At 68.4% G+C, this 42,611-nt stretch carries 41 protein-coding genes, 1 tRNA gene and 2 pseudogenes; 32 read left to right on the top strand and 12 right to left on the bottom strand.

Annotated features, from left to right (window positions below; all coding sequences use genetic code 11):
* Nucleotides 1-762: 762 nt before the first annotated feature.
* From SZ60_RS10855 to SZ60_RS10745, 22 genes and pseudogenes are all read left to right on the top strand, one after another.
* A complete protein-coding gene (locus SZ60_RS10855; protein ID WP_082060062.1) occupies nucleotides 763-1,668 on the top strand; it encodes a hypothetical protein in 906 nt (301 codons plus the stop codon).
* On the top strand, nucleotides 1,661-2,665 hold the full coding sequence (locus tag SZ60_RS10850) for an HAD-IIA family hydrolase (RefSeq protein WP_043595873.1): 1,005 nt from the start codon (nucleotides 1,661-1,663) through the stop codon (nucleotides 2,663-2,665). The genes SZ60_RS10855 and SZ60_RS10850 overlap by 8 nt, the downstream gene beginning before the upstream one ends.
* Nucleotides 2,666-2,713: 48 nt before the next feature.
* Nucleotides 2,714-2,932, top strand: a complete 219-nt coding sequence (locus tag SZ60_RS10845) for a hypothetical protein (RefSeq protein ID WP_043595871.1) — start codon at nucleotides 2,714-2,716, stop codon at nucleotides 2,930-2,932.
* A complete protein-coding gene (locus tag SZ60_RS10840) occupies nucleotides 2,929-3,744 on the top strand; it encodes a TlyA family RNA methyltransferase (protein ID WP_043595870.1) in 816 nt (271 codons plus the stop codon). The genes SZ60_RS10845 and SZ60_RS10840 overlap by 4 nt, the downstream gene beginning before the upstream one ends.
* Before the next feature lie 5 nt (nucleotides 3,745-3,749).
* Complete coding sequence (locus SZ60_RS10835; protein ID WP_231567131.1) at nucleotides 3,750-4,733, top strand: NAD kinase; 984 nt, start codon at nucleotides 3,750-3,752, stop codon at nucleotides 4,731-4,733.
* Nucleotides 4,730-6,451 carry a DNA repair protein RecN gene (recN, locus tag SZ60_RS10830; protein ID WP_043595866.1) on the top strand — a complete coding sequence of 574 codons (1,722 nt, stop codon included), beginning with the start codon at nucleotides 4,730-4,732 and terminating at the stop codon, nucleotides 6,449-6,451. Before SZ60_RS10835 ends, recN begins: the two co-directional genes overlap by 4 nt.
* A gap of 51 nt (nucleotides 6,452-6,502) precedes the next feature.
* The gene (locus SZ60_RS10825) at nucleotides 6,503-8,221 is read left to right on the top strand and encodes a CTP synthase (protein ID WP_082060063.1); all 1,719 of its coding nucleotides are present in this window, start codon (nucleotides 6,503-6,505) and stop codon (nucleotides 8,219-8,221) included.
* Complete coding sequence (locus tag SZ60_RS10820; RefSeq protein WP_043595861.1) at nucleotides 8,218-8,799, top strand: NUDIX hydrolase; 582 nt, start codon at nucleotides 8,218-8,220, stop codon at nucleotides 8,797-8,799. Before SZ60_RS10825 ends, SZ60_RS10820 begins: the two co-directional genes overlap by 4 nt.
* Nucleotides 8,800-8,848: 49 nt before the next feature.
* Nucleotides 8,849-9,763 (top strand): site-specific tyrosine recombinase XerD, encoded by a 915-nt coding sequence (gene xerD, locus SZ60_RS10815; RefSeq protein ID WP_043595859.1) that lies wholly within the window; start codon nucleotides 8,849-8,851, stop codon nucleotides 9,761-9,763.
* A 162-nt stretch (nucleotides 9,764-9,925) separates the two neighbouring features.
* A complete protein-coding gene (locus tag SZ60_RS10810; RefSeq protein WP_043595856.1) occupies nucleotides 9,926-10,825 on the top strand; it encodes a ParA family protein in 900 nt (299 codons plus the stop codon).
* Nucleotides 10,809-11,663 carry a ScpA family protein gene (locus SZ60_RS10805; protein ID WP_043595854.1) on the top strand — a complete coding sequence of 285 codons (855 nt, stop codon included), beginning with the start codon at nucleotides 10,809-10,811 and terminating at the stop codon, nucleotides 11,661-11,663. The genes SZ60_RS10810 and SZ60_RS10805 overlap by 17 nt, the downstream gene beginning before the upstream one ends.
* Nucleotides 11,653-12,291, top strand: a complete 639-nt coding sequence (gene scpB / locus SZ60_RS10800; RefSeq protein WP_082060060.1) for an SMC-Scp complex subunit ScpB — start codon at nucleotides 11,653-11,655, stop codon at nucleotides 12,289-12,291. Before SZ60_RS10805 ends, scpB begins: the two co-directional genes overlap by 11 nt.
* Nucleotides 12,281-13,075 (top strand): annotated as a pseudogene (locus SZ60_RS17705) (pseudouridine synthase); the annotation flags it as partial. The gene scpB and the pseudogene SZ60_RS17705, both read left to right, overlap by 11 nt.
* Nucleotides 13,076-14,577: 1,502 nt before the next feature.
* Nucleotides 14,578-15,675 carry a prephenate dehydrogenase gene (locus SZ60_RS10785; protein WP_043595880.1) on the top strand — a complete coding sequence of 366 codons (1,098 nt, stop codon included), beginning with the start codon at nucleotides 14,578-14,580 and terminating at the stop codon, nucleotides 15,673-15,675.
* Nucleotides 15,676-15,809: 134 nt separating this feature from the next.
* A complete protein-coding gene (gene cmk / locus SZ60_RS10780; RefSeq protein ID WP_043595878.1) occupies nucleotides 15,810-16,487 on the top strand; it encodes a (d)CMP kinase in 678 nt (225 codons plus the stop codon).
* Between the two features lie 70 nt (nucleotides 16,488-16,557).
* On the top strand, nucleotides 16,558-18,006 hold the full coding sequence (gene der / locus SZ60_RS10775) for a ribosome biogenesis GTPase Der (RefSeq protein WP_369700705.1): 1,449 nt from the start codon (nucleotides 16,558-16,560) through the stop codon (nucleotides 18,004-18,006).
* A 165-nt stretch (nucleotides 18,007-18,171) separates the two neighbouring features.
* On the top strand, nucleotides 18,172-18,480 hold the full coding sequence (locus SZ60_RS10770) for a hypothetical protein (protein WP_043595851.1): 309 nt from the start codon (nucleotides 18,172-18,174) through the stop codon (nucleotides 18,478-18,480).
* Complete coding sequence (locus SZ60_RS10765; RefSeq protein ID WP_043595849.1) at nucleotides 18,477-20,270, top strand: hypothetical protein; 1,794 nt, start codon at nucleotides 18,477-18,479, stop codon at nucleotides 20,268-20,270. The genes SZ60_RS10770 and SZ60_RS10765 overlap by 4 nt, the downstream gene beginning before the upstream one ends.
* A gap of 109 nt (nucleotides 20,271-20,379) precedes the next feature.
* A complete protein-coding gene (locus SZ60_RS10760; protein WP_043595847.1) occupies nucleotides 20,380-20,808 on the top strand; it encodes a hypothetical protein in 429 nt (142 codons plus the stop codon).
* Between the two features lie 143 nt (nucleotides 20,809-20,951).
* Nucleotides 20,952-21,089: a hypothetical protein gene (locus SZ60_RS17490; RefSeq protein ID WP_197073548.1), complete on the top strand. Its 138-nt coding sequence runs from the start codon at nucleotides 20,952-20,954 to the stop codon at nucleotides 21,087-21,089.
* A complete protein-coding gene (locus tag SZ60_RS10750; RefSeq protein ID WP_156155584.1) occupies nucleotides 21,082-21,630 on the top strand; it encodes a hypothetical protein in 549 nt (182 codons plus the stop codon). Before SZ60_RS17490 ends, SZ60_RS10750 begins: the two co-directional genes overlap by 8 nt.
* A gap of 54 nt (nucleotides 21,631-21,684) precedes the next feature.
* A complete protein-coding gene (locus tag SZ60_RS10745; protein ID WP_231567129.1) occupies nucleotides 21,685-22,251 on the top strand; it encodes a hypothetical protein in 567 nt (188 codons plus the stop codon).
* Nucleotides 22,252-22,396: 145 nt separating this feature from the next.
* On the opposite strand, the gene SZ60_RS10740 is transcribed toward SZ60_RS10745, so the two are convergent.
* Nucleotides 22,397-22,849 (bottom strand): helix-turn-helix domain-containing protein, encoded by a 453-nt coding sequence (locus tag SZ60_RS10740; RefSeq protein WP_043595841.1) that lies wholly within the window; start codon nucleotides 22,847-22,849, stop codon nucleotides 22,397-22,399.
* Between the two features lie 54 nt (nucleotides 22,850-22,903).
* Here SZ60_RS10740 and SZ60_RS10735 point away from each other — a divergent pair, with 54 nt between their 5' ends.
* On the top strand, nucleotides 22,904-24,130 hold the full coding sequence (locus tag SZ60_RS10735; protein WP_043595840.1) for an MFS transporter: 1,227 nt from the start codon (nucleotides 22,904-22,906) through the stop codon (nucleotides 24,128-24,130).
* Between the two features lie 263 nt (nucleotides 24,131-24,393).
* Here the strand turns inward: SZ60_RS10735 and SZ60_RS10730 are convergent, their stop codons facing one another.
* The 4 genes from SZ60_RS10730 to SZ60_RS17485 all read right to left on the bottom strand — a co-directional run bounded on the left by SZ60_RS10730 (nucleotide 24,394) and on the right by SZ60_RS17485 (nucleotide 28,349).
* Nucleotides 24,394-25,263: an ABC transporter permease gene (locus tag SZ60_RS10730; RefSeq protein WP_231567128.1), complete on the bottom strand. Its 870-nt coding sequence runs from the start codon at nucleotides 25,261-25,263 to the stop codon at nucleotides 24,394-24,396.
* Complete coding sequence (locus SZ60_RS10725) at nucleotides 25,260-26,324, bottom strand: aliphatic sulfonate ABC transporter substrate-binding protein (protein WP_043595838.1); 1,065 nt, start codon at nucleotides 26,322-26,324, stop codon at nucleotides 25,260-25,262. Before SZ60_RS10725 ends, SZ60_RS10730 begins: the two co-directional genes overlap by 4 nt.
* Nucleotides 26,321-27,349, bottom strand: coding sequence for an ABC transporter ATP-binding protein (locus tag SZ60_RS10720; RefSeq protein ID WP_043595836.1), 1,029 nt, complete (start codon nucleotides 27,347-27,349; stop codon nucleotides 26,321-26,323). The genes SZ60_RS10725 and SZ60_RS10720 overlap by 4 nt, the downstream gene beginning before the upstream one ends.
* A 70-nt stretch (nucleotides 27,350-27,419) precedes the next feature.
* Nucleotides 27,420-28,349, bottom strand: coding sequence for an HNH endonuclease (locus tag SZ60_RS17485; RefSeq protein WP_043595835.1), 930 nt, complete (start codon nucleotides 28,347-28,349; stop codon nucleotides 27,420-27,422).
* 153 nt (nucleotides 28,350-28,502) lie between these two features.
* Here SZ60_RS17485 and SZ60_RS10710 point away from each other — a divergent pair.
* From SZ60_RS10710 to SZ60_RS17255, 6 genes and pseudogenes are all read left to right on the top strand, one after another.
* Nucleotides 28,503-28,579, top strand: a tRNA-Pro gene (locus SZ60_RS10710).
* Nucleotides 28,580-29,155: 576 nt separating this feature from the next.
* Nucleotides 29,156-29,398: pseudogene (locus SZ60_RS17865) on the top strand (hypothetical protein); the annotation flags it as partial.
* 210 nt (nucleotides 29,399-29,608) lie between these two features.
* Nucleotides 29,609-30,433 carry a hypothetical protein gene (locus SZ60_RS17700; protein ID WP_231567127.1) on the top strand — a complete coding sequence of 275 codons (825 nt, stop codon included), beginning with the start codon at nucleotides 29,609-29,611 and terminating at the stop codon, nucleotides 30,431-30,433.
* A gap of 8 nt (nucleotides 30,434-30,441) precedes the next feature.
* The gene (locus tag SZ60_RS17265) at nucleotides 30,442-31,449 is read left to right on the top strand and encodes a hypothetical protein (RefSeq protein WP_156155582.1); all 1,008 of its coding nucleotides are present in this window, start codon (nucleotides 30,442-30,444) and stop codon (nucleotides 31,447-31,449) included.
* Nucleotides 31,446-33,440 carry a hypothetical protein gene (locus tag SZ60_RS17260; RefSeq protein WP_156155581.1) on the top strand — a complete coding sequence of 665 codons (1,995 nt, stop codon included), beginning with the start codon at nucleotides 31,446-31,448 and terminating at the stop codon, nucleotides 33,438-33,440. Before SZ60_RS17265 ends, SZ60_RS17260 begins: the two co-directional genes overlap by 4 nt.
* 17 nt (nucleotides 33,441-33,457) lie before the next feature.
* Nucleotides 33,458-34,417 carry a hypothetical protein gene (locus SZ60_RS17255; RefSeq protein ID WP_156155580.1) on the top strand — a complete coding sequence of 320 codons (960 nt, stop codon included), beginning with the start codon at nucleotides 33,458-33,460 and terminating at the stop codon, nucleotides 34,415-34,417.
* A gap of 499 nt (nucleotides 34,418-34,916) precedes the next feature.
* Here SZ60_RS17255 and SZ60_RS10705 read toward each other — a convergent pair whose 3' ends face one another.
* The 4 genes from SZ60_RS10705 to SZ60_RS10690 form a co-directional block, all read right to left on the bottom strand.
* Nucleotides 34,917-35,462 (bottom strand): dihydrofolate reductase family protein, encoded by a 546-nt coding sequence (locus SZ60_RS10705; protein ID WP_043595833.1) that lies wholly within the window; start codon nucleotides 35,460-35,462, stop codon nucleotides 34,917-34,919.
* Between the two features lie 48 nt (nucleotides 35,463-35,510).
* Nucleotides 35,511-36,422, bottom strand: a complete 912-nt coding sequence (locus SZ60_RS10700; protein ID WP_043595831.1) for a pentapeptide repeat-containing protein — start codon at nucleotides 36,420-36,422, stop codon at nucleotides 35,511-35,513.
* A 51-nt stretch (nucleotides 36,423-36,473) separates the two neighbouring features.
* Nucleotides 36,474-36,998, bottom strand: coding sequence for a GrpB family protein (locus SZ60_RS10695; protein WP_043595830.1), 525 nt, complete (start codon nucleotides 36,996-36,998; stop codon nucleotides 36,474-36,476).
* Between the two features lie 134 nt (nucleotides 36,999-37,132).
* A complete protein-coding gene (locus SZ60_RS10690) occupies nucleotides 37,133-37,633 on the bottom strand; it encodes a GNAT family N-acetyltransferase (protein WP_043595828.1) in 501 nt (166 codons plus the stop codon).
* Nucleotides 37,634-37,857: 224 nt separating this feature from the next.
* Between SZ60_RS10690 and SZ60_RS10685 the strand changes: the two genes are divergently transcribed.
* Nucleotides 37,858-38,208, top strand: coding sequence for an SdpI family protein (locus SZ60_RS10685; RefSeq protein WP_043595827.1), 351 nt, complete (start codon nucleotides 37,858-37,860; stop codon nucleotides 38,206-38,208).
* A gap of 189 nt (nucleotides 38,209-38,397) precedes the next feature.
* Entirely contained in the window at nucleotides 38,398-39,240 is an 843-nt protein-coding gene (locus SZ60_RS10680) for a nuclease-related domain-containing protein (protein ID WP_156155579.1), read from the top strand.
* A gap of 90 nt (nucleotides 39,241-39,330) precedes the next feature.
* On the opposite strand, the gene SZ60_RS10675 is transcribed toward SZ60_RS10680, so the two are convergent.
* The 3 genes from SZ60_RS10675 to SZ60_RS10665 form a co-directional block, all read right to left on the bottom strand.
* A complete protein-coding gene (locus tag SZ60_RS10675) occupies nucleotides 39,331-39,612 on the bottom strand; it encodes a hypothetical protein (RefSeq protein ID WP_043595825.1) in 282 nt (93 codons plus the stop codon).
* A gap of 10 nt (nucleotides 39,613-39,622) precedes the next feature.
* Nucleotides 39,623-39,907 (bottom strand): hypothetical protein, encoded by a 285-nt coding sequence (locus tag SZ60_RS10670; protein WP_043595823.1) that lies wholly within the window; start codon nucleotides 39,905-39,907, stop codon nucleotides 39,623-39,625.
* 197 nt (nucleotides 39,908-40,104) lie between these two features.
* Complete coding sequence (locus tag SZ60_RS10665) at nucleotides 40,105-41,085, bottom strand: amidohydrolase family protein (protein WP_043595822.1); 981 nt, start codon at nucleotides 41,083-41,085, stop codon at nucleotides 40,105-40,107.
* 394 nt (nucleotides 41,086-41,479) lie between these two features.
* Here SZ60_RS10665 and SZ60_RS10660 point away from each other — a divergent pair.
* On the top strand, nucleotides 41,480-42,611 hold a 1,132-nt coding region (locus tag SZ60_RS10660; protein WP_043595820.1), incomplete at its 3' end, for an ABC transporter substrate-binding protein.

The raw sequence follows: 42,611 nt of genomic DNA, 5'->3' as shown, positions 1-42,611 counted from the left end.
CAGCGCCGATGGTACTGCAAGGGGGACCTTGTGGGAGAGTAGGACACCGCCGGACTCCTTTTAGAAACACCAGAAGAGCCGCCCCAGTTGGGGCGGCTTTTCTGCGTTACGGGACGAATGCCGAATACTCGCACCGCGCCTCCTGCACTTGCGGTCACTTTGGTAGAGTCATCCCTTCCCAACTCGACAGCTGGCAGAGAACAACAGAGGAGCACTTCGGTGACTGATCGCGACGACGACGACCGCAAGGACGGCCCGCGCCGCCCCTCCTCGGGCTCTGGCGGCGGGGGCTCTCACCGCGGTGGGGGAAGTGGCCGCCCGTCCTCCGGTGATCGCGGGCGTCCTTCGGGGGATCGTCCCACTGGGGGTCGCCCTCAGCAGGGTGGCCGTTCGGCCGAGGGTCGTCCGGTCGGCGGACGACCGACCGGAGGGCGCCCGTCGAACGACCGCCCCCAGCGAGGCGAACGCCCGTTTTCGGGTGACCGTCCTCAGCGGGGGGATCGTCCTTCTTATGGTGACCGTCCTCAGCGGGGGGATCGTCCCTCGTCGAGTGACCGTCCTCAACGGGGAGACCGTCCGTCTTACGGCGACCGGCCGCAGCGTGGCGGTCGCCCCGGCGGCGACGATCGTCGCGGAGCGGGTCCTCGTGCGGGCTCGACCGGACGTGGAGATCGCCGAGAGGCCTGGAAGCCGCGCGAGACTCCGGAAGACCGAGATCCTTTCGGCATCAAGTCGGTCCGTCCGGCGCAAGAGGTCGCGCACGTGCCCGACGACGTCGAGCCCCGGGATCTCGACAAGGTGGCGCGTGGTGAGCTCAAGACGCTCAGCAAGGAGAACGCGGACTGGGTCGCCAAACACCTGGTGATGGCCGGACGACTGATCGACGAGGACCCGGAGGAAGCGCACAAGCACGCCCTGTCGGCAGGCCGTCGTGCCGGTCGCATCTCGGTCGTCCGCGAGACGATCGCCATCACGGCCTACCAGGTGGGGGACTACGCCCTCACGTTGCGCGAACTTCGCACCTACCGCCGCATCTCGGGCCGTGACGACCAGTTGCCCCTGATGGTCGACAGCGAGCGCGGTCTCGGTCGCCCCGAGCGGGCGCTCGAGCTCGGCCGGTCCGTCGACGTGTCGACGCTCGACGCGCAGGTGCGCGTCTCGTTGGCGATCGCGATGTCGGGTGCGCGCCTCGACCTGGGCCAACCCCAGGCGGCCTTGGGCGAGCTCGAGATTCCCCAGTTGGACCGCACGAAGGCGTTCAGCTACAGCCCGGCCCTCTTCGCGGCGTACGGAACGGTGCTCGAAGATCTCGGCCGGCCCGACGAGGGGGAGAAGTGGCTCGCGCTGGCGGACCGTGCCGAGGACGCTCTCGCTGCTCTCGAACACGGGGGCGACGACGGTGAGACCGTCGAGATCGTCGAAGAGGACGTCGACGTCTCCGACGAACGGCCCGCGGGGCTCGACGATGTCGGCGTGGGAGCGCTCCAGGAACTCGGTGATGTCGAGCCGGAGCCCCGGGAAGGCGTCGACGACCTGAACGGACCCGAGCAAGGATCGGACGAGCCGCACGACGAGGAGCACGACGAGGAGCAGGGCCAGCACGATGAGATTGCCGATCCCGAGACGGCCCCGCAGGGCACGGACCACGTCGACGACCACCGTGGCTGACGGGAGGACCCCGCTCGACGGCGTCGACACCGTCCTCGCCGACCTCGACGGTGTGGTGTACCGGGGGCGACACGCCATCGACCACGCCGTCGACAGCCTCACCGAGGCCGCTCGGACGCGTCGTGTCGGGTACATCACGAACAACGCGTCGCGCACGGCCGAGACGGTGGCCGGCCAACTGGCCGGCTACGGGCTCGCGGTGGGTGCCGACGACGTGGTGACGTCCCCGCAGGCCGCGGTGCGCCTCCTCGTCGATGCCGTGCCCGCCGGCTCGACGGTGCTGGTGGTCGGCGGAGAGGGGTTGACGTCGGTGCTCGAGGCCGAGGGGTTCGTCGTGACCCGTTCGGCCGACGACGCCCCTGCCGCGGTCGTCCAGGGCTTCAGCCCCGACGTCGGGTGGGCGCAACTCGCCGAGGCGTCCTTCGCGTTGCACACGGGCATCCCGTGGATCGCGACGAACACGGACTGGACGATCCCGCAGGAGCGTGGCGTCGCACCGGGCAACGGCACGCTCGTGTCCGCGGTGCACACGGCCGTCGGGCGCCTGCCCGTCACCGCCGGCAAGCCCGAGACTCCGATCTTCACCGCCGCCGTCGAGCGCTTCGGGGCGACGAAGGCGGCGTTCATCGGCGATCGGCTCGACACCGACATCGTGGGTGCGAACGCGGCCGGACTCGTCTCGATCCTCGTGCTGACCGGCATCGACGGCGCGAAGCAGGTGCTCGCGGCGGACGCCAAGTCGCGACCGGACTTCATCGTCGGCGACCTCCGCGAGCTGGACCAGCCGTATCCCGAGACCGTCGAGCACGACGAAGAGGACGTGCACGTCGTCACCGTCCGCACGGCGAGCGTCGCCGTCCGCGGTCACGTGGTGCGCGTGTTGTCCGAGGGGGACGACCCCGTCGACCTGCTGCGCGCCGGGGCGACCGCCGTGTGGGGGACCGGCAAGGCGATCTACGGGCTCGACGTCGACCCCAAGCTGCACGCCGACGGCTGATCGCGTCCGCTCCGACCGTCAGGGGTGGCGGCTAGTCTTGACGGCACCATGAGCGACCATCCCGACGCCACCGTCCGCGGCGACACCGACCTCGACGTCGTCGATGCCGCAGACCGTCAGGAGGCGCGGGTCGAGTCCGCCGCGCGTCTGGCCGACATCGAGTCCCAGCCCCTGGCCTCCCGGGCCCAGGGCTTCGAACAGGTCCACGACGAACTCCGTGCGGTGCTCGAGGGCACGACGGACGACACCGGTCAGGGCGGTCGATGACGGCCTCCGAGGCGCCGGGGGACCGACTCGACTCGGTGCTCGCCCGGCGGGGCCTCGCCCGGTCACGGACGCATGCCGCCCGGTTGCTGTCGGACGGGCTGGTCACGGTCAACGGCATCGGGGTCGTGAAGGCCTCTGCTCGGGTGGCCGAGACGGACGACGTCGCCGTCGCCGGGCTCGACCACTACGTGAGTCGCGCGGCACACAAGCTCCTGGGTGCCCTCGACGCGTTCGGGGTCGACCCCACGGGCCGAACGGCCCTCGACGTCGGTGCGTCCACGGGCGGGTTCACCCAAGTCCTCCTCGAGCGCGGGGCCGAGCACGTCGTCGCCCTCGACGTCGGCCACGGTCAGCTGGCCAACCCCGTGCGCTTCGACCCGCGGGTCACGATCGTCGAGGGCGAGAACGCGAGGTACCTGACGGCCGAGCGGTTCGCGGCGTTGACGACCCGCGCCTCCTCGGTGTCGCTCGTCGTCGCCGACGTGTCCTTCATCTCGTTGACGATGGTGCTGCCCGCGCTCGTGGCGAGCGTGGGTGTGGACAACGACTTCGTCCTGCTGATCAAGCCGCAGTTCGAGGTCGGTCGGCAGGGGGTCCGTGAAGGCCTCGTGCTCGACCCCGTGTTGCGGAACGAGGCCGTCACGACCGTGTTGTGGGCCGCCCACGACCTGGGGCTCGGCACGGCCGGCCTCATCTCGTCCCCGATCGTCGGAGGCTCGGGCAACCGCGAGTACTGTGTGCACTTCTCGGCCTCGGCCGGGACGAATCCGACAGAATGGCTCAGCACGGCCGACAGCTTGACGAGAGGGTGATCGACATCTCTTCGACACGACACATCCTGGTCGTCTCGCACACGGGGCGCCCCGACTCCATCGACGCCGCCCTCGAGGTCTGCGGGCTGCTGGGCGACGCCGGGGTGGTTCCCGTCCTTCCCCGCGACGAGTGGGACGACATCCGTCGGGCGCAGCCCACGGCCGCCATCGACGACGTCGAGATCCTGTTCGACGGCGTGGCCTGCGACGACCTCGAATGCGTCATCGTGCTCGGCGGTGATGGCACGATCCTCCGTGCGGCCGAGTTGATCCGTGGCACCCGCGCCCCGATCGTCGGGGTCAACCTCGGGCACGTCGGGTTCCTGGCCGAGAGCGAGCGCGACGAGATGGGAGACACCGTCGCCCGCGTACTCGCCGCCGACTACGAGGTCGAGGAGCGTTTCGCGCTCGACGTCAAGGTCACCAACGGTGACGAGGTCGTCTACGAGACCTGGGCCATGAACGAGGCGACGGTCGAGAAGGCCTCACGCGAGCGCATGCTCGAGGTCGTCATCGAGGTCGACGGTCGTCCCCTGTCGTCGTTCGGCTGCGACGGCGTGGTCATGTCGACGCCGACCGGCTCGACGGCCTACTCGTTCTCGGCCGGCGGCCCCGTGGTGTGGCCTGCCGTGCAGGCGCTCCTGCTGGTGCCGCTCAGCGCCCACGCCCTCTTCGCCCGCCCACTCGTCGTCGGGCCCGACTCGGTGCTCGCCGTCGAGGTGCTGAGCCGCACCGACGCCCGCGGCATCCTGTGGTGCGACGGTCGTCGCGAGCACGACCTGCCTCCGGGGGCCCGGGTCGAGTGCAGTCGCTCCGACCAGCCCGTGCGACTCGCCCGCCTGCGGACGGGCCCGTTCACGGACCGTCTGGTGGCCAAGTTCCAGTTGCCGGTCACCGGCTGGCGCGGTCCGGCGCCTGTCGACGAAGCCCCCGCCGAGTCGGTCACCTCGTCGTCGCCGACCGCCCCGGCCGCCGAGGGCGACCGATGATCGAAGAGATCTCGATCCGCGACCTGGGCGTGATCGGTCGTGCCACGCTGCCGCTCGGCCCCGGCTTCACGGCCGTCACGGGTGAGACCGGTGCGGGCAAGACCATGGTCGTCTCGGCGCTCGGCCTGCTGCTCGGCCAGCGTGCCGAGAGCGGCGTCGTCCGCTCGGGCAGTCCTCAGGCCGTCGTGGACGGCCGGTGGCTGGTCCCCGCCGAGGGGGCCATCGTCGAGCGTGTCCGTGATGCGGGCGGTGAGGTCGACGACGGTGAACTGTTCCTCAGCCGAGTCGTCTCGGCCGAAGGGCGCAGCCGCGCGGTCGTCGGTGGGCGCACTGCTCCCATCGGCGTGCTCGGTGACCTCGCCGACCATCTCGTGGTGGTGCACGGCCAGTCCGAGCAGATCCGCCTCAAGTCCGCAGCGGCCCAACGTGCGGCCGTCGACGCGCACGGCGGGGCCGCACTGGCCGAGGCCGTCGCGCACTACCGCGGCGCCTACGACGCCTGGCTGGCCGCCCGCGCCGAACTCGACGAGATCACCCGGGACCGCGATGCCCGGCGCGACGAGGCCGAGGGCCTTCGGGCCGCGATCGACGAGATCGAAGGGCTCGCCCCCGTGGCCGGCGAACTCGACGAGCTCGACGCCACCGCCGAGCGACTGAGCAACGCCGAAGACCTGCGTCTGGCGGCCGGGCTCGCCCACGAGGTGCTCTCCACCGACGCGGTCGACGGCACCCGGGACGTCGTCTCGCTGGTCGAAGAGGCCCGGCGTCAGATCGAACGCGTCGCCCCTCACGATCCGGCACTCGAGCCGATCGCCGACCTGCTGGCCGAGGTCAGCGTGCAGGTCGGTGAATCCGCGTCACGCCTGTCGAGCTACCTCGGCACCCTCGACGCCGACGTCGCCGTCGAACTCGAGTCGGTGCAGACGCGTCGCGCCGACCTGGCCGGGCTCGTCCGCAAGTACGGCCCCACCCTCGACGACGTCATCCGGATGCTCGACGACGGCAGCCGGCGCCTGGTCGAGCTCGACGGCGACGACGACCGGCTCGCGCACCTCGACGACGAGGTGGCCGAGCTGCGGGCCGAGGCCGAGCGGCGGGCGGGCGTCCTCGGCGACCTGCGGCGCGCCTCCGGGGCCGACCTCTCGACGCGGGTCAGCGCCGAGTTGAGCGCGCTGGCCATGACCGGTGCCGAGATCGTCGTCGAGGTCTCGCCGCGCGACGAGCTCGGGACGAGCGGCGGTGACGTCGTGTCGCTGTTGCTGAGGCCGCACCCCGGCAGCGAACCGCGGCCGCTCGGCAAGGGGGCGTCCGGCGGCGAGCTGTCGCGCGTGATGCTCGCGCTCGAGGTCGTCATGGCCGGGTCGAGCGACGTGCCCACCTTCGTGTTCGACGAGGTCGATGCCGGCGTCGGCGGGTCGGCCGCGATCGAGATCGGTCGACGGCTGGCGGCGCTGGCCGAACGGGCGCAGGTCATCGTGGTGACGCACCTGGCACAGGTCGCGGCGTTCGCCACCAACCACCTCCGCGTCGTGAAGGACGCCTCGGGCGAGGTGACCGCCAGCAGCGTGCACCAGCTCGAGGGCGACGAGCGAGTCGCCGAGATGGCCCGTCTCCTCTCGGGGCTGCCCGACAGCTCCAGTGGCCTCGAGCACGCGCGCGAGCTGCTCGAGCTGGCCTCGTCGGCCCGACGACCGACCACGGCCGACACACGTTCGTAACAGGCGTGGTCTGTCGCAACGGCTCGGTGTGACATAGGATGGAATCCCGTGGTGAACGTTGAGAACTCGGGTCCAGATGCCAGCACGACGAAGCACATCTTCGTCACCGGAGGCGTCGTCTCCTCCCTCGGAAAAGGCCTGACGGCCGCCAGCCTGGGCAATCTGCTCACGGCTCGCGGGCTGCGCGTGGTCATGCAGAAGCTCGATCCGTACCTGAACGTTGATCCGGGCACGATGAACCCGTTCCAGCACGGCGAGGTCTTCGTGACCGACGACGGTGCCGAGACCGACCTCGACATCGGGCACTACGAGCGCTTCCTCGACATCGACCTCGGTCAGTCGGCGAACGTCACGACCGGCCAGATCTACTCGACCGTGATCGCGAAAGAGCGACGCGGCGAGTACCTCGGCGACACCGTGCAGGTCATCCCGCACATCACCGACGAGATCAAGCGGCGCATGCGCCAGCAGGCGGACGACGACCCGAAGCCCGACGTGATCATCACCGAGGTCGGCGGCACGGTCGGCGACATCGAGAGCCAGCCGTTCATCGAGGCCGCTCGTCAGGTGCGCCACGAGCTCGGTCGCAAGAACGTGTTCTTCGTGCACGTCTCGCTCGTGCCCTACATGGGTGCGTCCGGTGAGCAGAAGACCAAGCCGACGCAGCACAGCGTCGCCGCCCTCCGGTCGATTGGCATCCAGCCCGACGCCCTCGTGCTGCGCAGCGACCGTCCGGTCAGCGAGAGCAACAAGAAGAAGATCGCCCTGATGTGCGACGTCGACGAGGACGCCGTGGTCAACGCGAAGGACGTCGCGAGCATCTACGACATCCCGGCCATGCTGAACGACCAGGGGCTCGACGCGTACATCATCGACCACCTGGGTCTCGGCGAGAAGGCGGGCGAGGTCGACTGGTCGGGCTGGCAGCCCGTGTTGACCGCCGTCCACGAGCCGAAGCACGAGGTCACGATCGGCCTGGTCGGCAAGTACATCGACCTGCCCGACGCCTACCTGTCGGTCACCGAGGCCCTCAAGGCCGGCGGGTTCGCGCACCAGACCAAGGTGTCGCTGACCTGGATCCCCTCCGACGACTGCGAGACCGCCGAGGGCGCTGCCAAGGCGCTCAGCCAGGTCGACGGCATCTGCGTGCCCGGTGGTTTCGGCATCCGCGGCATCGAGGGCAAGCTCGGTGCGCTGCGCTTCGCCCGCGAGAACGGCCTGCCGGCGCTCGGCCTCTGCCTGGGCCTGCAGTGCATGGTCATCGAGTACGCGCGCAACGAGGCCGGCCTGACCGGCGCCTCCTCGTCCGAGTTCGACCCCGACACCGAGTACGCGGTCGTCGCGACCATGGCCGAGCAGGTCGACATCATCGCCGACGGCGACCTGGGCGGCACCATGCGCCTCGGCCTCTACCCGGCCGCCCTCACGCCGGGCTCGCTCGCCGCCGACCTGTACGGCTCCGAGCTGGTGTCCGAGCGTCACCGCCACCGCTACGAGGTCTCGAACCAGTACCGTCAGCAGATCGCCGACGCGGGCCTCCGCTTCTCGGGCACCTCGCCCGACGGCACGCTCGTCGAGTACGTCGAGCTCGACCGCGACGTCCACCCGTTCTACATCGGCACGCAGGCCCACCCCGAGCTGAGGTCGCGCCCCAACGACGCCCACCCGCTCTTCGCCGGGCTCGTCGCCGCATCCCTCGAGCGCCACGACGCGAGCAAACTGTTCGCCGACGAGGCCGACGAGGCCGACGCTGCCGAGGTCGTCGCGTGACCGACGCGTTCTCCGCGGCCACCGGCCCTCTCGCCGACGAGCCGGCGTCGCCGACGGTCACGAAGACCGAGGTCGTCTTCCAAGGCGCCGTCTGGAACGTCAAGCGCGACACCGTCGACTACAACGGGTCGCCGATGGTGCGCGAGTACGTCGCGCACACCGGGGCGGTCGCCGTGCTGGCCGTCGACGACGAGCAGCGCGTTCTCGTCATCAAGCAGTACCGACACCCGATCCGCACCCGCGACTGGGAGCTGCCCGCCGGCCTGCTCGACGCCGAGGGCGAGAGCAAGCTCGACGCCGCGAAGCGAGAACTGTCAGAAGAAGCCGACCTGCAGGCGACGACCTGGGACGAACTCGTCTCGTTCCACACGACGCCCGGCGGCAACGACGAGATGGTCACGGTCTACCGAGCCACCGGCGTCAGCGCGACGGAGGGCCCCTTCGAGCGCAGTGACGAAGAAGCCGACATCGAGAAGCGTTGGGTCTCGCTCGACGAGATCGTCGACGGCGTCCTCGCCGGGCGTCTGCACAACTCGATCCTCAGCATCGCGGCGCTCGCCGCGGTCGCGTCCCGCTGAGGTGCGCGTCGCCCCGTCGGCGCCGCGGCCCCGGCCGTAGCCTGGCCCGGTGACGATCGAGGAGGCGCTGGACCGGTACCTGAGACACGTCTCCGTCGAGCGAGGCCTCAGTCCGAACACGACCGCCGCGTACCGCCGCGACCTCGTCCTCTGGCGGGCGCACCTGGCGGAGGCCGGTCGCGTCACCCTCGACGAGGTCGAGCCCGGGGACGTCGCGTCGTTCCCGGCGGCGCTGGCGACCCGCGCCGAGAAACCGCTGGGCGCCTCCTCGGTGGCCCGGGTGTTGTCGTCGGTGCGGGGGTTCCACCGCTTCGCGCTCGAGGAGGGGCTGGTCGCGGTGGACGTGGCCGCCACCACCCGGCCGCCCAAGCTGCCGAGCCGCCTCCCGAAGGCCATCTCGGTGGGCCAGGTCGAGGCGCTGCTCGCCGCCACCGACGGCGACGAGCCGACGCGACTGCGCGACAAGGCCCTGCTCGAGCTGCTCTACGCGACGGGGGCGCGGGTGAGCGAGGCGGTGTCGCTCAACGTCGACGACGTGATCGAGGGCGACGTCGTGCGCCTGTTCGGCAAGGGGAACAAGCAGCGCATCGTTCCGCTCGGCAGCTACGCCCGCCGGGCGCTCGACGCATACCTCGTCCGTGCCCGACCGGTGTTCTCGCCGCGGGGAGAACCGACGCCCGCGTTGTTCCTGGGCACGCGCGGGGCCAGGGTGTCGCGGCAGAACGCGTGGCTGATCATCCAGGCGGCGGCCGAGCGGGCCCAGCTGGGCCTCGAGGTGTCGCCGCACACGCTGCGGCACTCCTTCGCGACGCACCTGCTCCAGGGAGGGGCCGACGTCCGGGTCGTCCAGGAGTTGCTCGGGCACTCGTCCGTGGCGACGACGCAGATCTACACGCTGGTGACGGCGGACGCGCTGCGGGACGTGTACTCGACGGCACATCCGCGGGCACGATGGGCGTCGTGACCGGGCGACGACCCGGCGCCCGACCGAGCCCCGACCTGGCGTCGACAGAGCATCGACCCCGCGCTGACCAGGCAAAACCCTCAAGCAAGGCATGAGGCTTCCTGGTGACGGGCCGGGCGCGGCAGCCCGTCGGCGTCGGGGGGCGCCGGTACTCTCGTACCCGTGAGCACCAAGCCGACCTCGAGCACCCCCGCCCTCTTCGAGAGCGCTCCGGCGACCGTCCCCGCGAACGGCCCCACCGGGCGCCCGCGCACCGAGTTCCCGACTCCCGCGCCCCTGTCGAGCCACGGCCCGGCCCGCATCATCACCCTCTGCAACCAGAAGGGCGGCGTCGGCAAGACCACCACGACGATCAACCTCGGCGCCGCGTTCGCCGAGTACGGCCGTCGCGTGTTGGCCATCGACTTCGACCCACAGGGTGCGCTGACGGCCGGCCTCGGCGTGCAGTCGCACGACCAGGCCACGATCTACGACCTCATGATCGGCGCCGTGAAGGACGCGCACGACGTCATCGTGCCCACGCGCGTCGAGAACCTCGACGTCATGCCGGCCAACATCGACCTCTCCGCCGCCGAGGTTCACCTCGTCAACGAGGTCGCGCGCGAGCAGATCCTCGCGCGCATCCTTCGTCAGGTCAGCGACGAGTACGACGTCGTCCTGATCGACTGCCAGCCCTCGCTCGGCCTGCTGACCGTCAACGCCCTCACCGCGGCGCACGGGGTGCTGATCCCGCTCGAGTGCGAGTTCTTCGCGCTCCGCGGCGTCGCCCTGCTCGTCGAGACCATCGAGAAGGTGCGCGACCGGCTGAACCCCGCGATCACCCTCGACGGCATCCTGCCGACCATGTTCGACTCTCGCACGCTGCACAGCCGTGAGGTGCTCGAGCGCGTCGTCGAGGCCTTCGACGACCAGGTGCTCGAGACCGTCATCGGTCGCACCGTGAAGTTCCCCGATGCCTCCGTCGCGGGCACCCCGATCACCAAGTTCGCCCCCGAGCACCCGGCGGCGCAGGCCTACCGCCAGCTGGCCCGAGAGCTGATCGCGCGTGGTGCCGCGGCCTGAGTCGGCGACCGCCGAGGTCGGCACCGACGAGACCGCCCTCACGGGTCACGAGGTCTCGCCCGGGTTCGACGTGCGGCTCGAGAACTTCAGCGGGCCGTTCGACCTGCTGCTCTCGTTGATCACCAAGCGCGAGATGGACATCACCGAGGTCGCCCTCAGTGCCGTGACCGACGAGTTCCTCTCGTTCCTCCGCCGCATCGACACCGACGAGAACCTCGACCAGGCCAGCGAGTTCATCGTCGTCGCGGCCACGCTGCTCGACCTCAAGGTGGCGGGGCTGCTGCCGCAGGGCGAACTCGTCGATGCCGAGGACGTCGCCCTGCTCGAGGCGCGCGACCTGCTCTTCGCCCGGCTGCTGCAGTACCGGGCCTTCAAGCAGGCCGCCGAGTGGTTCGCGCAGCACGGAGCCGCCGAGGCGGCCCGGCACGCCCGTTCGGTGCGACTCGAACAGAAGTACCGCGTCACGACCCCCGAGCTCGTCTGGACGCTCTCGCCGGACGACTTCGCCGCCCTCGCCGCCCTGGCGCTGACTCCCCGCGAGATCCCCACGGTCGGCCTCGACCACCTTCACGCCCCCTTGGTGAGCATCCGCGAGCAGGCAGCGATCGTCGTGTCGTTGCTGCGTCGCGGTGCGGTCCTCACCTTCCGCGAGCTCGTCGCCGGCGTGGACGAGAAGGGCGTCGTCGTCGCCCGGTTCCTGGCCCTGCTCGAGCTGTACCGTCATGCGTCCATCTCGTTCGAGCAGGTCGAGCCGCTCGGCGAGCTCAGCGTCCGCTGGGTGGCCGAGACCTGGACCGAAGAGAACCTGGCGGCGCTGGGGGCCGACTATGAGGGCTGACGCGACCGGCGCCTCCTCGTCCGTCGGGACGCCCGGGGCCCGGTCCGAGGGAGCCCGGACTCGCGAGGCCGACCCGTCCACCGTGATCGCGCGCCAGCTCGAGGCGCTGCTGATGGTCGCCGACGAGCCGCAGTCGCTCGTCGACCTGGCGACCGCCGTCGGCGCCCCCGTCGCCGCGGTGCGGCCGGCGATCACGGCGCTCGTGGCCGATTTCGACGGGGTTGACGGCACGGTCCGACGGGGTTTCGAGCTGCGAGAGGTCGGCGGCGGATGGCGATTCTACGTCCGTGACGAGCACGATCCGGTCGTCCGCGATTTCGTGCTGACGCAGAACCCGACGAAACTGTCCTCAGCGGCTCTCGAGACGCTGGCGGTCATCGCCTACAAGCAACCCATCACCCGCAGCAGCATCGCCCAGATCCGGGCGGTCAACGTCGACTCGGTCGTCCGTACGCTGTTGGGTCGCGGCCTGATCACGGAGTCGTCCACCGACCCCGAGACAGGCGCCATCAACTACGAAACGACAGGCCTCCTCTTGACCCATCTCGGCATCAACTCGCTCGATGAGCTCCCGCTCATCTCGCCCCTGCTCTCGGACGGCCAGGGGGGGTTCGACGATGTCGCGTAGTCAGTTCTCCTCCGACGATTCCGAGCTGGCCTCGGGCGAACGCCTGCAGAAGGTCATGGCGGCCGCGGGCGTGGCCTCGCGCCGCGTCAGCGAAGACATGATCGCCGCCGGTCGCGTGACGGTGAACGGCAAGGTCGTCACCGAGCCCGGCCGCCGCATCGACCCGGCGAAAGACAAGATCGTCGTCGACGGCAGCGCGGTGCAGCTCGATGCCACGCGTCGCTACGTCATGCTCAACAAGCCGGTCGGCATCGTCAGCACCCTGAGCGACGAGAACGGTCGCCCCGACCTGCGCCAGTTCACCGAGCAGTACGAAGAGCGGCTCTTCAACGTCGGCCGCCTCGACGTCGAGACGAGCGGCCTGCTCGTCCTGACCAACGACGGCGAGCTCGCACACGTGCTCGCGCACCCGTCGTTCGGCGTGACCAAGACCTACATCGCCAAGGTCAAGGGCGTCGTCACGACCTCGGTGCTGAACGAGCTCATGACCGGCGTCGAGCTCGACGACGGCCCGATCGCGGCCGACAAGGCGACGCTCGTCGCCGGTGGCGCGGGTCTCTCGCGCTCGTCCGACTCGTCGCTGATCGAGATCACGCTGCACTCGGGGCGCAACCGCATCGTCCGTCGCATGCTCGAGGCCGTCGGCCACCCGGTCATCGACCTCGTCCGACGCTCGTTCGGCCCGCTGCACCTCGGCACGCTCAAGGTCGGCCACATGCGCTCGCTGACCAAGGTCGAGCTCGGGGCCATCCTGACCATCTCGCGTGACGCCACGGCGGACTCGACGGTCGACGCCGCCCCGATCACAGAGAGCCCCGACGCCCCCGTCGACGAGGCCGACGTGGTCGAGCTGGCCCTCGCCGACGACGAGGTCGAGAAGGACTACTACGACGAGGACGACGAAGAGTACGACCCCGCCACCGACGCCCGTGCCGAGCGTCGCCGTGCCGCGGCCCGTGACCAGGCCGAGTCGACCTCGCGCCGGGCACAGGTCCGCCGAGAGCAGGAGGCGCGCCGCGGGCAACGCGACGAGAGTCCCACCCGGGGTGGTTACCAGGGCAACCGGCACGACGGTCGCTCGGGCGACGAGCGTCCCGTGCGCGGCTACCAGGGCACCAACGACGACGGTCGTGGACGCGAGGGGCGACCGGCTCGAACCGGTTACCACGGCAGCGACGAGCGTCCCGCCCGCGGCGGGTACCAGGGACGTGACGACCGCGGTGGATCTCGTGGTGGCTACCAGGGCCGCAACGACGACGGTCGCGGTGAGTCTCGTGGTGGCTACCAGGGCCGGAACGACGACGGCCGCGGACGCGATGACCGTCCGGCCCGTGGCGGCTACCAGGGTCGTGACGACCGCGGTGGAGCACGCCCGGGATACCAGGGCCGGAACGACGACGGCCGAGGTCGTGACGATCGCGGTGGGTTCGTGTCACGCGACGATCGCGGCTCGCGGGGCGGGTTCGTCTCGCGCGACGACCGTTCGCCGCGAGGTGGCGGAGACCGTCCGCTGAGCCCCGGTGAAGAGCGCGCGGCGGGTTACCCGAACCGCGACGCCAACCGCGATCCGCGCACCGGACGCCCCTCGGGCATCCGTGCCGGCGGCAAGGCGACCAACCGAGGCTGGGTCGACCGCGGCGCAGCGGAGCGCGGCGAAGACGACCGTGGCGGGCGTGACGACCGTCGTGCCGGTGCCGGTGGCTACACGGGTGGGCGCGACTCGCGCGACGACCGTGGTGGTTCGCGGGGCGGGTACCAGGGCCGTGACGACCGGGGTGGACGTGACGACCGGGCCGGTCGTGACGACCGCGGTGGTTCGCGCGGTGGGTACCAGGGCCGTGACGACCGTGGTGCGGCGAGGGGCGGCTACCAGGGCCGTGACGACCGTGCGGATCGTGGAGACTCCCGCGGTGGTTACCAGGGTCGCGATGACCGAGGTGGCTCGCGTGGCGACGGCTACCAGGGTCGCGACGATCGCGCCGGGCGCGACGGATCGCGCAGCGGCGGCTACCAGGGCCGTGAGCAACGCGACGACCGCGGCGGTTCGCGAGGCGGACCCGCCCGTGGCCCGCGTGACGACCGCGGTGGCCGTGACGACCGTGGCGGCCGTGACGACCGCGGCGGCGACCGCCCGTACCGTGGCAGACCCGACGCCGGGGGACGTGGTCCTCGAGGGGGCGGGCGGTCGTGACCGACGCGCACCGCGCCTCCTCGGCTGACGACTCCACCACGCTCGACGCGGCGATCGGCGGCGTGCCGACGGTCGACGCCCTGACTGCTGACGCGCTGACGTCCGGCAGTCGGCGGCTCGCGGGCCAGGTTCGCATCGTCGGCTCGGGTCTGCTCGGTGCCAGCATCGGTCTGCGACTGCGTCAGCACGGGGTCGACGTGATCCTCGACGACGTGTCGCCGGCCGCGCGCAGCCTCGCCGTCGACTACGGCGCCGGGCGGCCACCGGCCGACGGCGACGCCCCCGGGCTCGTGGTCGTCGCCGTGCCGCCCGACGTCACCAGCGGCATCGTCGCGCGCGAACTCGACGCCTGGCCCGAGGCGCTCGTGACCGACGTCGCATCGGTCAAGGTCGCCCCGCTCGCCGAGTTGCGTGCGCGCGGCGCCGACGTGTCGAGGTACATCGGTTCGCATCCCATGGCCGGCCGCGAACGCGGGGGAGCCGTCTCGGCTCGCGCCGACCTCTTCGTCGGCCGCCCGTGGGTCATCGCGGGGCACGACGACATCACGTACCGTCGGGCGGCCGCCGTCGAAGACCTGGCGCTCGACCTCGGAGCGACCCCGATCGAGATGTCGCCGGAAGAACACGACGCCGGCGTCGCCCTCGTCAGCCACGCGCCGCAGGTCGTCGCCTCCCTCATGGCGACCCGTCTGCGCGACGCACCCGACGCCTCGCTCGGCCTCGCCGGTCAGGGCGTCCGGGACGTCACGCGGGTCGCCAGCAGCGACCCGGCGCTCTGGACGCAGATCCTGGGGGCGAACGCCTCCCGCGTCGCCGTCGTGCTGCGCGACCTGCGCGCCGACCTCGACCGCGTCGTGCACGCGCTCGAAGCACCCGACGCGCCGGGCAGTCGCCGCGCCGTCGCCGAGAGCATCGGCGCCGGCAACGTCGGCGTCGCCCGTCTGCCCGGCAAGCACGGGCAACAGACCCAGTTCAGCTCGGTGATCGTCATGGTCGACGACACTCCCGGGCAACTGGCCCGCCTGCTCACCGAGATCGGTGAGATCGGCGTCAACCTGGAAGACCTGCGGCTCGAGCACTCGCCGGGCGCGCAGGTAGGACTCGCGGAGGTATCGATCGTGCCCGAACAAGAAGACCGACTCGTCACCGAACTCGAGACCCGGGGTTGGACCGTCGTGGGGGCGTTCGCGTGAGCGCCGACCTGGGCGGCACGAGCCCCGTCGGTTCGTCCGACGTCGACCCCGAGCGCTCGCCGGGTGAGCACGGCGTCGGAGGTCCCGCCGGCGAGGCCCACGTCGAAGAGTTGCGGGCCGAGACCGCCGCGGCCGTGCACCGCCACGTCGTGGTGGCCGTCGACGGACCGGCCGGGAGCGGCAAGTCCAGCGTCAGCCGCGCCTCCGCCGCTTCTCTCGGCTTCGACTACCAGGACACGGGGGCGGCCTACCGAGCCTTCGCCCTGCACGCCCTCGACGGCGGCGTCGACCTCGACGACGCGGACGCGATCATCGCGGCGCTGCCGACGTTCCACTACGCGATCGGGATCGATACGGCCCGCGCCTCCTCGGTGACGATCGGCGGTCGCGACGTGACGGACGAGATCCGCACCCCGCGCGTGACGACCGCCGTCAGCCACGTGGCCAAGCTGCCCGAGGTCCGCCGGTTCATGGTCGACCTCTTCCGCCGCATCATCGCGTCGACCGACAAGCCGGGCATCGTCACCGAGGGCCGCGACATCACGACCGTCGTCGCACCGGATGCCCAGGTCAGAATCCTGTTGACCGCGAGCGAAGCCGCTAGAATGGCCAGGCGTTCGGCCGAGGTGACCGGGCAGAGTGCCGAAGAGACAGCTCGGCAGCTCTCGACCCGCGACCGGCTCGACAGCAAGGTCGTCGACTTCATGACCGCCGCACCCGGCGTCTCCACCGTCGACTCCACCCAACTCGACTTCGACCAGACCGTGCAGGCCGTGGTCGAGCTCGTGCGAGCGAGCACCCCCATTTCTTAAGGAAGTCCCCATGGCAGACGACGACAAGTACCCCGAGCTCGACGAGCAGATGGTCGACCGCATCCAGACGATGCCCGACGAGGACGCCGACCAGCGCGCCCGAGCCCTTCGCGCCGGCCTGACCGACTACGACCTCGACGAGGGCGACATCGACGTCCTCGAGGGGGCCGACTGGGACCCCGACGCACTCACCTACGCCCCGGCCCTGCCGGTGCTGGCGATCGTCGGCCGACCGAACGTCGGCAAGAGCGCCATGGTCAACCGCATCCTCGGGAGGCGCGAGGCCGTCGTCGAGGACAAGCCCGGTGTCACGCGCGACCGCGTCTCGTACAAGGCCGAGTGGGGCGGACGCCGCTTCACCCTCGTCGACACCGGCGGGTGGGAACCCGACGCGATCGGCATCGACCGCTCGGTCGCGATGCAGGCCGAGATCGCGGTCGACCTGGCCGACGCCGTGCTGTTTGTCGTCGACGTCAACGTCGGGGCGACGGCCACCGACGAGGCCGTCGTGCGCATGCTGCGGGCCTCGCACAAGCCCGTCATCCTCGTCGCCAACAAGAGCGACGACGCCCGCAAAGACCTCGAGGCCGCATCGCTGTGGTCGCTGGGGCTCGGCGAGCCGTTCCCCGCGTCGGCTCTGCACGGCCGCAACGTCGCCGACCTGCTCGACCTCTGCATGACCAAGCTGCCCGCGGTCTCGACCGTGGCCAAGCAAGAGATCGGCGGCCCGCGTCGCGTCGCGATCCTCGGTCGACCGAACGTCGGCAAGAGCTCGCTGCTGAACAAGGCCGCGGGCGAAGAGCGCGTCGTCGTCAACGAGCTCGCGGGCACGACTCGCGACCCCGTCGACGAGCAGGTCGAGATCGCCGGTCGCGTGTGGACCTTCGTCGACACCGCCGGCATCCGCAAGCGTGTCCACCTGCAGCAGGGCGCGGACTTCTACGCGTCGCTGCGTACCTCGGCAGCGCTCGAGAAGGCCGAGGTCGCCGTCGTCGTGATCGACGTCACCGAGCAGATCTCGACGCAGGACCTGCGCATCATCGACCTGGTGCTCGAGTCGGGCCGTGCGCTCGTCCTCGCGTTCAACAAGTGGGACCTCTTGGACGACGACCGTCGCCGCTACCTCGAGCGCGAGATCGAGCAGGACCTCGACCACGTGTCGTGGGCCCCTCGCGTGAACATCTCGGCCCGCACGGGTCGTCACCTCGAGAAGCTCGTCCCCGCCCTCGAGCTCGCCCTCGAGTCGTGGGACACCCGCATCCCGACCGGCAAGTTCAACGCCCTGCTCGCCGAGCTCGTCGCCGAGCACCCGCACCCGCTGCGGTCGGGCAAGCAGCCGCGCATCCTGTTCGGCACCCAGGCCGCGAACCGCCCGCCGACCTTCGTGCTCTTCACGACCGGGTTCCTCGACCCGCAGTACCGCCGCTTCATCACGCGGCGCCTGCGCGAGATCTTCGGCTTCGAGGGCACGCCCATCACGGTGAACATGCGCGTGCGCGAGAAGCGCAAGCGCCCGTAGCCCTTCTCCCGTGCCTGTCCCGTCGACGGATCGGCACCGCCCGCAGGCTCGCCTGTGGACTGAACGCCCGGTTGTGGATCGTTTCCACACCGGGCGTTCTGCATTGCTAAGGTGGCTCCCATCGACAGCGATATGTGAATGTCGCATGATGGAGGGCGAGGGTGCATGGCAGACCTGGTGGTGGACGAGAAGACGTTGACGTCGGTTGCGTGGCGGGTGTCGTCGGCGGCCGTCGACGCCGAGGTGTCGGCGACGCTGACGCTCGGGACGGCGTCCGACGTCGGTTCGCCGAGCGTGGCGGGGGTTCTCGACGAGGCGACGGGGCAGCTGGTGAGACGGGCGGGGTTGGCCGTCGAGGCGATCCAGGCGGTGGGCGACTTCACGACGACGTTCGTGCGCGAGTTCGAGCAGGTGGAGTCGCGGCTCGCCGCCGGCTTGCCGGTGGACGACCTGGCCGGGGTGGGGTCCAAGTGAGTGCCGACGCCGCCCCGGGGGTCGGGTCGGTCGAGGGCATCCGGCAGCTCGCGACGACGAGGCGGACCGAGGTCGACGATCTCGAGGTGGCGGCCTACCGGTTGGCCGAGGCGGCGAGCTGGGGTGCCGAGTGCTGGCGGGGACGCTCGGGCGAGCAGTTCGTCGCGTCCATGACGGACGTGTCCGCCGAGGTGACTGCTGTGGCTCGGGGCCTCGAGCACCACGCGGCGGCGCTCGAGGCGTACGCGGTCGACGTGTCGTTGATCCAGGGGTCTCAGCAGACCCTGGAGGCGCGGCGTGCGATGGCTGAGCAGAACGTCCTCTCGACGGGGGTCGCCTTGAAGACGATCATGCGTGAGGCGCAGGACGCGGCGCGGGACGACCTGATCGGCATTGTCGTGGAGTCCGAGTACCGCTCGGGTGAACGGTCGACATTGCAGCGTCGCATCGACGACGAGCAACGCGAGCTCGAGGTCATGGCGGGCTTGTGGGCCGACTTGGTCGAAGAGCGGGCTGCGGCTGATCGCCGGTGCATCGCCGCGCTGCAGAGCCCCGAGGCGATGGGGGCGTTGCCTCAGGTCACCGGGCAGGCCCTGGCCGCGGGGTCGTCCGAGGAATTGCTGGCGTTGCTGGCAGGGCTCTCGGCCACCGAGCTGACGATGCTGCTCGAGCAGCACCCCGAACTCGTCGACAAGGCGTTCCTGGCCGATCCCGAGCGGGTGCGGGCTTGGTGGGACGAGCTCGGGCAGCAGGGTGCGCGGAACGCCGACGGACTCACTGCGATGCAAGTGGCGCTGGTGCGAGGGGCGCCAGCGATCATCGGGGCGCTCGACGGCCTGCCGCCGTCGGCGCGGGTCGCGGCGAACGTGTTCAACGCGAGACGTCGGATGGCCGAGATCGACGCGATGGTGGGGCCGATCAAGCGCAGGGGCCTCCCCGGCGATGACGAGACGCTCGCCGCCTTGGCGCGCGAGCGCGCGTACCTCGGGCGAGCGGTGGCAGAGCCGCCGACGGTTCAGCTGTACCTCTTCGATCCGTCGAAGAGTCGCATCATCGAGATGATCGGGGAGTGGAACGAATCGACCAGGACGGTGCTGACCTACGTGCCGGGGACGCTGACGAACATGGATTCGTTCTATCGGGAGCCTGGAACCGTGCAGCAGATGGCGTGGTGGCTGCACGATAGCGACGCGAGCAAGACCACGGTCGCGTTCGTGTTCAAGGACGGGTTCTTTCCTGGAGGGGCGGAGGGCGGAAAGAACCCCGCCGAGTTCGTCGGGGCCTTCGCCGAGGCGAACGACCCCGAATTCGCTCGTAAGTCGAGCAAGACCTTGTACGACTTCCAACGAGGCTTGGCGGTCGACCCGGTCTCGACCAAGCCCGGCCATCGAGACATCGCGATCGGCCACAGTTGGGGGCTCGCGAACATCACGTCGGCCGAGGTGCGGGGTGCCACCTACGACAAGGTCATCTCGCTCGCCGGCGCGGGCATGCCGCCCGAGTGGCAGGCGCGTCCCGGTACGACCTACACCGATTACAGCTACTGGGACTTTCTCCAGGCTGCCCAGCGCACGGGCGGTGTCTGGGAAGGTCGAAACCCGAACCGGTCGGATGAGTTCGATTCCAAGGGGTACTACCTGGGCCCCGAAGACCTCAGGTTTGGAGACATGGCCACTCTGACGCCTCTCACGAAGGTGGATGACAACCATTCGCTCGTTGCCGAGTCCAGCGAGGCAAACGCCGCCGTAAGAGATGCCCTCACGAAGGAAGTCCATCCGGATGTTCGCTAGAAGGATTCCTCGGCGACGGTGGCTGGTTGCAGCCGCAGTGTCCATCGCTGTTGCAAACCTCGTTGCATGTTCGAGTCCGAGCAGCGAAGAAACGAAGAGAGAGAAGTACATGGAAGAGGGATCTGACCGAGTCGATCTCGGACAGTTGCGCCAAGACATCCGTGTCGTTCAGCGCCGCCTCGTTTCCATGGGGTCTGAACTCGTCGAAGGGAGTGTCGAGGAGTCGTCGAATGGCGTTCTCATGTCTTGTTCGGGTGGCCAGCACCAATGGACGGGATCGACGACCGCCGAGTACTCGGCCATGCCAAGCCAAGAGGAGTACTACCGCCTGGTCGAGGCAGAGCTTGAGGGGTCCGATGAGCTGACGACGTCTCGACAGTTCTCACCAGATGGCGAAGACGAATGGCTCATCGTTCGAGGTGAAGACGGTACTCGCTACTCGATCACCCTCTGGGCGGGCATCTCGAAGGTGCAAGTGTCGGCGAGTTCGTGGTGCTTCACGGTTCAGCCCGGGCAGACGAATGGTGGTCGGTTCTGAGGGTGGGACGTCCGCCATTGGCGTGCCACAGCTACTGGGATTTCCTGATGGAGGCGCAGTCGACCGGTGGTGTCTGGGGCGGACGTAACCCGAACCGATCCGATGACTTCGACTCGCGTGGGTACTTCCAGAGTCCGCATGACGTGGAACTCGAGCAGGCCGGGGCAAGCTACACCCCGGTCTGGAAGCTCGATGACAACCATGCGCTCGTCGCTCAATCGAGTGACGACAATGCACAGGTGCGCGATGCCTTGAGGCAGGAACTGTTCCCTGATGGCTAGAAACAAGGCGAGATTCGTCGCGGTGCGGTGCGCAGTCGTCATTGCGGTATTGGCTAGCTTGGTCGCGGGTTGCGCCCAAGAGACCCCGGAGGGGCTTGAGCAGATGAAGTACATAGACGAAAAGACCGATCGAGTGGATCTCTCGGCCCTGAAACGCGACGTCATGGTGACTCAACGAGAACTGGCATCCATGGGGGATGCGGAGAGCATCGTGGGCATCCTGGAACCGGCTGACGGGGTCCTGATGTCATGTTCCGAGGGGCGACATCAGTGGACGGGGTCGACGACGATCGAGTACGCCGAAGCCCCAGAACAAGAGGCGTACTTCTCTTTGGTGGAACACAGACTTGCTGATTCTGCGGACTTTCGTACAGAACGGCTCGTCACGCCTGACGGCAGGGATGAATGGCTCATCGTTTGGACCAGGGATGGAACCAGATATTCCATCACGGTCTACACGGGGCGCTCGAAGGTCCAGGTGTCCTCGAGTTCGTGGTGCTTCACGCTTCAGCCCGGGCAGGCAGAGGGTGGTCTGTTCTGAGGGTGGGATAGGGCACCATTGGTGTTCGTGAGACGAGCGGACGGGGTGCGAACGGTGACGGGCGCTGGGCTGTGGCACCGCGCCTCCTCGGGGGTGGGGTTGTCGGCCGCGGCCGACCGGGTGTGGCAGCGGCTGCAGCTCGACCGGCTCGCCGGCGGGCGGCACTCGGGCTACGTCATCCACGAGGACATGCGGCAGCACCCTCGAACCGTCCGCGGCTTCGTCGGCATCCGGTGGCTGCTGTTCGGCGAGACCGTCGTCGGGCTCACCGCCATCTTCATCGCCGCCGTCCTCACCAGCCGCGGAGAACACGTGCCGTGGGCCGTGTGGTTCCGCTCCACCGTCGTCCTCTTCATCACCGCCTCGCTCTACGTTTTCGCCTGGCGGGCACAGCTCGGCTACTACTGGGCCTACTCACGCCTCCGCCTGTTCAGTCGCATCTTCCCGATCGTGACGCTCATCATCGCCACCATCCCCGGGCTCTACCCCGGATGGATGGTCGTCGAGCAGATCGTCTTCTCGCTGCTGATGATCGGCATCGGCGACCTGCTCACCAGCGACCACATGCGCGCGGCGTTCCCGCGGCCGGCGAAGCCCGACGTGGTCGACGGCGCGAGCTGAGAGTCCGCGCGCTCCGGCACCACGCCAAGAGGTAAACAAACGGCCATCCGATTCCGTGGCGGGGTGTTCACTTCGTGGCGGGCAGGCGGGCAGGCGGGCAGGCGGGCTGGCGGGCGGGGCGGCCGCAGGCCCGAGGAGGCGCGGCCTAGTCGCTCGCGCGCGGAACCATCTCGACGTCGGCGGGCTCGACCACGTGCCCGTCGCCCGTGACGAACGCGACCCGCACGGGTTCTCCCGACCCGGCGACGCTGAACCGACGTGCGGCGCCGTCGGGGTGCGGATCGTGCTCGTCGCCCCAGACGGCGAGGGCGGCCAGCACGGGGGAGAGGTCGCGGCCGGCGTCGGTCAGCAGGTACTCGACCCGCTCACGGGCCCCGTCTTCTCGGTAGGTCGAGCGTTCGAGCACGCCGGCGGCGACGAGCGACTCGAGCCGGGCCGTCAGCACGTCGGGCGACAGGCCGAGCCGCGCCCGGAACTGCGAGAACCGGGTGTGCCCGAGCAGCGCCTCCCGCACCACGAGCAGGGCCCAGCGCTCGCCGAGCAGGTCGAGGCTGCGCGCGATGCCGCAACGCGGGTCGAGGGGTCCACGAGAAGCCATGCCGACACCCTACCTCGATAGGCTTTTCGTATCCAGGGTGCTAGCGTCGCCGACATGCCCCGTGACCTCGCTGCCTCCGTCCGTCCCGACGGGCCGGATAGGCTCGCGTTCTGGACCTGCGCCTCCGTCCTCGCCCTCGCCCTGTGGACGAGCGGCGCCGCGACGCCGGTCTACCCGCTCTACGCGACGGACTGGCAGCTGACGCCGTTCGTCACGACCGCGATCTTCGCCGTCTACCCGCTCGTCCTCGTCGTCGTGCTGCTCGTCTTCGGCGGCCTGAGCGACACGATCGGCCGGCGGGCGAGCATCCTGCTCGGCGTGAGCGCGTCCATCGTCGGTGTGCTGCTGTTCGCGCTGGCTCCGGACGTCGGCTGGGTGCTGGTCGGCCGCGCGTTCATGGGCCTCGGCGTCGGCCTGTCGCTCAGCCCCGCCACCGCCGCGATGATCGACATCGCCGGTCCCGTCAACTCGGCGCGCACCGGAGCCATCAGCACCGCCTCCACCGCTGTGGGCCTCGTCTTCGCGACGCTGCTCGGCGGAGCGCTCGTCCAGTACGCGCCCGAACCGCTGCACCTCACGTACTGGGTTCTGCTCGTCGTCGAGGTGGGAGTGCTCGTCCTCGTCTGGCGGCTGCCGCGGGACCGGGACGCGCTGGCCGGGCCCTGGAGGCCACGGTGGCCGAGCATGCCGCGCGCGCTCCTCGGGGCGGTGGGCGCCGCGGCTGTCTGTGTCAGCGCCTCCTACGCTCTCGGGGCCGTGGTGCTCTCGCTCGGTGCCGAGATCGGCGTGACGCTGATCGGCAGCGACAACGCGTTCGTCACCGGCGCGGTGATCGCCCTGTCGATGGTGGTCATCGCGGTCGTGGCGCTGGCGTCGCGACGGGTGCCGGTGGTGATCGCCGTCGTCGTGGCGGCGGTGGCGACGGCGCTCAGCTTCACGGCACTGGTGCTGGCCGCGGCACAGCAGTCGTTGGGGCTGTTCCTGGCTTTCTGCGTACTGTCGGGGGTCGGCTACAGCCTGTTCTTCGCGGCGGGGCTGGGGATCGTGTCGCGGTTCGCTCCGGAGCATCACCGCGCCGGGACGCTGTCGGCGGTGTACCTCGTCGCCTACCTGGTGCAAGGGGCGACCGCGCTGTGGCTCGGCGCGCAGGCGACCCGCGGAGGGCTCGAGAGCGCCGTCGACGTCGGAGCTCCGGCGATCGTGGGGCTGGCGCTCGCGGCGATGGTGGCGGTCGTCGTCGTGATGCGCGGGCGGGAGCGGCGCGGGCGGGTCGCGGCGTAGGGGTGGCAGGGCGGAACGCAGGAGGCGCGGGTCGGGTCGCGTCGGGAAGGTGCGGACGGCAGGTGGCGGGCTTGCATGCCGCCACGAGGTGAACACGCCGCCACGCGATCTCGTGGCGGAGTGTGTACTTCGTGGCGGGGTGGGGCGGGCCACGACGCCAGGAAGTGGTCACCGCGCCAGGCTTAGTCCTGGCGCAGTGACCACTTCTTGGCGTCATACCCGGGCGGCGGGCGGTAGACCGCCTGCGGCCTGCGGCCTACCGCCTACCGCCAGCGCCGCAGCGCCACGCGCTGCACGACGTTCAGCACGGTGTCGCTCAGCGTCCCGAGCAGCGCCAGCAGCACGATGGCGAGGAAGATCCGGTCGACGCGTCCGTTCGACTGCGACTCGGTCAGCAGGAAGCCGAGGCCCATCGACGACGCGATCAGCTCGGCCGCGACCAGGAACAGCCACGCCTGCGCGAGCGCCAGCCGCAGCCCCGACACGAGCGACGGCAGCACGGCCGGCAGCTGCACCCGGGTAAAGAGCGACACCCGCCGCAGGCCGTAGGCGCGTCCCGCCTCGACGAGCTGCGGGTCGACGTGCCGCAGCGACCCCGCGACCGTGGTGAACACCGGGAAGGCCGCACCGATCGCGATCAGGGTCACCTTCGAGTCCTCGCCGATGCCGAGGTACAGGATCAGCAGCGGCACCCAGGCCAGCGACGGGACCGCGCGCACGGCCGCGATCGACGGTGCGAGCAACGCCTCGCCCACCCGCGACAGCCCGACCACGGCGCCGACGACCAGCCCGATCACCGACCCGACCACGAACCCGATCAGCACCCGCTGCACCGAGATGGCGACGTAGAGGCCGAGCTGACCCGTGGCGGCGAGGTCGACTCCTGCCCGCGCCACGTCCGCAGGGGACGGCAGGCGGTACGAGGGCACACCTCCGACGGTGGTGGCGAGCACCCAGGCGGCGAGCACGGCGGCCGGCACGAGCACCCCGAGCAGTGCCAGGCGGCGGGGAGCAGGCGCGCCCGGGGTGCCCGGGCGTCGCGGCGCGGGCGACCCGGACGAGGAGGCGCGGCGTCCGTCGTCGACGACCCGCGCCTCCTCGGCTCGAGGGGTGGCGGTCAGGGTGCTGCTCACGAGGTGGACGCGGCCGTCGCGTACGAGTCGTCGAAGAGCGAGTCGAGGGCGGCGTCGACGTCGTCCTGCGAGGGGACGTCGCCCGACTCGACCAGGATCGGGCCGACGGTGTCGAGGACGGCGCGCTGGTCGGCTCCGGGGGCGGGGTCGATGTCGAGGTGGGTGCGGTCGATCACCGTGGTGGCGACGGCGGGGTCGATGGCGGCGGCCTTCGCGAGGATGGCGGCGGTCTCGTCCGGGTTCTCGAGTGCCCAGGCGCGGGCCTTCTCGTACGAGTCGACGACGACCTGCGCGACGTCGGGCGACGCCTCGAGGAACGACTCGGTGGCGTTGAGGAACCCGTAGCTGAGGAAGTCCACGTTGCGGTAGAGCAGCCTCGTGCCCGACTCGGCCTCGCTCGCGGCCATGATCGGGTCGAGGCCGGACCAGGCGTCGACGCTGCCGTTCTCGAGGGCGGCACGTCCGTCGGCGTGCTGCAGGTTCTGGATCGTCACGTCCGAGGCGCTGAGCCCGGCCTGGTCGAGCGCCTGCAGCAGGAAGAAGTACGGGTCGGTGCCGGTGGTCGCCGCGATCGTCTTGCCGCGGAGGCCCTTGACGTCGGTGATGGTCGAGTCGCCCGGGACGACGAGCGCCGACCACTCGGGCTGCGAGTACACGTCGATCGTCTTGATGGGGGAGCCGTTCGAGCGGGCGAGCAGTGCCGCCGAGCCGGCGGTCGAGCCGACGTCGACCGCTCCGGCGCGCAGCAGCTCGTTGGCCTTGTTCGAGCCGGCCGACTGGGTCCAGTTCACGGTGACTCCGTCGCCGAGGGCGTTCTCGAGGTAGCCCTGGTCCTTCACGACGAGGCTGAGCGGGTTGTAGGTCGCGAAGTCGATGTCGAGCGTGTCGGTCGACCAGTCGCCGTCGCTCGCCCCGGCGCCGCCTGCCGCGTCGGCCGCGCCGGTGCCGGCGTCCTCACCCGCGACGCAGCCGGTGAGGAGGAGGGCGCTCGCCGCGGCGAGGGCGAGACCGCCAGCCCAGGAGGCGCGGGTGCGGGTGGTGGGGGAGGTGCGGAAGGTCATCGGTTCGTCTCCGTGCTGTCGGGGGCGGTGCGGTGGTCTGCGGGGGTCGGTTCGGGTGCGGTCTCGGTCCGGGTGCGTCCGGCGGTGGCCGTCGCGGTCAGCGTGCTGGTGGTCGAGTTGCCCGCGTGGACGCGGTGGACGCCGAGGTCGGCGAGCAGCTGGAGGCGCAGCTCGGCCAGGGCGGGGTCGTCGCGGTCACGGGGTCGGTCGCCGGGCACGGTGACGATGCGCTGGATGCTGGGGGCGCCTCCTGCGGTGGGGGCGTGCGCCGCGCCTCCTGCGGTGTCGGCGCGCGCCGCGCCTCCTGCGGTGGTGTCTGACGCGCCGGTGGCGCCGGCGGGCTGCTGCTGCGAGAGGTCGGCGAGGACGACGATGCGGTCGGCGAGGTAGAGGGCTTCGTCGACGTCGTGGGTGACGAGCAGGACGGTGGTGGGTTCGGCCCGGTGGATGTCGAGCAGCAGATCGTGCATGCGGAGGCGGGTGAGGGCGTCGAGGGCTCCGAACGGTTCGTCGAGCAGCAGCACCTTGGGGGCCCGGGCGAGGGCGCGGGCGAGGGAGGTGCGTTGGGCCATGCCTCCGGACACCTGGCGGGGGCGGAGGCCGGCCGAGCTGCCGAGCCCGACGAGGTCGAGCAGTTCGGTGATGCGGGCGCGGCCGGCGGCCTTGTCCGGTTTGCTGCCTCGGTCGCCCTTGCCGGCCTTCGGCAGGCCGAGTTCGACGTTCTGGCGGAGGGTGCGCCAGGGCAGGAGGCGAGGCTCCTGGAAAGCGATGGCGCAGCGTTGGTCGGTGGGCAGGGTGGGGGAGTCGTCGATGTCGACGGTGCCGGTGTCGGGCTGGTCGAGGCCGCCCACCTGGCGGAGCAGCGTGGACTTGCCGCAGCCGGACGGGCCGACGATGGCGATGATCTCGCCGGCCTCGACGTCGAGGTCGAGGCCGTTGAGGACGGGGCGCTCGCCGAAACGCCTCCCGACGCCGCGCAGACGGATCGGCAGGGCCGAGGAGGCGCGGGTCGTCGAGGTGGACATGTCACGACGGTAGGTGGGCGGGGTGCTTGCCGTCCCGTGCGGTGTAACGGGGCGAAACACTCCGTTCGGTCTAGGACCAGCTGGAGAAGGCCGCCAGGGCGGCATCCGTTCGGTAGAACTTCCGCAGGGCCGCGGCCGAGGGCACGGCAGGTAGGTGGAACAGATCGTCGCGGGTGACCTGCAAATCGGCCTTCGTGATGCCGGGGGCGTAGGTGATGCGGCTGCCGTCCGGCTCCAGGCGCAAGAGGAACGCGTCGAAGGCGACGTGGTGGTTGAGGCAGAGCGGCAAGCCGTTGACCGCTTCGTCGGCGCCGCCGATGCTTTTGGGGATGAGGTGCGCGCCCTGGATGAGTCGTGGGACGGCGATGTCGCACAGGGCGCAGGTCGAGCCGTAGCGGTTCAGGACGTCGACCTTGAAGCGGCGCTGTTGGGTGCGCTGCTGGACGAGGCGGAGGGTCTGTTCGGGGAGACCGCCGAACAAGTCGACCTCCTCCTCCGAAGCGGGCAGCTCGTCGTCAGAGGGAAGGGGGAGGACGGACTCGACGAAGGAGAGGTGGAAGACGGCGGCATCGTCGTCGAAGGTGTCGACGTAGCCGAGTCGGACGTCCTTGAGGGTCGAGCGCAGGGCGTTGGGGGTCACGACGAAGAGGGGCAGACCGAGGCTCTGGGCTCGTTTGACCGACTCGATCTCGTTGCGATCGAACGAGGCGTGCCGCTGCGTGGAGGGGTAGTGGTAGTCGAGGTGTTCGTCGGTGAGGTCGTCGGCGTACGAGGTGCCGGTGTGCTGAAGGGTGAGAGCCACGCGACCGGGGGACCCTTGGGTCCAGTCGCCGGTGCCGTCGAAGAAGATGCCGGCCTGGCCTTTGTAGAGGCCGAGGTCGCGAATGGCGGACGGGGTGAGGCCGTCGGCGTTACCGGCTTTGGCGAGCTCGCTCCAGAGCGTGAGGCGTCGCTCGTACTCGCCGCGCGTCCAGTCCGATATCCCCACGAAAGAGATCATGACTCACGTATGCGGAATCCTGGGTGATCGTCACGTACCCAGTGTGAGGGGCCGACTGCGGGTGGACTTTGAAGGCCGCTGGATCGGCTATGCTTGTCGGGTTGCCTCGGTCGGGGCAACACCAAGAAGGCAGTTGCTCAGCAACGGTTTTCTCGGGCTGTGGCGCAGCTTGGTAGCGCACTTGACTGGGGGTCAAGGGGTCGCAGGTTCAAATCCTGTCAGCCCGACCAATGTTTACAGTCGGCGAACGTATTTCTCGTCGGTTCGCCGAGAGAACTACTGTCGCGGGGAGGCCCGGGTCGTGACTGAACTGCTGGCGGTCCTTCATAATCCGCCGGTCGGCGACGGCAGAATCACAAGGAGTCGAACGGCCCTGGCTGCCCGCATTCTGGGGCATCATTCATGGGGTGTTGTAAATGTCGTCGTTGAGAAGACTCAGACATCCTTGGAGATCGGAAATCTGGACTTACAGGCTGAGTGGGGAGCCGTCGAATGGATGCAGTTGAACTTCGAGCTAGCTAAAGCAGATGAAGTATTGCTGGCATACGGCCTCTCCGCACCCATTGGCCCCTCTCGCTCACCGTTCAGGCGAAGACTAAGCGCTCTTCACGAAGCCTTGGAGCATCACGGCGTTCCCGTGGTCACCCTTGGCGGGAAGCCCCGCCACCCCTCCCGTTGGCAGCGATATACCCACAAGACGCACCCAGGTGTCCCCTTCGATCGAGCTATCGCGATGTCCTTAGAAAGGCCCGCAAGCCTGCATGATGTCGTCTCCCCGGCTCTAGGCGAGAAGGGCTAAGGCTCAGATGGATGCGGGTTCCAAGGGGCGGTCGCTGAAGGTGCAGCCCGGGAATTTCCGTGACCGATTGGGCGCTCTGCCTGCAGATGACCTTACTCACGGCCTGTTCCCATATCCGGCACGCCTCCTAAGGCACATTCCACGCTACTTCCTGACCATGGAGAGATCTCTGGCACCAAGCGCGGTCATCGACCCATTTTGCGGTTCCGGCACTGTACTAGTCGAGGCGGCGCTCCAGGGGCTGAAGGCGCTCGGTATCGACCAGAATCCGATGGCTGCCCTAATATCGCGGGTAAAGACGACGCCCCTTCCTCCCGGGTCTCTCGAAGCTGCTGGTCGTTCGGTAATCGAGGCTGCCAATAAGGCGAACTCGGCCCGAGCGACAGCACAATCACTGGCTCCTTGGTACTCCCCTGAGCACTTAGCCGATCTGTCTTACATCAGAGATTCCGTTCAAGACGTGGCCGACTTTGAAATAAAAAGAGGTTTGGAGCTGGCCTTTGCACTGACGGCTAGATCTGCGAGTCAAACTGATCGTCGAATTCCGGTCCCTGTCCGGGCAAATCATGTTCAAGGGCAGCGATCGGAGGTGGCCTCCATCTTCGAGGAGTTCCTAAGACAGGTACTATTCGTATCGAATAAGGTTGATCGCTTGCCGAAAAATTGGCCTCAGCCCCAGGTGCTGAACGCAGATGCTCGATCTTCGGACCCCTGGAAAACCTTAATAGGTCAGGGAAGCGTCGTTCTCTTATCCAGCCCTCCTTACGGTGCGGCTCAGAAGTATGTTAGAAGTACCAGTCTAGAATCCGCGTGGCTCGGTTTCATTGATGACCGGGGCCCAATTGGAATTGAGCAGGGAAGCATTGGTCGAGAGCACATTCGTGCCCAACATCGCGCGCCTAACCTGAGTTCCCTCGATGGCCTCCTCGTCGCAGATGAGCTTCGAGATTTGCGCAACAGAAGTGCTACCCGCGCAGATATTTACGATCATTATTATCTCGACATGATGAAAGTATTTCAGAATGCGGCCGCACTTGACAACATGGACGAGGTGGTCTTAGTTGCAGGGACGAACGTCGTAGCGGGTACTCTCATGGAGACACACGAACACTTGTCGGAGATGATCAGCAGCCTTGGTTTCAGGCTCGTGGAAGTCTTTCAGGATGAAATACGAGGACGTACTTTGCTGACGAGGCGAAAAGGAGATGCTCAGCCGGCCCGGGCTGAATATGTTCATCGCTTCGTACGCCAGGACGCGGCAACGAGTACTATCTTCGTAAAATAAGCACGTTGGTGGGGCACTCGGTCAATGACGAAGCGAGGACGATGGTGGGGACAGAAAAAGGCTCCTTGGGCGTTGAAAAAGTTCTGTTAGAACAAATGAAGACCCTGGCGGGGGATGTATGGTCTCTGGCGCTCACGCAACAGGACATAAAGGACTGGCTGAAGAACTTTGAGCCAACGGAAGCGACAGACAATGATCGGCTTCACGCACTGCACCTGCTGTCTCACTTTAACTACGTGGGAGAAAGAGAGGTGCGCGCACTCCTGCGCTCGGCATATCGCGACCTGTTTGCCTACCCAATACGGCAGACCCTCCGACGGTTGCTGCTATACACGAAAAGCCCTGTCGCCATTAACAGCCAATATCAGCGGCAGTTAGAAAACACCCATTTCCTTGGAGTTGGCGGTCCAGCCGCGTCCGGTCAGCACTTGCTTTACTACTTTCGACAAGAGAACAATCTAACTGAGGGCGTATTCGCGGACCGGCTGGAGTTACTCGCTGCTGATTCGCCTGTTTTTAGCCACGAAGTCTTCGATGAAGTAAAAATAAGAAGAATAGTTTACGTAGATGATCTTCTTGGCTCGGGTGAGCAAATGCTGGAGAAAGAAACGGCCTTCATCACGTCCATCAGGAAACAAGCTCGCGATGCATCATATGTGTTGGAAGTAAGCTACCTAGCCCTGTTCGCAAAGCAGTCAGGTATAGACCGGCTAAAAGGGTCCAGTCTCTTTGATCACGTTGGGGCCGTCCACGTCCTCGACGGGGCGCAGGAGGCTTTTTCTGACGAGTCAAGAGTTTATACTTCGATGCCGACCTACACGTCTCGAGGGCAGGGCAGGGCAGTGGCTCAATTGAAGGGCGAACAGCTGGTCAAAAGTCACCCATTAGGTTGGAACGACGGGCAACTCCTACTTGCGTTTGCCCACAATACGCCAGACAACTCGTTGCCGATCTTCTGGTGGAACAAGACGCCAGCTGAATGGAAAGCATTATTTCCTAGGACGGAAAAAATATGACTTCGTTCCCCGTAAACCCCTTCGAGGTCACGAAGGCAGCGGATCTCTCCGACGAGCAGATTCAAAGGCAGTACGTAGTTTTTACTGGCTCTGAAACGCCGTCTTTGTTCGATCCCAGCGATTCAACCGCACGCTTTCTAGTCGGCGCCAAGGGCGGCGGCAGAACTCACCTCATGCGCAGAATGACTCTACCTCTCCAAGTCGAGCCTGCAGGATCGTGGCTGTCGTTGCGTGATGATGGGTATGTAGGTATCTACCTAAGAGCCAGTGGGCTAAACGGGGCGAGATTTAGCGGCAAATCGGTGGAAGGTTTTGCTTGGGAGTCCTTGTTTTCCAGCTACTTGGAGTTGTGGCTCGCACGCCAGCTCATCACTACCTACATAGATTTGACGGCCCGCATGTCGGCTGATGTGCCTCCGCTCGGGTCGCTTCAGAAGAGCGATTTCTGGCATCAAATGGGTTTTTCCCATGAGGGCGCTTCTCGAGTGACCGGTGCGCATGGGATAGAACAGGACCTGCGCAATGAGCTTCGCCGGCTTGATCAGGAAGTAAATGCCGCTGCGTTTGGGGGCCAGGTTTCACAACGGGCAAAGTGGGCTCCCGGTCAACTGTTGTTTAATTTAGCTAGATATGTGGTTGACAGTCGACCCGAGCTGTCCGATTGTAGTGTGACGTTTTTTATCGATGAGTTCGAGAACTTTACTGAAGATCAGCAACGTGCGGTGAACACGTTCATTCGCGAGCGGGAGCACCCGGTAACCTTTATTATCGGAAGTAGACTATCGGGGATCAAGACGCACGGTACCTTCAGTGGCGGAGAAGTTAACCGGGTAGGAAGCGAGATTGAATTCGTGACGATGGAGTCCGTCTACCAAGCGGATACTGTCGCCTTTGAAAACTTCTGCGCTGCCATGATTGAAACGAGACTTGCAGACGCAGGGTCTCTTATCAGTCGCGGGCAATTTGTTCGCCTATTTGGAGAAGAACTCACGAGATCCGCGGGCGGGAGGGAGGCCGTCTTACGCCCTATCGTTGAAGCAGAGCAGCGGCTCGGCAAGAAATACATGGCTCACCTCAGAAATCAGCTTGCAGATATTTTGCTTGGTCCCGAGGAAATTGATGCTGTGGTGCAGTTGCTTGATTACAACGACCCGGTCTTGTCGAAGGCAGCGATTCTCAGGTTTTATCAACTCTGGCGAGCCGAGGGTCGGCCGGGCATCACTTCGGCCAGAGCAATTCGCGATGAGTTCTCTGGTGTCGAAGAGGGAAGAGGGTCTGCCGAGGTTCGGCGCTTCCTAGACCATCACAGACTTGACCTAATTGCCCAGCTTTACGACACGTACAGGCTTAATCAGCCTCAGCAAGGTTTTCAGCATTTCGTCTCTATGTCTGGATTCATCCCTCGCAACTTGCTCATCACTCTGAAGGCCATCGTGAAGTGGTCGTTCTTCTTCGGTGAATCAGCTTTTCGCGATACAAATGGATTAATTTCTAACGAGGCTCGCAACCGTGGTGTCTCCGATGCTGCGGATTGGTTCTTCCAAGACAGCCTTCCTATGGGATCAGGATCCGCGGGCGTTGAAACGGCGGTGCATCGTCTTGGTGCCATGCTCCGGAAGCTTCGCTTTAGCGATAAGCCGGTAGAAGTCAATTGTAGCGCTGTCAGCTTCGACACGCGATTGTTGTCCGGGCTAGCCACCCAGTGCGTAGAGGATTGCGTAGCAAGTGGGCTTGTGCTTCGGCTTCCGCGCGGGCAGGCAGCTCGAAACTCGGGCGTTCGCACGACTCTTCTGAAAATTCACCCCATGATCTCTGCCAAATTCGATTTGGGAACAGCGCGTAGAGGGGTGGCGCAATTATCAAGGTCGGAAGTTGAGGCTATTTTTGGCTCAGCAACCGACGAGCAATTCGACCAAATCGTTTCGGAACGTTTGTCGTCGATGAATGCTCCCTTTGTTAGGCGCTCTCCTGACGATGTGGCTTTGTTTTGAAACTCCTAGACTATTCCTTGTTCGCACGGTCCGTCTATCTGCCCCATCAATTACAAAGTATTCCTGCTGACGTATTTATATCAAGTTACAATTCGTCAGATCGTGTAATCAAAGTCTTCAACGGTATATCGGCAGCGAAGAAATTTTGGATCGTACACCAGGAATACGGCTTCAGTGACGAAGATCTCCCGCTAGAGGGATGCATCAGGCCATCAGGCGTTGGCGACGAAGTTGACTTTTGGCTTGACGTCTTCGCCGAGATTGGGCTTGACGCCTTGCCTAAAACTGCTCGGCTTGTCATTGACATCACGGGGATGATGAGGCCACATCTAATGGTTCTCCCCAAAATGCTCCAGGCTCAAGGGTTTAGCACGTTTATAATGCTCTATGCAGACCCTGCTGGTTATGCTGCAGGAGCTGGAACCATCTTTTCGCGGAGCGAAGTCGAGGTTGTTAGGCAAGTTCGGGGTTACGAGGGGTCACATCTTGTTGCTAGTGAAAACGATGTGTTGATAATCGGCGGTGGCTACGACGCCAAGTTGGTCCATCGAGTTGCCGATTCGAAACAGGATGCTCGACACTATCTCATGTTGGGCTTGCCGGGCCTCGAGGCACACATGTACCAAGAGAGTCGTTTTCGACTAGCGCGTGTGCTCGAGTCGCTACGGCGCTTCGGAAGTAGCTCGTGGCTGTTTGCGCCTGCCAATGACCCTTTCATGACGGCGCAGACCTTGCAGGACGCCCTCCTCGCACCGGAGGCATTCCGCTCGGACGCCAACGTTTATCTATCTCCCGTTGGTGCAAAAACGCAGGCCTTGGGATTCGCATTATTTGCCTTACTGGAGGGGGAGAATCTTCCTCTAAGCATCATTTTCCCCTACACGCCTGAATATTCAGAAAAGACGTCGTTCGGGCTGACGCGAGTCCACGCGTTTGAAATCGAGCTTGATTGGCCGGATTTAAAGAACGCGACCTAGTGCGGCAAATAATCCCCAAGATTACGTCAAATATCCTGTCGGAGGACGCAGTGTCCCTAGTCCGCATGGCGTAAGTCGCGTACTCGTCTCGATGAGCGGAGCCCGCATGTCGGTGTCAAGTACGTTAGATGGTCCGGTTGTTTGAACATCTGTAAAGGCGAGCCACATGAAGGTAAGGAATGCCGAAGCGATCGGAGAGATGTAGCACCCGCTCGTCAGTCGGGTGGCGAAGGATGCGATGCACCCGTTCATATATGATCCCGTCGTGTGGCGGAACGAAGTGTGCGCAGCTACTTTCATCACGATCTTGGATGGAGTTAAGGCATGCCCTGCTCGGAGCGCCGGGAGGATCAATAAAGCTTGTTCGGTCTGGTCGGCGTGGAAGCGGGATCGGCCATCTGTCGGGCATGCCGTGAACCTGCTAAGCCGACGTCCGTTAGCGCGGCCACCCGCGCCTCCTTGGGTTTGCGCCATTTGGTGAAGTGACTGAACCGAGGCGTCAAGGGCGCGGGCGGTACGTCGTCGCGACGGCGCCGGAGGCGAGGTCTTGGCGGGCGGTCGGGGTGAGGTCGAGGGGGTGGGGGAGGCCGGCGAGCAGGTAGGGGCCGTGGCCGGCGACCCAGGGGGAGACGGTGAACTCGTACACGTCGACCAGGCCCCAGCCGACGACGTCGGTGGCGAAGGCTGAACCTCCGAGGCGAAGCGGGCCCCCGGGACGGCTCTTCAGCTCTCGCACCGCCTCGCGCAGGTCTCCGCCGAGCAGCTCGGCGTTCCAGTCGACGCTCTCGAGCGTCGTCGACGCCACGTACTTCGGGATCTCGTGGATGGTCCGCGCGAAGGGCTGCATCCAGTCGGGGAACGCGTCGGAGGCGGGCGGACGCCAGGACTGCTCCATCAGCTCGTAGGTGACCCGCCCCAACAGCAGACCGTCGGCCCGCTCGAGAGCCTCCGCGGCGAGCTGGTGGACCTCGGCATCTGGTCGGCCCTCACGGTGGTCGATGCAGCCGTCGAGCGTGACGTTGATGGAGTACGTGAGCGTCCTCATGCCGGGGAGGCTAGCTCCGCGACGCAGGCGCCACCAGAGGTGTTCGTCCTACCTCTCGTCAGCCCAGTGCGTCGGCCGGGCGAAGCCCTCGGGCAGGCGCGTCGCCTCGTCGCCTCGGGCGCTGTTCACCTGCATCTGCGTCAGGTAGATCGCCCCCGACAGGTCCGCCCCACCGAGGTCGGCGTCCCGCAGGTCGACACCCAGCAGGTCGCAGCGGTCGAGGTCGGCCCCGCGCAGGTCCGCCGCGATCGCGATGCTGCCGCGGAGCGTCCGCCCCCGCAGATCCGCCCCGGCCAGGGCCGCACCCATCAGGTCGCTCCCCGGCTCGAGCGTCGGCCCCTTCCCCCTCGACCGCCGAGGAGGCGCGGGCACGGACGCCCGGGCCACCTCACTCGCCTGCACCAACAGCGGGCGCGCCGCGTCGTACTCGGCGTCGACGTCGAGGGCGGCCAGCTCGTCGGGCGTGCCGTCGGTGAGGCTCCGGACGTGCTCGAAGGCGGCGAGCCACGGGGCCGGGTCGGGGGTGGTTGCTCGGGTGCGGCCGTGTTGGGCCGCGGCGCCGTGTGCGCGCTCGCGCTCGACCAGCGTGATCGCCTCGTCGAGGTACCAGAGCAGCTCGTGCAGCCTCCGCACGAGCGGGAAGGTCGAGAACATCGCCTCACGCGTCGCGGGGTCGTCACGCCACGATCGCCCGGCGAAGGTCTGCCGACTGACCTTCTGGCCCGCCCCGAAGCAGTCGAACACCGTGCAGCCCTTGAACCCCCGCTCACGCAACTGCGGGTGGATGCGGCAGCCGTCGTGCTCGTCGAGGTTCGTACAGGGGTCGCCAGCCGGCTTGTCGAACGGGAAGTCCGCGCTCTTCGTGAACGCCAGCGCGACGCAGCACAGGCCGAAGCAGTTCGCACAGTCGGCTCCGAGGTCGGCGCGGCGGCCCAGCTCGATCCGTGTGCGGGTGCTCATCGCGTCAACGCTAACGGGCGCGGCGGGCTGGGGCGATCGAACAGGGGTCGATCACTTGTCCCACACCGGGGCCGCAGAGAGACCCCGAGCCGCTCGCTCATCGGTGACGAGGTCGGTGATGAGTGCGGTCTTGGCGGCTGTGTAGGCGCGTCCGTCGTCGAGGCCGGCCAGCGCCTCCTTCAGGGCCGCGTAGCGCTGTCGCGCGACCGGGTCGCGCAGCAGGCGGTCGCGGAACAGCCGCTGGTGGCAGGCCGCCCATTGGTCGGGGCGGAAGACGTGGAGGATGTGCGTGCGTCGTGGTCCGTCCCGCCGGATGTAGACCGCGTGGGTCTTCGGGCCCGCTGCGTGTCGTTCGTAGCCGAGGTCGATCAGGGCGGCGCCCAGGACGAACGGGTCGGTGCCGGGAGACGTCCGGGCGGCGACGTCGATGATCGGCTTCGCCAGGAGGCCGGGGACGGCCGTGCTTCCGATGTGCTCGAGAGCGTCGACCCGGGTGCCGAGGGCGGTCGCCAGGCGCTCGGCCTCTCGGCGGTAGTCGTCGGCCCAGGCGGGGGAGTGCGGCTGCAGATCGACCATCGGGGCGAGCGTACGGGGTGTCACTCTCGGCGGGGTGGGGTCGAGTGGTCCCGGATCGTCGTTCGCAGGGAGGGGAAGGACGATTCGGGACCACTCGATGACCGGTGGGGCGGGCGTGGGCCGACCCGCGCCTCCTAGGGGGTGGGCGGGCGGAGGTCGTCGAGGGGGCGCGACCAGGCGACCTCGCGGGCGAGCTGGCCGGTGGCGCGGAAGAGCTGCACCTGGTGCGTGTCGGGGAGGGCCGCGGCGAGGGCGTCGCGGTCGGCGGGGGTGAAGCCGAGCGTCTGCCAGAACGGTCCGGAGCGGCGGGAGAAGAGCCAGGCGTGGTGGGCTCCGTGCGCGGCGGCGTCGGCCAGGGCGTGGCGGGCGAGGCGGGAGCCCGCGCCGCGCGTGCGGGCGGTGGGAGCGACGGCGACGCTGCGGATGAGCGCGTGCTCGCCGTCGGCGCTGAGCTCGTAGCCGGTGCTGCCGACGACGGTGCCGGTGGCGTCACGGTCGACCCAGAGCCGGAGGCGCGGCGAGGGGGAGTCGAGACCGGCGAGGGTGAGGTCGGCGGCGGCGAGGAAGGCGCGGAGGTCGGCTCGGGCGTCGGCGTCGGCGTCGGCATCGGTCAGGGCGACGGGGACGAGGGGCATGGGGCCATTCTTCCTGGGGCGCGTCGCGCTCGTCGGGCTCGCCGGGCTCGCCCGGTTCGAGTCTGCCCGGGTGGGCCCGGCAGGCTTGAGTGGGCAGAAAGTGTCCTTCGGGGGCGGCGGAAGGACACTTTCTGCCCACTCGTTCAGGCCCGGGTGGGCCAGGGCGGCTCAGAACGGGCCGCGCGGGGGAGTCGCGTCCGGAGGCGCCGACCTAGCCTGGAGGGATGCTCGTCGTCGTTCCGCTCATCGTGTTCGCCGGGTGCGTCGTCGTCTTCGGTACGACGCTTGCCGGCGCCCGCGGCCGGCTCGGGGTGAACCACCTCGCCGGCATCCGGTTCCGGCACGTGATGGCGTCGCCCGAGGCGTGGCGGGCCGGGCACCGGGCAGCACTCGTGCCGGTGACGGTGGGGTGCCTGCTCGCCGTGGGGTCGATCGTGGTGCCGCTGGTCATGGGCCCGTCGGAGGACGCGATGGCCATCTGGGCGATCGGGAGTATGGTCGCCCTGCTGTTCGGCACGCTCGTCGGGGCGTGGCGGGCGGATCAGGCGGCCACAGACGTGCTCGGCTCGCCGTAGGCGCCCGTGACCCGGTGCCGCTGCTGCTGATCGGGCCGTCGAGTGGTCAGAAAGTGTCCTTCGCCCGCGGCGGAAGGACGTTTTCTGACCACTCGATCGGGCCCGCCGACCCGGGGCGCGAACTGACCTCCCAACGGGGGCTCGTCTCCACGTCACGTGTCGCCCTACCGTGTGGGCAAGGGGGAAGACATGAGCGAGACCGTGGCGCGCGGAAGCGTGGCGATGACACTGAAGGCCCGGCGGCCGGCCTACTCGGTGATGCAGGAGTGCCTGCGCGTCCAGGCCGAGGCTCCCGCGCTGACCCGGCGGCAGCGCCTCTTCGGTCACTCACCCCTGAGCGCCGACGCCCAGAGTTGGTACCAGGGCGCCCTCGGCGAGATCGAGGTCGCCCGCGTGCTCGCCGAGCTCGGGCCCGAGTGGACCGTCCTGCACTCCGTCCCGGTCGGCTCGGGCGAGTCCGACATCGACCACGTCGTCATCGGACCGACGGGCGTCTTCACCGTCAACACCAAGCACCACGCCGGCAAGAAGGTCTGGGTCGGCGGCGGCTTGGTGACGGTCGGCGGACACCGGACCGACCACTCTCGCAACTCCCTTCACGAGGCGGCCCGCGCCTCCCGGTTGATGTCGAGGGCGGCCGACTTCGAGGTCGTCGTCACGCCCGTCATCGTGCTCGTGGGCGAGGCCTCGCTGTCAGTCGGCAAGAAGGCGCCGACGGTGCCGGTGGTCGTGGCCGCCCGCCTGCGCAAGTGGCTGATGAACGGGCCGCGGGTGCACTCGCCCGAGGCGCTGGCCTACCTGGCCATGGTCGCCGAAGAACGCGGTACCTGGCACACGGAGGCGCTGGTCCTGACGGACACGCTCCGTCACGAACACCGCTTCGAACGCCTGCGCCGCGACATCGACGACGCGGCTCGGCGACGTCGGCGGTGGCGGGTGGGCACGGCGCTCGGCATTCTCGGGACGAGCGGGGGAGTCGCCATCGCGGTGGTGGCGACGGTCACGAGCACGGTCGTCTCGACCTTCGGGTAGGTGCCCTGCGCCGTGGGCCCTGAGCCGCGGGCCCTGAGGCCTTGGCCCAGAGACGGCAAGGCCGCCCGTGATGATCCGGTACGTACCGGATCACCGCACGAGCGATGACACCACGCGGGCGGCCGCCGCGGTCACGGCGGCAAGAGCTGCAGCGATCAGTGCGAACGCCGACCAGACGGCGAGGTCGGCGTGCTGTAGGTGCAGGCCGACGAGGAACGCGGCGAGTGCGACCACGACGGCGGCTGCCCAGACCGCCAGAGCGCGGGCACTCCACCGGCGCGCCCGGGTCGTCGTTCCGCCCGATGCCGACCAGGCCACTGCGAGAGCGGCCACGGTGAGCAATGCCGGGACGAGGGCGACGAGGTTGATCACGGGAATCCGATCAGGAGGCGCGGGTCGGTCGCCTCGCGACGGCCCACCGCACCAGCACGACCAGTGCCAGCACGAGGGCTGTCGCCAGGACGACGAGTCCGAAGGTCCCGAGCACGGCGGCCGCGGTTCGACGGATGGTCAGCCAGTCGACGGGGGGCTCGGTCGAATACCGGACGCTGCCCGTCGGGCCGAACGGCGTCCAGACGAGCAGCACGGCCACGCCGTAGGCCACGGCACCGACGATCGCGGCGACGACGGCCAGACGGCCGAGGCGGGGAGTGGTCGGGGTGGCCATGCGCACAGACTAGGGCGCGGCACGGAGCCGGACGGAGTCCTGCTTCGAGGGTCACCTCGGTCACCCCGGTCGTCCGGCCCGAGCGAGGACCCCGAGTGGGCAGAAGATGCTGCTCGGGGGCTCGGGCCGAGCACCTTCTGCCCACTCGCGCGAGCACCGGGGTGACAGACGCGGGCGAACCGACCCGCGCCTTCTTCTCAGACGTCGATGCCGAACAGGCGGGCCGCGTTGCCGCCGGCGAAGGCATCGCGGTCGGCGTCCGTCGCGAACTCGCCGAGGAAGGCCTCCACCTCGTCGCCCGTCGGGTGCTGGAAGGGGTAGTCCGTCGAGAAGAGCAGTCGGTCGATCGTCGTCACCTCGAGCGCGTGCCGCAGCAGCGCCGGCTCGAACATGCCCGACGCCGTGATGTGCACGTTCTGCCGCACGTACTCGCTCACCGTGCGATCGAGGCCCGCCAGCCCCGACAGCCCGTCGGCCCGGCTCAACCAGAACAGCAACAGCTCTCCCCAGTGCCCCAACACGATCTGCAGCTCGGGGTGCCGGTCGAACGCCCCGCTCGCGATCAACCGCAACGCCGCCGTCGCCGCCTCGAGGTGCCAGCCCCACGCGAACGTCGACAGGGCCAGCCCCGTCAGGTCGCCGAGGCCTCCGTACTGGGCCGCGCGCACTTCCCGCGTCGGGATCTGCGGGTGGATGAAAAGCGGCCTGCCGAGCCGAGCCGCCGTCGCCAACAGGTCGTCGTACCGCGGATCGTCGAGGGGCACGTCACCGGTCCGGCCGTAGACCATCGCCCCCACGAAACCGGCTGCGGACGCCCTCTCGAACTCTCCCGACACCGCCTGCGGGTCGGCCATCGGCAGGGTCGCCAACGCCAGGAGGCGCGTGGGATGCCGCGACACGGCCTCCGCCGCGAGGTCGTTCAGGTCTCGAGCGAGCCGACGCGCGTCGGCCGCCGGCAACGGCCCGGTCGCCGGGGGAGCCACCGACAACACCTGCACGTCGATGCCCTGCTCGTCCATTGCGGCGATCCGCCCGTCTCCGACGTCCTCGAGCCGGGTCAGGTGGTCACCCCGCTCGTTGAACGCGAGGCTGTCGTCCCGCAGCTCGGGTGGCAGCGACTCAAGCGCGGCCTTCAGCTCGGGGGTGGTCCAGTGCTCTTCGATGCCGATCAGGGGCATGGGTGGCTCCGTTCGCGAGGACGGTTCGGTGGGTAGGCCGTCGCGAGCGCCAGTCAACGCCCGGGCGGGCCGGGGTCCCCCGGCGGACCGGTCGAGTGGTCCGAGAACGTCGTTCGTGGGGCGGGGAGGGACGTTTTGGGACCACTCGACCGAGACGGGAGGGCGAACCCGAGGAGGCGCGGGTCGCGTCGGCGAGGCGCGCCCGTGTAACGAGTGGGTGAAGACTGCAGCCCGTGCACGCTGCCGCACGAGCACGCCCGCATCCGCGGCGGGGCGCGGAGAACGGGGGCTGCGGGGGAGCGCGGAGCCGCGCCTCCGGGGCTCCGGCGAGCTGGCCGCCGCCGCGAACCTCCCTTATCGTTCACCCGAACGATAAACGGAAGGCCATCCCTGCATGACACCGATCGTCCCCGAACACCGACACGCGCTCCGCCCGGCGCGAGACGCCGGCAGCGGCACCGACAGCCGCGCCGACCGCAGCGCGGGCCCGAGCCGCCGCACCGTCCTCGTCGGCGCCGCAGGACTCGCCGGCCTCGGCCTGCTGACCCTCGCCGGCTGCACCCCCGCCCGCAGCACCCCGACCATCCCCGAGGCCGCCGCCACCGGCACCCCGCGCCGCGGCGGACGCCTGCGCATCGCGCGCCCGGCCGCCTCCGCCGCCGAGACCCTCGACTCCGCCAGCTCGCTCTCGGCCTACGAGTACCTCGGCGCCCTCTACAACCGGCTCGTCAAGCTCGACGACGCCGGCGTCACCGTGCCCGACCTCGCCGACGACTGGTCCGCGAACGCCGACGGCACGAGCTGGACCTTCCGCCTGCGCGAGGGCGTCCGCTTCCACGACGGCCGCCGCTTCACCGCCGCCGACGCGATCTACTCGATCGAGCACATCCTCGACCCCGACACCGCCTCACCCCAGGGCGAGGTGCTCGCCGCGATGATCGGCCCCGGCGGCATGACCGCCGTCGACCCGCTCACCCTGCGCTTCGACCTGCTCACGCCGAACGCCGAGTTCCCCTCGCTGCTCACCGCGTACCAGTGCTACATCGTGCCCGAGGGCAGCGCCGACCCCAGCCAAGGCGGCGGCATCGGCCGCACCGGCGTCGGCACCGGGCCGTTCCGCCTGTCGAGCTTCGAGCCCGCGGGCACCGGCAGCGTCGAGGCCTTCGAGGACCACTTCGCCGGCCGCCCGGTGCTCGACGGCATCGACTTCTTCTCGATCCAGGACACCACCGCCCGCGTCAACGCCCTCCTCGCCGGCCAGATCGACCTGATCAGCCAGACCAACCTCGACTTCGCCACCGCCCAGGTCGTCAGCGCCTCGTCCGGCGCCACCGTCGCCCGCGCCCCCGACGCCCAGTGGTACACGATCCCGATGCTGGCCACGAGCGCCGAGTTCAAGGACCCGCTCGTCCGCCAGGCGATGAAGCTCGCCTACGACCCGCAGGCCATCGTCGCCACCGCCCTGCAGGGCACCGGCTCTCCCGGCTGGGACAACCCCGTGCCCCCTTCGCAAGCCGTCTGGCTCA

The organism is Frigoribacterium sp. MEB024, from assembly GCF_000878135.1.
Taxonomy (GTDB): Bacteria; Actinomycetota; Actinomycetes; order Actinomycetales; family Microbacteriaceae; genus Frigoribacterium.
The sequence above is the reverse complement of the archived record's forward strand: the minus strand, read 5'-3'. Positions and strand labels throughout refer to the sequence as shown.

Excerpts from the sequence above, each read along its gene's own strand:
- SZ60_RS10845 (WP_043595871.1), top strand. The coding sequence starts at position 2,714 with ATGAGCGACCATCCCGACGCCACCGTCCGCGGCGACACCGACCTCGAC.
- SZ60_RS10840 (WP_043595870.1), top strand. The coding sequence starts at position 2,929 with ATGACGGCCTCCGAGGCGCCGGGGGACCGACTCGACTCGGTGCTCGCC.
- recN (WP_043595866.1), top strand. The coding sequence starts at position 4,730 with ATGATCGAAGAGATCTCGATCCGCGACCTGGGCGTGATCGGTCGTGCC.
- scpB (WP_082060060.1), top strand. The coding sequence starts at position 11,653 with ATGAGGGCTGACGCGACCGGCGCCTCCTCGTCCGTCGGGACGCCCGGG.
- der (WP_369700705.1), top strand. The coding sequence starts at position 16,558 with ATGCCCGACGAGGACGCCGACCAGCGCGCCCGAGCCCTTCGCGCCGGC.
- SZ60_RS10770 (WP_043595851.1), top strand. The coding sequence starts at position 18,172 with ATGGCAGACCTGGTGGTGGACGAGAAGACGTTGACGTCGGTTGCGTGG.
- SZ60_RS10760 (WP_043595847.1), top strand. The coding sequence starts at position 20,380 with ATGGAAGAGGGATCTGACCGAGTCGATCTCGGACAGTTGCGCCAAGAC.
- SZ60_RS10750 (WP_156155584.1), top strand. The coding sequence starts at position 21,082 with ATGGCTAGAAACAAGGCGAGATTCGTCGCGGTGCGGTGCGCAGTCGTC.
- SZ60_RS10740 (WP_043595841.1), bottom strand. The coding sequence starts at position 22,849 with ATGGCTTCTCGTGGACCCCTCGACCCGCGTTGCGGCATCGCGCGCAGC.
- SZ60_RS10735 (WP_043595840.1), top strand. The coding sequence starts at position 22,904 with ATGCCCCGTGACCTCGCTGCCTCCGTCCGTCCCGACGGGCCGGATAGG.
- SZ60_RS10725 (WP_043595838.1), bottom strand. The coding sequence starts at position 26,324 with ATGACCTTCCGCACCTCCCCCACCACCCGCACCCGCGCCTCCTGGGCT.
- SZ60_RS10720 (WP_043595836.1), bottom strand. The coding sequence starts at position 27,349 with ATGTCCACCTCGACGACCCGCGCCTCCTCGGCCCTGCCGATCCGTCTG.
- SZ60_RS17485 (WP_043595835.1), bottom strand. The coding sequence starts at position 28,349 with ATGATCTCTTTCGTGGGGATATCGGACTGGACGCGCGGCGAGTACGAG.
- SZ60_RS17260 (WP_156155581.1), top strand. The coding sequence starts at position 31,446 with ATGACTTCGTTCCCCGTAAACCCCTTCGAGGTCACGAAGGCAGCGGAT.
- SZ60_RS10705 (WP_043595833.1), bottom strand. The coding sequence starts at position 35,462 with ATGAGGACGCTCACGTACTCCATCAACGTCACGCTCGACGGCTGCATC.
- SZ60_RS10700 (WP_043595831.1), bottom strand. The coding sequence starts at position 36,422 with ATGAGCACCCGCACACGGATCGAGCTGGGCCGCCGCGCCGACCTCGGA.
- SZ60_RS10695 (WP_043595830.1), bottom strand. The coding sequence starts at position 36,998 with ATGGTCGATCTGCAGCCGCACTCCCCCGCCTGGGCCGACGACTACCGC.
- SZ60_RS10690 (WP_043595828.1), bottom strand. The coding sequence starts at position 37,633 with ATGCCCCTCGTCCCCGTCGCCCTGACCGATGCCGACGCCGACGCCGAC.
- SZ60_RS10685 (WP_043595827.1), top strand. The coding sequence starts at position 37,858 with ATGCTCGTCGTCGTTCCGCTCATCGTGTTCGCCGGGTGCGTCGTCGTC.
- SZ60_RS10680 (WP_156155579.1), top strand. The coding sequence starts at position 38,398 with ATGAGCGAGACCGTGGCGCGCGGAAGCGTGGCGATGACACTGAAGGCC.
- SZ60_RS10670 (WP_043595823.1), bottom strand. The coding sequence starts at position 39,907 with ATGGCCACCCCGACCACTCCCCGCCTCGGCCGTCTGGCCGTCGTCGCC.
- SZ60_RS10665 (WP_043595822.1), bottom strand. The coding sequence starts at position 41,085 with ATGCCCCTGATCGGCATCGAAGAGCACTGGACCACCCCCGAGCTGAAG.